Source organism: Pseudomonas sp. REP124 (genome assembly GCF_020164475.1).
In the GTDB taxonomy this organism is placed as follows: domain Bacteria; phylum Pseudomonadota; class Gammaproteobacteria; order Pseudomonadales; family Pseudomonadaceae; genus Aquipseudomonas.
Genome location: NZ_JAIQWX010000003.1, coordinates 1 through 57,671 on the forward strand (window position 1 = coordinate 1; position 57,671 = coordinate 57,671).

The 57,671-nt window shown below is 58.0% G+C and carries 45 protein-coding genes and 4 pseudogenes (1 of these 49 running past the window's edge); 17 read left to right on the plus strand and 32 right to left on the minus strand.

Features of this window, described 5'->3' with window-relative positions; all coding sequences use genetic code 11:
* Positions 1-188 precede the first annotated feature (188 nt).
* From K9857_RS01230 to K9857_RS01250, 5 genes are all read left to right on the plus strand, one after another.
* Positions 189-1,745, plus strand: a complete 1,557-nt coding sequence (locus K9857_RS01230) for an amino acid permease (protein ID WP_224533094.1) — start codon at positions 189-191, stop codon at positions 1,743-1,745.
* Positions 1,746-1,944: 199 nt separating this feature from the next.
* Positions 1,945-3,306 carry a purine-cytosine permease family protein gene (locus tag K9857_RS01235; RefSeq protein WP_224533095.1) on the plus strand — a complete coding sequence of 454 codons (1,362 nt, stop codon included), beginning with the start codon at positions 1,945-1,947 and terminating at the stop codon, positions 3,304-3,306.
* A gap of 306 nt (positions 3,307-3,612) precedes the next feature.
* Positions 3,613-5,358: a hydantoinase B/oxoprolinase family protein gene (locus K9857_RS01240; RefSeq protein ID WP_224533096.1), complete on the plus strand. Its 1,746-nt coding sequence runs from the start codon at positions 3,613-3,615 to the stop codon at positions 5,356-5,358.
* 33 nt (positions 5,359-5,391) lie between these two features.
* Positions 5,392-7,482 (plus strand): hydantoinase/oxoprolinase family protein, encoded by a 2,091-nt coding sequence (locus tag K9857_RS01245; protein ID WP_224533097.1) that lies wholly within the window; start codon positions 5,392-5,394, stop codon positions 7,480-7,482.
* Between the two features lie 95 nt (positions 7,483-7,577).
* A complete protein-coding gene (locus K9857_RS01250) occupies positions 7,578-8,540 on the plus strand; it encodes a helix-turn-helix domain-containing protein (protein WP_224533098.1) in 963 nt (320 codons plus the stop codon).
* Between the two features lie 72 nt (positions 8,541-8,612).
* On the opposite strand, the pseudogene K9857_RS30330 reads toward K9857_RS01250, so the two are convergent.
* From K9857_RS30330 to K9857_RS01300, 10 genes and pseudogenes are all read right to left on the minus strand, one after another.
* A pseudogene (locus tag K9857_RS30330) lies at positions 8,613-8,836 on the minus strand (hypothetical protein); the annotation flags it as partial.
* 266 nt (positions 8,837-9,102) lie between these two features.
* Positions 9,103-10,452 (minus strand): KamA family radical SAM protein, encoded by a 1,350-nt coding sequence (locus K9857_RS01260; RefSeq protein ID WP_224533099.1) that lies wholly within the window; start codon positions 10,450-10,452, stop codon positions 9,103-9,105.
* A 156-nt stretch (positions 10,453-10,608) separates the two neighbouring features.
* A complete protein-coding gene (locus K9857_RS01265; protein ID WP_224533100.1) occupies positions 10,609-11,736 on the minus strand; it encodes a pyridoxal phosphate-dependent aminotransferase in 1,128 nt (375 codons plus the stop codon).
* 18 nt (positions 11,737-11,754) lie between these two features.
* Positions 11,755-12,852 (minus strand): aspartyl/asparaginyl beta-hydroxylase domain-containing protein, encoded by a 1,098-nt coding sequence (locus tag K9857_RS01270; protein ID WP_224533101.1) that lies wholly within the window; start codon positions 12,850-12,852, stop codon positions 11,755-11,757.
* Positions 12,853-12,971: 119 nt separating this feature from the next.
* Positions 12,972-14,312, minus strand: coding sequence for an MATE family efflux transporter (locus K9857_RS01275; RefSeq protein WP_224533184.1), 1,341 nt, complete (start codon positions 14,310-14,312; stop codon positions 12,972-12,974).
* Between the two features lie 37 nt (positions 14,313-14,349).
* The gene (locus K9857_RS01280) at positions 14,350-15,234 is read right to left on the minus strand and encodes a hypothetical protein (RefSeq protein ID WP_224533102.1); all 885 of its coding nucleotides are present in this window, start codon (positions 15,232-15,234) and stop codon (positions 14,350-14,352) included.
* 29 nt (positions 15,235-15,263) lie between these two features.
* On the minus strand, positions 15,264-16,376 hold the full coding sequence (gene blsG / locus K9857_RS01285) for an arginine 2,3-aminomutase (protein WP_224533103.1): 1,113 nt from the start codon (positions 16,374-16,376) through the stop codon (positions 15,264-15,266).
* Positions 16,377-16,399: 23 nt separating this feature from the next.
* Positions 16,400-17,944 carry an asparagine synthetase B family protein gene (locus K9857_RS01290; protein ID WP_224533104.1) on the minus strand — a complete coding sequence of 515 codons (1,545 nt, stop codon included), beginning with the start codon at positions 17,942-17,944 and terminating at the stop codon, positions 16,400-16,402.
* On the minus strand, positions 17,945-19,336 hold the full coding sequence (locus K9857_RS01295) for an acetyl-CoA carboxylase biotin carboxylase subunit family protein (RefSeq protein ID WP_224533105.1): 1,392 nt from the start codon (positions 19,334-19,336) through the stop codon (positions 17,945-17,947).
* 77 nt (positions 19,337-19,413) lie between these two features.
* The gene (locus K9857_RS01300; RefSeq protein ID WP_224533106.1) at positions 19,414-19,722 is read right to left on the minus strand and encodes a hypothetical protein; all 309 of its coding nucleotides are present in this window, start codon (positions 19,720-19,722) and stop codon (positions 19,414-19,416) included.
* Positions 19,723-20,110: 388 nt separating this feature from the next.
* Here K9857_RS01300 and K9857_RS01305 point away from each other — a divergent pair.
* Positions 20,111-20,511 (plus strand): annotated as a pseudogene (locus K9857_RS01305) (DUF3010 family protein); the annotation flags it as partial.
* Between the two features lie 134 nt (positions 20,512-20,645).
* Here K9857_RS01305 and K9857_RS01310 read toward each other — a convergent pair.
* From K9857_RS01310 to K9857_RS01335, 6 genes are all read right to left on the minus strand, one after another.
* Positions 20,646-21,956: an MFS transporter gene (locus K9857_RS01310; RefSeq protein ID WP_224533107.1), complete on the minus strand. Its 1,311-nt coding sequence runs from the start codon at positions 21,954-21,956 to the stop codon at positions 20,646-20,648.
* Between the two features lie 83 nt (positions 21,957-22,039).
* A complete protein-coding gene (locus K9857_RS01315) occupies positions 22,040-23,245 on the minus strand; it encodes a fumarylacetoacetate hydrolase family protein (RefSeq protein ID WP_224533108.1) in 1,206 nt (401 codons plus the stop codon).
* Positions 23,246-23,734: 489 nt separating this feature from the next.
* Complete coding sequence (locus tag K9857_RS01320) at positions 23,735-24,790, minus strand: Ldh family oxidoreductase (RefSeq protein WP_224533109.1); 1,056 nt, start codon at positions 24,788-24,790, stop codon at positions 23,735-23,737.
* Positions 24,791-24,849: 59 nt separating this feature from the next.
* A complete protein-coding gene (locus K9857_RS01325) occupies positions 24,850-26,397 on the minus strand; it encodes a UxaA family hydrolase (RefSeq protein ID WP_224533110.1) in 1,548 nt (515 codons plus the stop codon).
* Between the two features lie 160 nt (positions 26,398-26,557).
* The gene (locus tag K9857_RS01330; protein ID WP_224533111.1) at positions 26,558-27,523 is read right to left on the minus strand and encodes a LysR family transcriptional regulator; all 966 of its coding nucleotides are present in this window, start codon (positions 27,521-27,523) and stop codon (positions 26,558-26,560) included.
* A 144-nt stretch (positions 27,524-27,667) separates the two neighbouring features.
* On the minus strand, positions 27,668-28,606 hold the full coding sequence (locus K9857_RS01335) for a LysR family transcriptional regulator (RefSeq protein ID WP_224533112.1): 939 nt from the start codon (positions 28,604-28,606) through the stop codon (positions 27,668-27,670).
* 100 nt (positions 28,607-28,706) lie between these two features.
* Here K9857_RS01335 and K9857_RS01340 point away from each other — a divergent pair, with 100 nt between their 5' ends.
* Together K9857_RS01340 and lldD are read left to right on the plus strand one after the other, a co-directional pair.
* On the plus strand, positions 28,707-30,020 hold the full coding sequence (locus tag K9857_RS01340) for an L-fuconate dehydratase (protein WP_224533113.1): 1,314 nt from the start codon (positions 28,707-28,709) through the stop codon (positions 30,018-30,020).
* Between the two features lie 287 nt (positions 30,021-30,307).
* Positions 30,308-31,450: an FMN-dependent L-lactate dehydrogenase LldD gene (gene lldD, locus K9857_RS01345; RefSeq protein ID WP_224533114.1), complete on the plus strand. Its 1,143-nt coding sequence runs from the start codon at positions 30,308-30,310 to the stop codon at positions 31,448-31,450.
* A 121-nt stretch (positions 31,451-31,571) separates the two neighbouring features.
* Here lldD and K9857_RS01350 read toward each other — a convergent pair whose 3' ends face one another.
* Positions 31,572-32,630 carry a hypothetical protein gene (locus K9857_RS01350; protein ID WP_224533115.1) on the minus strand — a complete coding sequence of 353 codons (1,059 nt, stop codon included), beginning with the start codon at positions 32,628-32,630 and terminating at the stop codon, positions 31,572-31,574.
* A gap of 114 nt (positions 32,631-32,744) precedes the next feature.
* On the opposite strand from K9857_RS01350, the gene K9857_RS01355 reads away from it, so the two are divergent.
* Together K9857_RS01355 and K9857_RS01360 are read left to right on the plus strand one after the other, a co-directional pair.
* Positions 32,745-34,265: a PLP-dependent aminotransferase family protein gene (locus K9857_RS01355; RefSeq protein WP_224533116.1), complete on the plus strand. Its 1,521-nt coding sequence runs from the start codon at positions 32,745-32,747 to the stop codon at positions 34,263-34,265.
* Between the two features lie 3 nt (positions 34,266-34,268).
* A complete protein-coding gene (locus tag K9857_RS01360; RefSeq protein ID WP_224533117.1) occupies positions 34,269-35,030 on the plus strand; it encodes a metallophosphoesterase in 762 nt (253 codons plus the stop codon).
* Between the two features lie 104 nt (positions 35,031-35,134).
* Here the strand turns inward: K9857_RS01360 and tspO are convergent, their stop codons facing one another.
* The 11 genes and pseudogenes from tspO to K9857_RS01410 form a co-directional block, all read right to left on the minus strand.
* A complete protein-coding gene (tspO, locus tag K9857_RS01365) occupies positions 35,135-35,584 on the minus strand; it encodes a tryptophan-rich sensory protein TspO (RefSeq protein WP_224533118.1) in 450 nt (149 codons plus the stop codon).
* A 189-nt stretch (positions 35,585-35,773) separates the two neighbouring features.
* Positions 35,774-36,280: pseudogene (locus K9857_RS30445) on the minus strand (methyl-accepting chemotaxis protein); the annotation flags it as partial.
* A gap of 402 nt (positions 36,281-36,682) precedes the next feature.
* Positions 36,683-37,297 (minus strand): annotated as a pseudogene (locus K9857_RS30450) (MCP four helix bundle domain-containing protein); the annotation flags it as partial.
* Positions 37,298-37,627: 330 nt separating this feature from the next.
* On the minus strand, positions 37,628-37,915 hold the full coding sequence (locus K9857_RS01375; protein WP_224533185.1) for a hypothetical protein: 288 nt from the start codon (positions 37,913-37,915) through the stop codon (positions 37,628-37,630).
* 360 nt (positions 37,916-38,275) lie between these two features.
* Positions 38,276-38,878: a protocatechuate 3,4-dioxygenase subunit alpha gene (gene pcaG / locus K9857_RS01380; RefSeq protein ID WP_224533119.1), complete on the minus strand. Its 603-nt coding sequence runs from the start codon at positions 38,876-38,878 to the stop codon at positions 38,276-38,278.
* A gap of 12 nt (positions 38,879-38,890) precedes the next feature.
* Positions 38,891-39,610 carry a protocatechuate 3,4-dioxygenase subunit beta gene (gene pcaH, locus K9857_RS01385; protein WP_224533120.1) on the minus strand — a complete coding sequence of 240 codons (720 nt, stop codon included), beginning with the start codon at positions 39,608-39,610 and terminating at the stop codon, positions 38,891-38,893.
* 127 nt (positions 39,611-39,737) lie between these two features.
* Positions 39,738-40,667, minus strand: a complete 930-nt coding sequence (gene pcaQ / locus K9857_RS01390) for a pca operon transcription factor PcaQ (RefSeq protein ID WP_224533121.1) — start codon at positions 40,665-40,667, stop codon at positions 39,738-39,740.
* Between the two features lie 310 nt (positions 40,668-40,977).
* Positions 40,978-42,075 carry an alkene reductase gene (locus K9857_RS01395; protein WP_224533122.1) on the minus strand — a complete coding sequence of 366 codons (1,098 nt, stop codon included), beginning with the start codon at positions 42,073-42,075 and terminating at the stop codon, positions 40,978-40,980.
* 72 nt (positions 42,076-42,147) lie between these two features.
* Positions 42,148-43,359 (minus strand): patatin-like phospholipase family protein, encoded by a 1,212-nt coding sequence (locus K9857_RS01400; RefSeq protein WP_224533123.1) that lies wholly within the window; start codon positions 43,357-43,359, stop codon positions 42,148-42,150.
* A 169-nt stretch (positions 43,360-43,528) separates the two neighbouring features.
* Positions 43,529-43,879, minus strand: a complete 351-nt coding sequence (locus K9857_RS01405) for a hypothetical protein (protein ID WP_318011739.1) — start codon at positions 43,877-43,879, stop codon at positions 43,529-43,531.
* Positions 43,880-44,262: 383 nt separating this feature from the next.
* Positions 44,263-46,389, minus strand: a complete 2,127-nt coding sequence (locus K9857_RS01410) for a TonB-dependent siderophore receptor (RefSeq protein ID WP_224533125.1) — start codon at positions 46,387-46,389, stop codon at positions 44,263-44,265.
* Between the two features lie 177 nt (positions 46,390-46,566).
* Here K9857_RS01410 and K9857_RS01415 point away from each other — a divergent pair, with 177 nt between their 5' ends.
* A complete protein-coding gene (locus tag K9857_RS01415; RefSeq protein ID WP_224533126.1) occupies positions 46,567-47,493 on the plus strand; it encodes a helix-turn-helix domain-containing GNAT family N-acetyltransferase in 927 nt (308 codons plus the stop codon).
* 288 nt (positions 47,494-47,781) lie between these two features.
* Here the strand turns inward: K9857_RS01415 and K9857_RS01420 are convergent, their stop codons facing one another.
* Positions 47,782-49,641, minus strand: coding sequence for an ABC transporter ATP-binding protein (locus tag K9857_RS01420; RefSeq protein WP_224533127.1), 1,860 nt, complete (start codon positions 49,639-49,641; stop codon positions 47,782-47,784).
* A gap of 427 nt (positions 49,642-50,068) precedes the next feature.
* Here K9857_RS01420 and K9857_RS01425 point away from each other — a divergent pair, with 427 nt between their 5' ends.
* Entirely contained in the window at positions 50,069-50,401 is a 333-nt protein-coding gene (locus tag K9857_RS01425; RefSeq protein ID WP_224533128.1) for a type II toxin-antitoxin system HigB family toxin, read from the plus strand.
* Positions 50,398-50,949, plus strand: coding sequence for a type II toxin-antitoxin system HigA family antitoxin (locus K9857_RS01430; RefSeq protein WP_224533129.1), 552 nt, complete (start codon positions 50,398-50,400; stop codon positions 50,947-50,949). Before K9857_RS01425 ends, K9857_RS01430 begins: the two co-directional genes overlap by 4 nt.
* Before the next feature lie 64 nt (positions 50,950-51,013).
* On the opposite strand, the gene K9857_RS01435 is transcribed toward K9857_RS01430, so the two are convergent.
* Both K9857_RS01435 and K9857_RS01440 read right to left on the minus strand, forming a co-directional pair.
* On the minus strand, positions 51,014-51,232 hold the full coding sequence (locus K9857_RS01435) for a hypothetical protein (protein WP_224533130.1): 219 nt from the start codon (positions 51,230-51,232) through the stop codon (positions 51,014-51,016).
* Positions 51,233-51,348: 116 nt separating this feature from the next.
* On the minus strand, positions 51,349-52,263 hold the full coding sequence (locus tag K9857_RS01440) for a LysR substrate-binding domain-containing protein (protein ID WP_224533131.1): 915 nt from the start codon (positions 52,261-52,263) through the stop codon (positions 51,349-51,351).
* A gap of 209 nt (positions 52,264-52,472) precedes the next feature.
* Between K9857_RS01440 and K9857_RS01445 the strand changes: the two genes are divergently transcribed.
* From K9857_RS01445 to K9857_RS01460, 4 genes are all read left to right on the plus strand, one after another.
* Positions 52,473-53,222 (plus strand): SDR family NAD(P)-dependent oxidoreductase, encoded by a 750-nt coding sequence (locus K9857_RS01445; RefSeq protein WP_224533132.1) that lies wholly within the window; start codon positions 52,473-52,475, stop codon positions 53,220-53,222.
* A gap of 99 nt (positions 53,223-53,321) precedes the next feature.
* Positions 53,322-54,620: an MFS transporter gene (locus K9857_RS01450; protein WP_224533133.1), complete on the plus strand. Its 1,299-nt coding sequence runs from the start codon at positions 53,322-53,324 to the stop codon at positions 54,618-54,620.
* 17 nt (positions 54,621-54,637) lie between these two features.
* Complete coding sequence (locus tag K9857_RS01455; protein ID WP_224533134.1) at positions 54,638-55,486, plus strand: transketolase; 849 nt, start codon at positions 54,638-54,640, stop codon at positions 55,484-55,486.
* Positions 55,483-56,499 carry a transketolase family protein gene (locus K9857_RS01460; RefSeq protein WP_224533135.1) on the plus strand — a complete coding sequence of 339 codons (1,017 nt, stop codon included), beginning with the start codon at positions 55,483-55,485 and terminating at the stop codon, positions 56,497-56,499. The genes K9857_RS01455 and K9857_RS01460 overlap by 4 nt, the downstream gene beginning before the upstream one ends.
* 266 nt (positions 56,500-56,765) lie before the next feature.
* Here K9857_RS01460 and K9857_RS01465 read toward each other — a convergent pair whose 3' ends face one another.
* Positions 56,766-57,671 carry the 3' portion of an OprD family outer membrane porin gene (locus K9857_RS01465; RefSeq protein ID WP_224533136.1) on the minus strand. The gene runs 399 nt beyond the window's last position, so only the last 906 of its 1,305 coding nucleotides appear in the window; its start codon lies off the right edge, out of view; the stop codon is at positions 56,766-56,768.

Here is a 57,671-nt window from a genome sequence, read left to right on the forward strand (position 1 = left end):
TGCTGCGCAGTCCAACGGGGGCAAGCCCCCTCGCCACAGGTTTCGCTCGGCCTACCTGATTCGCTGTCATCAGGTTTATTCCGGGCAAATCCAAAAGTAGAAAACAGGAGCAGTACAACAAGGGGTTGAAGGCCGAGCTGTCCGCCGTCGCGGATGGATGCGTATCAAAACCTGAAGGGGCACACCCGATGAGCACAGTAAACCAGCCCGGCACCGAGGCGCATGACGATGACGTCAAAGTGCTGCACAGCATGGGCTATGCCCAGCAGCTGTCGCGACGAATGGGGGTTTTCTCCAACTTCGCGATTTCCTTTTCGATCATCTGCATCCTCTCCGGAGGGATCAACTCACTGGCCCAGGGCACCTCGGGCGCAGGCGGTGCCTCGATCGGCATCGGCTGGCCGTTAGGCTGCCTGATCTCGGGCGTGTTCGCCCTGGCCATGGCGCAGATTTCCTCGGCCTACCCCACCGCTGGTGGCCTGTATCACTGGGGCTCGATCCTCGGAAACCGCTTCACCGGCTGGCTCACCGCCTGGTTCAACCTGCTGGGGCTGGTGACGGTGCTGGGAGCGATCAATGTCGGCACCTACTACTTCTTCTTCGGCGCCTTCGGACCGACGCTGGGGATGGAAGACACCGTAACCACCCGGGTGATTTTCCTGGCGATCCTCACAGGCCTGCAGGCCCTGTGTAACCATCTGGGCATCGGCCTGACCGCCAAGCTCACCGACTTCTCCGGTTACTTGATCTTCGCCACCGCGCTGGCGCTGACCGTCGTCTGCCTGATCTCGGCGCCCAGTTTCGAGTTCGCGCGGCTGGTGACCTTCGGCAACTACTCCGGCGCGGCCGGGGGCGGCGTGTGGCCAGAGGCGTCCAACGCCTGGATCTTCATGCTCGGCCTGCTGTTGCCGATCTACACCATCACCGGCTACGACGCCTCTGCCCACACCTCCGAGGAAACCCGCAACGCGGCGGTCTCCGTGCCCAAGGGCATGGTCATGTCGGTGCTCTGGTCGCTGCTGTTCGGTTGGCTGATGCTCAGCGCCTTCGTGCTGATGCTGCCGAACATGGACGACGCCGCCAAGCAAGGCTGGAACGTGTTCTTCTGGGCCATGAATGCCCAGGTCAACCCGCTGCTCAAGGACGCACTGTACGTGGCAATTTTCATCTGCCAGGTCCTGTGCGGACTGGCCACCGTGACCTCGGTGTCGCGGATGATCTTCGCCTTCTCCCGGGACGGCGGCCTGCCCTGCTCCAAGGCACTGTCCTCGGTGTCGCCGACCTTCCGCAGCCCGGTCGCCGCGATCTGGACCGGCGCGACCCTGGCGGTACTGTTCGATTGGGGTTCTTCGGTGATCTCGGTCGGTGAAACCCCGGTCTACACCATCGTGGTGTCCTGCACCGTGATCTTCCTGTTCTTCTCTTTCATCATCCCGATCGTGCTCGGCCTGTTCACCTACGGCACCGCGAAATGGCCGGTCATGGGGCCATGGAACATGGGGCGATTCTGGTACACGGTGTTCGCCCTGCTCTCGGTCCTGTCGATGGTGATCATCTTCGTCATCGGCATCCAGCCACCCAACGACTGGGCGCTGTACATCACCATCGGCTTCCTGGTGCTGACGGCCATCGTCTGGTTCGGCTTCGAAGCACGGCGCTTCCAGGGGCCGCCGGTGGGGGATGTGATTCTCAAGCGCCAGGCCGAAATCGCCGCGGCCGAGGCAGCATTGAACAAACAGACATAATCGCCACCCCCCTGTAGGAGCGAGCTCGCTCGCGATGGTCGTCAACGATGACGCGGGAAACCTGATACCCCGCGTTATCGTTGGCCTCCATCGCGAGCAAGCTCGCTCCTACACAAAAACCAGTGCAGCCAACAGCAATCTTTTCTCGCCACAGCGCTCTTACCATCCAGGTTCTTCATCCAAAAACAAGAGAAGAACCATGGCCGCCACCCTCTCGCAACAAGGCGACAGCACCGATTATTCGGTGGTCGCCGTTCCCGCAACACACCGCATGCCCAAAGGTTCGTTGACAATGGCCTGGTGGGGTATTTGCAGTGCGATGTTCTGGCTGGTGGTGTCCGCCACCCTGGCCATGACCTTTGGCACTGCCAATGCGATCATCGGACTGCTGTTGTCGGTGGTCACCTATGCGCTCATCAACGGGGTCATTTCCCGTTATGCGATCCGGACCGGGTTGTCGGTCGCGCTGTTTTCCCGGGTGCTGTTCGGGCACAAGGGGGCGGTGCTGGCGACCCTGATTTTCTTTGCAACCGCCACCTACTACAGTGTGTTCGAAGGCTCGGTGATTGCCATTGCGATCCAGAACTACATGCCCAACCTGTCGCTCAACCAGGCTTATCTGCTGGTGGCGCTGTACAGCGTTCCGCTGATCCTGGGGCGTGTGCAGAACTGGATGGACAAGCTCAACGGCGTGCTGCTGCCGTTCTATCTGATCGGTCTGGTGGCGCTGGTGGTAATGACCGTCGAGCAATACGGCTACAGCAACGCCTGGCTGCAAATGGGCCCGGCCGGAGGACCCGTGAAGAACGGCTGGTGGGATTGCTTCAGCTACTTCATGGGCGTGTGGATCCTGATGATGTACACCTGGGACTACGCGCGCTTTGGTCGTGAGGAGGACACCCGCTATCACGCGCGCTTCAACTTCGGTCTGCCGTTCTACACCTTCACTTTCCTGATCAATGGCCTGGTGGGGATCTTCCTGGCGGGGACCATTCCTACACCGGGCGGCTTGAGCGAGGTGTCGGTGGTGATGGCGATCATCGAGCTGATGGGGTTCTGGGGTCTGATGTTCGTCTGGGTCAGCCAGACGCGGATCAACTCGGCGAATTTCTATCTGGCGGCGACCAACATGCAGGCGTTTTTCGGCGGCGTCGGGCTGGCCCGGGTGCCTTATTGGGTCTGGGCGGTGGCCGTCGGCGCGCTCGTGTACACGCTGATGCGCTTGAACGTTTTCGAGTACATCCTGCAGGCCCTGGCGTACCAGAGCATCTTCGTGGTGGCCTGGGTGGCGATCGCCCTGGCGCATATCTTTTCACCGCGCTATGGGCAGCTGTTCCAGGATCGCATCGAGTATCAGGTGGATCGAGTCAGTGCCTTCAACCCCTGCGGGCTGGGTGCGTGGTTCCTCGCTGCGGGGCTGGGCATTGCCTTGCTCAACAGCGGTCATGCGGACCTGGCCACCTGGTCGGCGCCCCTCACCTTCATCTGCGCGTTCGGGGCTTACTGGCTGCTGCTCAACAATGCCCGGCGCAGTTGGTTCGTGCGCGCCAATTACACCTGATTCCTCTGCCTGTGAATGCAAACACCTGTGGCGAGGGGGTTTACTCCCCGTTCGGCGGCGCAGCCGTCGTAAAACCTGCATGCACGGTTTGTCTGAGGGGATGCATGGGGCCGCTTCGCAGCCCAACGGGGGCAAGCCCCCTCGCCACAGAAGGCCATTTTCACCGTTGGCAACCAGTGCACCAGGGATCAAAAACCAGTGCACCCCACGCCAAGCCAGCCACCGCCCACGGCGCGTAGCTTTGTGTCGTAGGTCAGACACTCGTCCTGACCTCCACCTGGATAACAACAAGATTTCTGGTGACCCATGAGTACAGTCGATCCGATCACCCTGGCCGTCGTGCGGGGCGCGCTTGAAACCGCTCAGCGCGAAATGACCATCACCCTCGAGAAAACCGGCCGCTCGAGCGTTTTCAACCTGGCTCACGACTATTCCAACGCCCTCTTCGACCACCTTCCGGAAATGATCCTGCAAGGCCAGGACATTCCGATCCACCTGGGCTCGCTGATTCCGGCGATGAAATGTGTCGCCGGTTTCTTCGGCGATGACATCCAGGAAGGCGATGTGATCTACCACAACGACCCGGCCTACAAAGGCAGTCATATCCTCGATTGCTGCATGTACAAACCGGTGTTCTACAAGGGCGAGCTGGTGTTCTGGACGGTGTGCAAAGGCCACCTGACCGACATCGGCGGCCCGGTGCCCGCCGGCTACAACCCCGACGCCAAGGAGATCTACGCCGAAGGCCTGCGTATCCCGCCGGTCAAGCTCTGGTCCCAGGGCAAGCGTCGCGAAGACGTGATCAACCTGCTGCTGACCAACATGCGCGCCCGCGCCTATCAGGAAGGCGACCTCAACGCCCAGTACGGCGCCTGCAACGTCGGCGAGCGCCACCTGCTGGAGCTGCTAGACCGCTACGGCGTGGAACAGGTGCGCTCCTGCATCGCCGAACTCAAGGACATGGCCGACCGGCACATGCGCGCCCTGCTGCGCGATGTGCCTGACGGTTTCTACACTGGCACCGCCGTGCTGGAAGATTCCGGCCACGGATTGGGACAACTGTCGATCACCGCGCAAGTGGAAATTCGCGGCGACGAGGCCCACGTGCTGATCGAAAGCCCGCCGCAAGTGCCCTACTTCATCAACTCCTACGCCGGCAACTCGGTGTCCGGGGTCTACCTGGGGCTGATGATGTTTGCCCAGGTGCCGCCGCCCTACAACGAAGGCCTGTACCGCTGCGTCTCGGTCGACCTCGGCCCGCCCGGCACCCTGTGCAACGCCCGGGAACCGGCGCCCCACGTCAACAGCACCACCACGCCGATGGAAACCCTGGCCGATGCCGTGCGCCAGGCTCTGGAACAGGCCGCGCCCGATCGCGTCACCGCCTCCTGGGGCCACGCCAGCGGGATCAACATCGCCGGCCACGACCCGCGCAACAACAATGACGAGTACGTGACCATGGTGCTGGCCTCGATCATCTCCGGCGCCGGGGCCAACAAGGCCATGGACGGCTGGCCGGCGTGCGGTCCGCTGTGCTGCTTCGGCGCGCTGATGTCCGGCGATATCGAGTTGCTGGAGTACTCCTACCCGATCCTGATCCACCGCTACAGCCTGATGACCGACAGCGGTGGCGCGGGCGAGTTTCGCGGTGGCTCGGGCACCCGCATCGAAATCGAACCGCTCGATCACGGCATGACCGTGGTCGGTTTCGGCGAAGGCCGACAACTGCCGACTTCAGGGGCCGCCGGCGCCACCAACGTGCTGCTCGAACCCAAGCTCGGCCGGTTGATTCACCGCAAGGCCGACGGCGAGGAACAGCACTTCATCCATAACGCGCAAATCACCGCGCAACCGGGGGAACGGGTGATCAACGTCAACCCCGGCGGTGGTGGCTACGGCAATCCGCTGCGCCGCCCCATCGCCAGTGTGCTGAACGATGTGCGCGACGGCCTGGTGTCGGTGGAAGGCGCGCGCCTGGAGTACGGCGTGGTGATCGACGGCAACGGCCAGGTCGATGACGCCGCTACCCGTGCCCGCCGCGACCTGCACTGACCGGCCCCTTTGAGCTATCTGGAATCTCTGATCATGAGCAAGCAACAATATCGTCTGGGCATCGACGCCGGCGGCACCTTCACCGATTTCATCCTCGCGGACCGCAGCGGCAACGTGCAGCTGTTCAAGGCCCCTTCCACGCCACAGGACGGCACCATCGCGATCCGCAACGGCCTGGCGCAGATCGCCGACGCCATCGGCCGCACGCCGGCCGAGATCATCGGTGACTGCGACCTTTGCATCAACGGCACCACCGTGGCCCTCAACGCGCTGATCGAAAAAACCGGGGTCAAGGTCGGCCTGCTGTGCACCGACGGCCACGAAGACAGCCTGGAAATCCGCCTGGGCCACAAGGAAGACGGCCACCGCTACGACGCCACTTTCCCGCCGGCCTACATGCTGGTGCCGCGTCACCTGCGTCGTCCGATCAAGGGCCGGATGCTCAGCAACGGCAGCGAACACGCGCCGCTCGACGAACAAGCCATCGTCGAAGCCATCGAATACTTCCGCCAGCAGGAGGTGAAGGCAGTCGCGATTTCCTTTGTCTGGTCGGTGCGCAACCCGGCCCACGAACTAAGGGCCGCCGAGATGGTGCGCGCGGCGCTGCCGGGGGTATTCGTGTGCACCGGCAACGAAGTGTTCCCGCAGATCCGCGAATACACCCGGACCTCGACCACCGTGGTCAACGCCTACCTGAGCCCGGTGATGGGCCGCTACATCGAACGCATCGACGCTCTGTTCGAAGAGCTCGGCGCCCAGCAGCCGACCCGCTACTTCCAGTCCAATGGCGGTCTGGCGCCGGGCGTGGTGATGCGCGAGCGTGCGGTCAACGCGATCAACTCCGGCCCCGCCTCCGCGCCCCAGGCCGGGTTGTGCGTGGCCCAGCCGTTCGGCATCGACAATGTGATCACCGTGGACATGGGCGGCACCTCGTTCGACATCACCCTCAGCAAGTCCGGGCGCACCAACTTCAGCAAGGACACCGACTTTCTGCGCTATCGCATCGGCGTTCCGATGATCCAGGTGGAAACCCTCGGCGCCGGTGGCGGCTCGATCGCCTATCTGGATGACTTCGGCATGCTCCAGGTCGGCCCGCGGAGTGCCGGCGCCAACCCGGGCCCGGTGTGCTACGGCAAGGGTGGCACCGAACCGACCGTGACCGACGCCAACCTCGCCCTCGGTTACCTGGCCGACGGCGCCCTGCTCGGCGGCAGCATTCTCCTGAACCGCAAGGCAGCCATAGAGGCGATCCGCAGCAAGATTGCCGAACCCTTGGGCATCAGCGTGGAACGGGCGGCCATCGGCATCATCACCCTGGTCAACCTGAACATGGTCAGCGGCATTCGCCGGGTCTCGGTGGAGCGTGGCTACGACCCGCGGGACTTTGCCCTGATCGGCGCGGGCGGCGCGGCGGGCATGCACGTGATGCGCCTGGCCGAGGAAATCGGCAGTAAGGTGGTACTGATCCCGAAAGTCGCCTCAGGCCTGTGCGCCTATGGGCAGATCCTCTCGGACATCCGCTACGACCAGTTGACCACCCTGCCGATGCGCCTGGACGACGATCTGGTCGACCTGCCGCTGCTCAACCGCACTCTGCGGGAGTTGCGCGAGCGCGGCATGAACAACCTGCGCGACGACGGTTTCGGCGCCGGTAACAACGTCGAATGCCGCTACAACCTGGAGATCCGCTACCTCGGCCAGGTCCACGAATGCAGCGTCGAACTGAGCTGCGATCAACTGGATCAAGCCGGTCTGGCCGCGTTGCGCGATGCCTTCCACACCCGGCACAAGGCGCTGTTTTCCTACAGCGAGCCGCAAAGCCCGGCGGAACTGGTCAACCTCGAATGCTCGGTGATCGCCCGCCTGCAACGTCCGCCGATGCCGGAACTTACACAGCCCGAAGAAGACCTGCCGGCCGAAGCCAGCGCCCATCGCTCGATGCTGTTCAGCGACCAGTCGCCGTGGCAGGACACGCCGGTGTACAACGGCGAGCACCTGCAAGCGGGGCAAAGCGTCAAGGGCCCGTGCGTGATCGAGGAATCGACCACCAACATCGTCGTGCCGCCGGGCTGGCAGGCCACCCTGGCGCCGTCCGCCACCTACCGGCTGACGCCTGACGATTGACCGTCCGCCAGCAATGGCAAATGATGGCAAACCAGCGGTGCCGCAGGCTTTGGCCTCGGCACCGTCCTCATAATAAAAATCATACGAGGACAGCCATGGCCTACAAACTCTCCACCCGCGCCTGGTCCGACAGTCAATGCCAGCCGCTCTGGGCCCAGGCCATCGCCAGTGCTTATTTTCCCCTGTCCCTGGAGTTCGCCCCCAGCAGCCGCTTCAGCGGCAGCCTGCAGATCTGGGAAACCGGCAGCACGCCGCTGACCCTGTCCCGTCTGCGCTCCAGTCAGCTGGGCTATTCGCGCAGCAAGGCCCAGGTCAGTGAAGACCGTGAAGCCTGTTATCTGGTAACCGTGCCCCGTCGCGGCGAAGTGCATTTCGAGCAGGACGGCCGCGCCCTGCATTGCCAACCGGGCGGGTTTATCTTCGAACGGGGCGATGCGCCCTACCGCTTTCATTACGCCTGCGACAACGATCTGTGGGTGTTCAAGCTTCCCGAACAAGCGTTGCACGGACAGTTGCGCGGCGCCGAACGCTACACCCGTTTCTGTTTCGATGCCCGGCGTGCGCTGGGAAGGATCTTTGTCGATCAACTGGCGATGTGCGCGGCGCGCTTCGATGAATGCAGCGACACTGCCCGGCACATGTTGCTCGACCAGGCGTTGTCGACTCTGTTGATGGCCTTGCGCGAGGACGAGCGCGTGCTCAGCAGTGAAAGCTCGAACCTGGCAGCGATGCATTTGCAGCGCATCGAGCAGTACGTCGACAAGCAGCTGGGCAACCCCGACCTGTCACCGCAAATGGTCGCCGACGCGTGCGGCCTGTCGGTGCGCTATCTGCACAAACTCTTCAGCAGCACCCCCTACAGCCTCGGCGAATGGATCCGCCTGCGCCGCCTCGAAGCGGTCCACCGCGGCCTGCACAACCCCGCCTGCCACCTGTCCATCGGTGAACTGGCCATGCGCTGGGGCTTCAGCGACCAGGCCCAATTCACCCGCAGCTTCCGCCAGCATTTCGGCTGCACCGCACGCGAAGTGCGCAACGCCGCAGCCGTACCCTCCTGACCCAAAAAACTGTAGGAGCGAGCTTGCTCGCGATGGTCGTCAACTATGACGCGGGATGCCTGATGCCCCGCGTTACCGTTGGCCTCCATCGCGAGCGTGCTCGCTCCTACAATGGTTTCTGCACCATTTGTGGCAGGCCTTGGCATTCCGCTGGCAACGCTCGTATTCGCCCGATAACTGCGGGCGAAATACGACGGTCATTCGGACCCGCACGCAATACTCACTTCCAGCACGCTCATGTCCGTTTGTCTCAGCAGTTGCTGGGATTTTTCTAGGCGCATGAGCAGATAAATATTGGCTAATTGCTGTGAAAGACGCGCACCTTTTGGTGTGCCCGGCTTCGCAAAAGTACTCATACCGTTTTCAAAAACACCCGTACGCAGCCATGGAACTATCAACGCTAATACCTATCAATCCGCGATTCGGTGCTGCAGAAAGCACATCATCCACTCGTGATCGATGGTGTCAAAGAGCGCACGTAAAGTAGAGCAGGCTGCTCACATTGGAGTCGGTGGGATGTGTGCAACGCTTGATCATCAGCGAAAACGCTGGCAAAGACGGGTTAAGAAATTTCACTCTCGAAAAAGAACGCACTTTCCCCAAAAGCCGGTTTGAGTTGATCGAACCACGTAGCATCGGGATCAAATCGTGCGAAGAATGGCCTCTGCACCCAATCTGGGTTCCGTGCTTGGATAAAACGTAAAACAAACACCTTTTCCCCTCGAATTTCAGCTACACCGCAAACCTCCACTTTCCCCGGATCTGCGCTCATCGAAGGTCCTCTGGCAGTTCTGGCAATACCTGAAACTTGTTTGACCGCGTCCCGGTAAATTTCCCACGCACATACAAGAGGGACTTCAAAATATCGGCGGGCCCCGGTATCACGCTCGACAAACATATAGTAAGGGATAATGCCTAGTTGAATTTGCGTCTGCCAGAGCCTCACCCAAACGTCAGCGGAGTCATTTATATGAGCCAACAACGGGCCCTGACTACGTATTTGAGCGCCTGTTTGTCGAACACGAAGAATAGCCTCTCGAGCAATGGCAGGCTCAAGCTCCGCCCAATGATTATAATGAGCCATTAATGCTAAGTGTTTACCGCTATTGATAATTTTCCTAAATAGATCAAGAAGCTCACCCGCGTCACTGTCACTTACAAACCGCTGAGGCCAGAAAGAAAGCGCCTTCGTCCCAATCCTGATGGTGTGGATATGCTCGAACTCTGGAGTCAAAAGTGCTTCTAAGTAAGCACGTAAATTACTTGTCTTCATAACTAGCGGATCTCCGCCAGTAATTAAAACATCAGTCACTTTAGGGTTAGCCCGAAGGTAATCCAATAACTGGCCGTTTTCCTTAGCGGCAATCTTGAGCGATTGGTCACCCGTGAACTGAGCCCAACGGAAACAAAAAGTACAGTAGCTATGGCAAATCTGACCAGCGCTTGGAAAAAACAGTACAGTTTCACGATATTTGTGCTGGACACCCGTTACTGTCACGCCAGAAAGCGAAGGAATATTACGCTCCAGCTGTCCTGCAGGATGGGGATTGAGTCTAGCTCTAACCTTTTTTATCGCGGCCTCACAGGAGGAGCGGTCAGAATTTTTTACAAGTAAAGATGCTATTAGATCAAAAGATTCATTGTCCAGCATATCCTTCTGGGGGAAGGTTAGCTGGTATATAGGGTCATTTGGAATATTACTCCAGTCGATCAATTCTTTGACAACATATTCATTGACTCGAAAGGGCAGAACGCTCGCCACCACCTTCATCGTCAAAATCGTCCGACTGTCTAATTTAGCAAGCTGAGGAATCTGGTCAATTTGATTCAATGTATAAACCTTGAAACGTTCAACCTCGAATTTTGCCGTGGGGCGTTCAACGCTTACCACTTTAATTTCAATAATATGCATAAATTGACCAATAAAATTTTTGTGCAGAATAAAGGTTGCCGTAAGATATGGAGTTATCTTTATCTAAACTAGACATCCCGGACCATCTGTAATACTTGATGAAACCATGAAGCCTTCAAGCGTCAACAGTTGCCAAAGTAATAACACCTGTTGAAATCAGCGATGATGAACAAGATCAACAATTCTCCCGCATGCTTCTTTGATTTCAGTTTCATTAACGGAAGCTATAGAGATGCGGATATGGTCCTTCATACCGTAAGAAGAACCTGGCGTGGTCGAAACGGATTTTATATTGAGTAGATCGTCTACAAATTGGGCATCCGAATTCCAAGTAGCACCCATTACTCGGGAAATGTCAGGAAATAGAAAAAATCCACCTTGCGGCCGTACAATATCAAATGTAGTGCTCAATAACTGATGACAGTAATAGGCTCGGCTTTGCAACTCATCAACGCGCTCTTTAAGAATGCTGTTAGGCAACGTTATAGCTGCCAAGGCACCATGCTGCGCAAATGTACACGCATTGTCCGTCATGACGCCCTGAAGTTTTGAGCATCGGTCGATGATTTTTCTATCCGCGAACATATAGCCTATTCTAAAACCAGACATAGAGAACAGTTTTGAGAACGTGCGTGTAACCACCAGCAGGCTAGAGTCGGCCATAAGATCCAGAGGACTAACATATTCACCGTTACCGAAAATTATGCCTTCGTAGGCTTCGTCGGAAATTATTAGAAAGCCGAACTCTTGAGATAACGCCACCAATTCCAGAATATCTTGTCGCCTGAGAGTCAACCCAGTGGGGTTGTGAGGCGAGTTAATTATCAGCGCCTTGGTTTTCAGAGTCACCAACTTGCGAATTCCAACTATGTCGAGCCCCTTACTTCCCATTTCGTAATCGACAGCAATACCCCCGTTTAGCTCTATATAAGATCTATAGGCGGGCCAGCAGGGATTCGGAATCAGAATCTCGTCCGCATTTGACAATATACACTTCATCAACATGAACAAAGCCTGGCTTGAACCATTAGAAACTAAAACTTCAGCCGGGTCACAAATCCTACCATATCGTTGAAAGCATCTCTCGATCAACGCGCTTTTTAGAACTTCGATTCCAGTAAGATTACAATAGCCAGTGCGCCCATTCATTAAGGCCTCAATCGTCGCGCGAGAAACCTCCTGCGGAACCTCGAGATTAAACTCGCCGTCGTGCATCTGAATTAAGTTACGTATTTTAGGACCTTCACTCAAGAACTTCGATAACTGCTGGCTTGGGTTTGACATGTTCTCCACCAACTATAATTATTTTAAGTGTCGCAGCATCTGCTGTGAGTAGACTTCAGTGAAAAAAGCTTTTGCCGACAGGCTCAGATCTCCGGGCCAGAAATCAAACATCAGATTTACACGAGTACTTTCACTATGATTCCAAGACTCATGCTGAAATGTTGTGTCAATGATTGCGATTTCACCCGCCCTCCAGCTAATAACTTCTTCCCCAATTCTCAGTCCAGATAACCCATCATCACCACAAAGGATAGGAAAATGTAACGTCAGCATAGGATATACATAATCCAGATGTGGCTCGATGTGACCGCCCGGTTCTAGACTTGAAAGCACAACCTCTCTAATAGTAGCGCCTGGCACCACATCCTCGACAAAACGAATCGTATTTGGAACAAGTTCAGCGTATACAGCAACTTTTTTACCTCCTTTATAAAGCGGAACTGACTTCCACAAAGGATCACCATGAAAGGGATATTCCTCCTGGATATTTTTGTATTTTTCATAGAGTTGGATTAGTTCCAGTTTCATCTCGACAAGAAGCGTATCAATGCCTGAGAGGAAACTGAAATCGTCCTTAGACCAAATAGGTTTTCTGGGCCCGAACGTCGACTTAAATCCGTTGATATTTATATTCGTAGCATAAGGTACAGGCAAGGTAGGCTTAAACAAACCGCTGGACAGGCGACTAAAACGTGATAATTCTCTTCCATGAAATTCAGAATCAATTAGATCAAGGATGCACTTGCGTGTTTTATCATCAATATCGCCAAGACCATCAAACGCCTCGCACCATAATGTGAGCACCGGCATCCGCCACTTTAAAGCAGATCTGCAGCAAATAACAACCATCGTATACATCCAGATTATGAGAAAAATTAGTAGCAACTGACTTGATACTAAAAGTCCAAATCCTAGCAATTCATTTCCATTATAGAGTCCCGCCGTAAACGTAAAAATGGAGAGCAGAACGAGCCAACAGTAGTAGCTACTAAAACGTTGCACCATAGAATAAGGCACGACGATATTGAGCATATCAAATTGAGAGCGAGCAATCGGCCAAGCGCTGATGGAATATAGAAGAAAAAATAACAAGCCACAGTAAGACACCGAATACATAGACAAGAATTCCTTCGGCATCGCTAGAATTAGCAATAGAAAAACCAATACCAAGCAAGCTATCACAAATATGCTTTGCCTTAGTATGTAAGTTATACCTCCAATGCCGTATAGATTTCTCATGCCGCGACCTGCGCCGGAGCCTTGTATCGGATCCATCTAAATAGAAGTAGAGAGAACAGCGCTATTAGTCCAAGCCCTACGCCACACCACACACCTGCTGCTCCTAGGTCAGTATAAAATGCCAAGAAGAGAGCGAGCGGTAGTCCCACTAGCCAAAAACAAATAATTGAAAGAAACATCGGGAGGATCGTCTGTTTCAAACCCCTGAATATACCGAGCAGTACCATTTGAGTTCCATCAAAGAAATGGAAGACTCCTATAATGCAGACAAAAAGACTGGAAAGCTTGATAAGCTCGTCATCTCCACCGTCACCGGGAGCAATAAATAGCTGAGCAATCTCGTGGGAAAAAATAACCAGGATAGAAGATATTACTGCGAGCACTATCCAACCAAGCCATAAAGCGCTCCATCCGGCGTCACGCGTCCGCAACGAATAGACGCCCAAAGGAGAGCAGAGGCTTATTCTTGTAGTAGAAGCTTGAGAAATGCCATTAGGTATTGTAAATACGACTTGAAGAACTTGCATTGCGATACCATGTGCAGCCAGCGCAACGACTCCAAACTTACCTACTATAATTGTGAGAATGAAGAAAAATAGCGTGTCATTTGCCTGAGTTAAAGAGACCGGAATACCGTTTCTTAAAATAGGCAACATCAACCACCCCCTGACCAATGTCAACTTTATACAGTGCTGTCGCTCACTGAACTGCGAATTTCTAAAGCCTAATATAATCAGGAATATACAAAGCAAAATGTTTGTTAGTGTCGTAGCAATACCTGCACCGAACAAACCCAAGGGCGGCACCCATAAAAAACCAAATATCAGAGTCAGGTTAGCAATGAAGTTAAAGATTGCAGCTATAATAATTGCGATTACCGTATATCGCGCCGACCCCATTATCGATAAAACATTTCTGAGGTGTACGAATAAAATCGCAGGGCCGATGCTCCACATCAGACTATTCATGTATCTCTGAGCTTCGAGAGACAAAAGCGGATGTTGGCCAAAAAAAACTAATATTTCTTTCGCAAAATAGAGTATTGCTAAGCATATCAAAAATGCGGTTACTATAATCTGAATGCAACTGGTCGATACAGATGCAAATTGGTCTTCTTTCGCCTTAGATCCCAATGCATCAGAAATAAACGGGATTGTGGAAATAAGTAGCCCGGAAAACAGTAAAAATAGAAGATAGTAGAGTCCCTGTGCCAAAGTCGACGCAGCTAACGCCTCGGTACTAATCCATCCAGCCATTATTACGTCCGTAGTCGCAATAATCACGTGCGCGATATTGCCAGATACAAAGGCGAGCGAGAGTCTGGAACTCTCGCGCATCTCGGATGTATATTTACGGGAAAGCCTCGCGGCACGATTATATATCAGTGATGATATCAAGACTGTACTCCCCTTCCAGGTGCTTAGTCACATCCTTGGAAATCTGTACTCTTTTTAGCCATCGATCCGTTCCATCGTACTTTGGCGTGAATTGTGGCCTGCCATGAGCGCACTTGTAGTTGTTAATAAACAAGATCTGTGCTTCGCTCATTGACAACTCAAAGACTGCTGACTCAACCAGCTTGATAAAACTCCTAAAATCTAGTTCTTCGCATTGAGACATTTTTGTGTAGTCAACATAGACAGGATCATAAATGAAGCAGTAACCCTCGGTAGGTGACTCTTGCAATACCGCCGTCTCTAAAGCTATTGGCTTATATTGGACAGTAGAAGGTCGATCGGACAGAATGGTATAAGAGGTCTCGGTTAACCTGTGCCTGAGCGATGCTTCAACACCTGAAAAATCTGGGCAAGACAGCAAATTCGGGACTTTATCGTCGTTTCTTACGCATAAAAAACCTAGTACATCTGCCCTATAAGGTAAAGCGGGATCTTCAGTATGAAGTTCAAGGTGCACAGAACCACTTCCCAACTGCTTATTTCTATCCTTGAAAATTGGGAATATTTCTTGTACGAGCTTACCGTTCTGTAGATCACTATAGCCGAAAACATCACCAACTTGCCTTGATAGCTGAAGAAATAAATCATCGTAGTTTGAATGGCAGTCTTCTCTCCAATGTTTAGGCGTCGGTCGCTGTTGATCGCCTTTAGGAAGATCTAATATTGTGACGTCCGATGAAAAACTAAAGTCCTCTTTAAATTGAGCGACAATAGATTCCGGGTGTAACATTGAGTAATCTAATTTACTAACTATCATATCATCACCGAAAAACTGTGAATTAGTTGATTTCAAAACCATCATAAAGTGATGCCACTAGCGACCAACTTACCTCAAGGAATTTCAAGTGTTTTATGATCATAGCCAAGTACAAAATTCTTAGAACCCAGCCTATAGAAGTACTGGTTATTTAAGGGGATCTTCCCAAGTTTAGTTGTGTAAACATATTGTGGAACGCTGAAACCACTTTCATAGCCGTGCAACTGTTCCATAATCTCAAGCCCCTTTTCTATCGACGTTCTAAAGTGTGACACGCCTTGAACATTGTCCGCGTGGTATAGGTAATAAGGCCTTACTCTTCCTTTCACTAGCATCCGATTCAACGTTCTAAGTGTTTCGACGTTGTCGTTCACTCCACGCAACAGAACTGTCTGGTTTTGCACCGGTATACCGTGGGAGAGAAGTTTATCTACCGCGCTTAAGGCCTCAGGAGTCACTTCCACGGGATGATTGAAATGGGTACTAAACCAAATTGGTTTGAATTCGGACAACATCTTACAAAAGTCATCGGTTATTCGCTGCGGAAGAAAAACCGGGTACCGTGAGCCAATGCGTACAAAATCCACGTGGGGGATTGCACTGAGCCTAGATATAATACTATGCAAAATCTTATCGGAAAGAATAAGCGGGTCGCCTCCGGTAAGTAATACATCACTGATTTCTTTGTTGTTTGCGATGTACTCTATGTCTTGGTCATATGAGGCGGGAAGCTCTTTGTTGTAATAGCTACCTGACTTGTCAGTCGTATGAAATTTTCTAGTGCAGTGCCTACAGTAAACTGGGCAAGTATCAGACACAAGAAATATGACTCGGTTTGGATACTTATGCACGACGCGTCTGGTTTTCATATAAACCATATCACCCACCGGGTCTACATCCTCCTGCTGATTATTCTCATCAACTTCTTTTGGGTGGGGTATGCTTTGCAGCCGAATGGGACAATTCTCATTGGTCTCGTCCATTAGTGATGCATAATATGGAGTAATCATCCACTTGTACTGGCGTTCTGTTTGTTCAATGCCCTTCAATTCCGTATCACTGAGAGTCACCCAGGCTTCCAGCTGAGCCTTGGTGCGAATGGCATTCTTCATTTGAAACTTGTGGTCGCCCCATTGGTCCGAAGACAGCAAATCCTGTTTACTTAAAGTATCCTTTGCAATAATCATTTTTATTATCCTTCGCTGACAGGCTAACTGACGAGGCTTTTATCCCATTCATTAGTTTTCGAGGTTGTCCATCCCCCAATATGATAATCGAGACCTTGTACCTTATATCGCGTACTTGGGAGTTCAAAGCCAAACTCTTGGAATATCAAAGCCGCGCTATTAACTGCATTATCTTCTAATGGAAAAGGCATGCTGCCCAGGCTGTCATTCATTGAATTAAGTATTTCAAAAATGAGCCCACCTACACCTGACCCTTCAGACATCCTCATTTTTGGTCGTCGAGTGATGTAATCTGGCAGTTCGAGGAAAAACGCGTCTCTCAACAAGGCTTTGCTAATATCATCTCTTACATGAAACTCCATTGGAGCCGACATTATAAAATCGAAAAGCTCTTTGTCGAGAAAAGGCACACGACACTCCACTGTATTGAACATGCTCATTCTATCCACACGCTGTAGATCAGTTCGATACAAGTTCTTAACCTTATGCAACTGAAGCGCACGACGGTCACTGGCCCCTATAAAAAAGTCATAACCAGCGAACAACTCATCGCTTCCATCTCCAGACAGAGCTATACGAATTCCGTCTTCTTTCATTCGGGAAAAAGCAGAATGTATAGTTAATGCATCAGTTATATCCACGGGCTCAAACTGTTCAGATGCATATATAGTAGCTCTAATAGACTGCATCAGATCTACACGATCAACATCAGAAACAACTATCTTGACGCCAAGCTCTTTGCATAATCTATGCGCGAACTCTACGTCAGCTGAGCCAGCCACTCCGACCGTGTAAGCTGTGACGTTTTTATGGTATAGGTTAGCTAGATAAAGAATTATCGCACTGTCCAGCCCTCCAGAGAAAACTACGCCTACTGGAAGATCCGTATTGACTTGACGTTTAACCGAGAGGTGCAGTAGCTCATTGCATTTAGATACCGTAGACTTGTAATCTAGTTCCGGCAATATGCTTTCGCTGATTAAATAATATGCATTCTGTTGACCGTCTACCCAGTAGTGTCCTGGGAGGATTTCTTGTGCCTTGTTGGTCAACCCAATTAGTGCTTTTAGTTCCGATGCAAAATAGAGAACACTTCCTTCTTGGGCTAGGTATAGAGGCTTAACGCCCAGCCGATCCCTCGCAGCGAAAACGGTGTTGTCTTCCGGTGAGTAGATAATAAACGCGAATATACCATTGAGCCGGGTCAGGCAAGATTCCCCCCAGTGATTATAGGCTCTAAGGACTAGTTCGGTATCTGAACAGCCTAAAAATTTTACGCCATGTGATGCTAAAACCACTCGCAACTCATTCAAGTTGTATATTTCACCATTAAATATAATTGCGCGACCGGAAATGTTATCTATGAACGGCTGTTTGTTCTCTTCCCTGTCCACAATAGGCAAACGGTTGGTACCAATAGCAGCATGAGAAAATATAAAGCGCTCTCCAAATTTCTCAGCAACGCCTCTATGGGAGATTCTCCCCAACATTTGTAATAAGGCAGCCTCAAAGTCGAATTTTTCATCAGAATTGGTAGGCGTTTCAAAAACTGCAGCTATCCCGCACATTTAGCACTGCTCCAGTAATTTATCTTCACGACATTCATATATTTCGACTTTAATGCTTCTCTCATACTCTTCGTGGACACGAAGTATCTCCCCTATAGACTTTGCCCTCACCCACATTTTTGCGATATAAGCTTCTTCGTTCTCAACATCGAAAAAACCATCTTTGTGGCCGTTAGTAGTAGGCTGTACCTGCGATAAAATCTCACACGCAGAGTCAATTTCTGGAATCTTTATAGCTTTGATGTAGCCTGATCGAGCTGGATAGAATAGAAGCATCGCGTACACGGCTTCTTCCGGTAAAATCGGAAGGGCATCCGCCAAATGGTGCCCTATAGTTACTGGCTTTCCCGTGATGTAATTGACGTTTAAGGCATACGCATCACATGAACACAGATCTTTAAGTGCATCGTCAACGAAGAATCCGCCCAGCCTCGGGTTCACCTCAATCACTTGGGGGCCGTTTTTGGATAATTTGAACTCGACGTGTAAAAATCCGTTCTTTACCTTCAGTGCTTTTATAGAATTGCCAATAGTTGATACGATTTTCGATATCTGATCGGTGGAAAAGCTTTGCGGCGGCGTAACTATGACCTTTTCTAGAACCGTATTAGAGGTGCTGCGTGTTATCATTTTTTCAAATATCAACATCGGGTAGATATTGCCGTCGACAACCAAGCACTCTAAAGAACCTTCTGGCCCCTCAATGAATTCTTCAATTAACACGGAAACTCCCGGCAGATATAGCACAGGACCGTCTTCTGGGGAACTAAGCCATTTCTCAGTTCCCGAGAAAGAATAGGCTCCAGGTACGTCAGGAAATTTTTCAATGAAGTGACTATATGCTTTCTCAAGACTCTTGAGGTCATCACATATCGAGACAAAAGCCGAGCCACCCCCGTATACCGGCTTCATCACTACGGGATATTTAATACCATTTATAGTCTCAAAATCTCCGCTAAAGAGCCTGAAACTTACCAACCCTCCATCTTTTATACTGCTCAACTGGGAACGCATTAGGTATTTATTGTTACAATTCTCCAGTGACTCGGCGCCATAATAGTTAAGCCCGTATTGCCTAGCAATATATTCAACTACATTGTTAGCGTCGCCATGCGGTGTGACATGCGCCGGGTAGCAAAACAGTCCTTTCACAATGTATGCTCGGCTTAATTGCTCTACTGCATATAGCACTTCGCTAGCTTCAATACTATCTACCAAGACAACTTCATCACTTTCATCACTAGCTTCACTAATATTTCTGCTATCTTTTGCGATTATTGTTATACACCTGATATTTTCTTTTGCTGCGACTTGAAAGTGCCACCTCCTATACAAATACAGCGAAGTTGATAAATAGTCGTTATCTATGAAAATTAGAATTTCCGGCTTCATATATCGATCCATGATAATTTTCTTTTTGTAAAATTAGATAGCTAGCATTGCGAGCACTACTTGTCACGCACTCATGATCAGTGGAGATCATTTGAGAACGGCATAATTCTCTGCGCCTCTCGTGATTGTCGGCCGTTATTCCAAGTAAACTCCCACGGTGCAGTTTCACATTGAATTCTCGTGCCATTACGAGGCGTACTGACCGCGATTGCCACTCGGCAGATCGCATCGGGCGGAACGTTGGCGTAGGTCCGTTGTTGCTCAATAATCCTCAAGACACCTGTATTCGGCCCTTCTAATTGTTGCGGGCAAACGTAATATTTTTTGGCTGAGTTGAAAATCAGCGGAGGCTTCATTCGCGTACAAAAGGTTAGGGAAGCATTCATTTCCAGACTCCATATCTGTGAAATATGTCCATGAATGATGCGGCACAAACTAAATAATTTGCACTACCGATCTCACGGTCACAGGAGTGAAAAAGGAAACTTCCCAGTGATGGATACTAAAAATCCTACAGAAATTTCTACTTGATAAGGTGCAAGACATTTTCAATCAAGCTTTCATAGTCCGTTGATCGCCCCTCGGACAGCGCTCCATGGCATAAGCATTTGAACGTTACACAGAATGAATTTGCCAAACGGATGGACGTCTCTCAGTCAACATTTTCCCAGCAAAAGCCCTCTCAAAGCATAGGAAGGACACTCGCAGCAAATTGCCGCGGTGTTAGGTACTACCGCTAATCAACTCGAGCTTTAGGCTGCGAAAAGGATCGAAATGAAAACCTGCGGCATAAAAATCGAGGGCAGCGAAGCAATCATCTCCGTGGCCGCCGTCGACGGTCAGGCATTGAATCATGTTGCACTCGCCATCAAGAAAATTACCCTGGACGCCAACGTCAAGGTGTTCGCCGCTCAGGTTGCGTCCCTTTTTTCGAAAGAACTCGATAGATCGGATCGCGATCAAGAAGCGCAGCGAGAAGGGTGGATTTGCCGCTGAGCCGACCGCGGTAAATATCGAAGGTGTTTTGCCAGTTGCTGGAGAATTGCGAATTGACGCTGCTGTCTCCGCAGACCATTAATGCGCAGGTCGAGAATCACCAGTTTGAGGAGCCGGAGACGCTGAACAAATATCAGCATGAGGCTAAAAAAGCCGCTTGTTCGGCCCTGGTGAAAAAGCTAGTGACACGCCGGTGTCAACTGTGTACGGGCATGCTCGCGTTTGTCGACAACGATGACGCGGGAAACCAAACACCCCGCGTTATCGTTGGCCTCCATCGCGAGCAAGTTCGCTCCTACACAGGGTTGGTGTTTTATTCGGTGACGCCTACCACATTCTCCGGCGCAGCCTGGGCTTCAGTCACCGGTGCGTTCAGCAGCAGGAAGTACGCCAGGGCCGAGCACAGGGCCACCACCGCGCTGATCATGAACGCGGTGTTGAACGATCCCGAATACTCGATGCTGAAACCGGTGACGATCGGGGCGACGGAGCCGGCGATGTAGCCGCCGAAGTTCTGGATCGAGCCGAACGAGGCCACGCGTCGGCTGTCGACGATGGTGTTGACGATCATCCAGGCGGTGGCACTGGCCATGTTGATGCTGAACAGCGCCAGGCACAGCAGGATGATGCAGCCGGTCAGCCCGGTGACGAACGACAGCGGCAGCGTGAACAGTGCCGCCAGCACCAGGCCCGTGATCACGCCGAACTTACGGCTGGCCAGGATGCCCATGCCGCGGCGTACCAGCATGTCGCAGAAACGCCCGGCGACGATGGTGCCGACCGCGCCGAAACCATAGGCCAGCGACACCAGCCATGCGGTCTTGTACAGGTTCATGCCGTGTTCGCGTTCGAAGTAGCCCGGCAGCCAGGTCAGGTGCAGCCAGAGCATGTAGATCACGCCCATGAAGCCCAGGACCGCACCCCAGGTGCTGCGATGCTTGAACAGGTCGAGCCAGCCGGCGAAGTAGGAGACTTTCGGGGCATCGGGCTGGGCCACTTGCGCCTTACGCTCGTTCGGCAGCGGCTTGCCTTCGGCCGCCAGCTCCGCCAGGTACTGCGCCTTGCTTTTGTAGAAGGTCAGCCAGCACACCGCAAGAACGATCCCGATCAAGCCGGTGATGATGAACATCCCGCGCCAGCCGAAGTTGACCATGAACAGGGTCAGCAACGGTGGGGCCAGGCATGGGCCCAGGCAGGTCGAGGACCAGACGATGCCGGTAGGAGTGCCGCGCTCGTTGGCATCGAACCATTCCGACAGGGCCTTGGCCGCCGAGGGAAACATCGGTGCCTCGCCAATCCCCAGCATCACCCGCAGGCCCATGAAGCCGGCGAAGCTGTTGACCATGCCGAATGCCAACTGGGCGACCGACCAGGCCAGCAGCGAGGCGCCCAGGGCGATCTTGCTGCCCAGACGGTCGATGATCAGGCCCATAGGCAACTGCGCAAAGGCATAGGCGATGGAGAACGCCGACAGCAGGATGCCCATCTGCGAGGGGCTGATCATCATGTCTTTCTGGATCGAAGTGTTGGCGATCGACAGCGCGCTACGGTCGAGGTAGTTGACGATGCCGATCAACAGCAGGAACACGACGGTGATGCTCTGGTACTTCTTCAGTGGTTTCATCTGATGGCCTTTATTATTTTTATTGACGTGGATTCTGCCGGCGCTCAGCCGGCGTCTCATTCATCCCTGCTGCCGCATCTTCCTCATGGCTGGCGCGCCGTCACCGCCGCATCCAGCAAACCACGCCGTCCCAGGCTGTCGATCAGCGAGCGCAAACCGAATGCCCACTGCGGTGCCTGATCGCTGGTGGTCACGCGATTGCACAGGGCGCCCAGTTGCGCATTGCTGATGGTGACCAGATCGCCCGGCTTGTGGGTGAAGCCGCTGCCCGGCTGATCGCGGTCCTGCTTGGGGGCGAACAGAGTACCGAGAAACAGCACCAGGCCGTCGGGATATTGATGGTTTTCATTGAGCGTCTGCTGGACCAGATCCAGCGGATCGCGGCTGATCTGCGACATGGAACTGCGGCCTTGCAACACGAAACCGTCCTGGCCTTCGACGCGCAGATCTACCTGGGCATTGCGCACGTCGTCCAGGCTGAAGGTCTCGTCGAACAGGCGCATAAAAGGTCCCACGGACGTCGAGGCGTTGTTGTCCTTGGCCTTGGACAGCAGCAAGGCGCTGCGCCCTTCGAAGTCGCGCAGGTTGACGTCATTGCCGAGCATCGCGCCGTGGACCGTGCCGTTGCTCGACACCGCCAGCACCACTTCAGGTTCCGGGTTGTTCCAGCTCGATTTGGGATGAATGCCGATGTCCGCGCCGTGACCGACCGCCGACAGCGGCTGGGCCTTGGTGAAGATTTCGGCGTCCGGGCCGATGCCCACTTCCAGATACTGCGACCACAGGCCCTGCTCCACCAGCACTTTGCGCAGGGCTTCGGCCTGGGCCGAACCCGGGACGATCCGCGACAGGTCGGCACCGATGCGGCTGGCCAGGGTGTCGCGAATCGCGTCGGCCTTGGCCGGGTCGCCCTTGGCCTGCTCTTCCACCACACGCTCCAGCAGGCTGGTGGCGAAGGTCACGCCAGCGGCCTTGACCGCCTGCAGGTCGATGGGTGCGAGCAGCCACGGCAGGCGGTCATCGCGCCGGTTCGGGTCACTGTTTTCCAGCAGCTGGGGCAATTCGATCAAGGCGTCGGCCAGGGGCAGCGAGCGCAGATAGGCCACCGGGTCCGTCACTTCGAGCAGCGCCGAAACGGTGGCCACATGGGCGCTGATGTCGTGCACGGCGCCAGCCTTGACCAGCACCACGGCCGGGCCCTGGTCGGGAAGCCATACACGGCCGACCCAGGTGCCGGTGTGGAAAACGGCGAGGTCGTTGCTTTGGGGCAAAGGTGATCGGTTAGTCATGTGGCCTCTCTTATTGTCTGTTCGCATGACCTGTAGGAGCGAGTTCACTCGCGATGGTCGCCAACGATAACGCTGGCAGCCTGACACCCCGCGGCGTCCGATCCACCATCGCGAGCGTGCTCGCTCCTACAGATGTTTCGCATGACCTGTAGGAGCGAGTTCACTCGCGATGTTCGCCAACGATAACGCTGGCAGCCTGACACCCCGCGGTGTCCGATCCACCATCGCGAGCGTGCTCGCTCCTACAGATGTTTCTCATGACCTGTAGGAGCGAGTTCACTCGCGATGGTCGCCAACGATGACGCTGGCAGCCTGACACCCCGCGGTGTCCGATCCACCATCGCGAGCAAGCTCGCTCCTACAGATGTTTCTCATGACCTGTAGGAGCGAGTTCACTCGCGATGGTCGCCAACGATGACGCTGGCAGCCTGACACCCCCCGGTGTGCGATCCACCATCGCGAGCGTGCTCGCTCCTACAGGGATCGGGTTCAGGGCAGTTCGGGCAGTTGCAGTTGGCGGGCAGTCTGGTTGAGGTCTTCGCGCAGCTTCGGCGCCAGGCTCAGACCTTCTTCCAGAGCTTGCGCGCGCAGTTTCAGACCAGCCTGACTCGGCAGGCGCACAGGGCGTTGCGGGTCGATCGGGCGGCTGGCCAGGATCAGTTTGCTGAGGAACGAACTCTCGTCGGTGAAGGCCTCAAGCCCGCCGAAGAATCGCGGGTCGATCACCACCGCCGTGGCCGAAGCGCCCCACTGATCCGGGCCGTCCTTGCGCCCGTGCCCGGCCAGTCCCGAGGTCAGCGCCTCCACCAGAATCGCCAGGGCAAATCCCTTGTGCCCGAAGGCCTCGCCGCCCAAAGGCAGGATGCTGCCCGACGGCGTGCTGAAGAAATCGTTCGGGTCGTTGCTCACCCGCCCTTCGTTGCTCATCACCACCGGATGCGGCAACGCGGTACCCGCGTCACGGCACTGACCGACCATGGCCAGGGTCACGGTGGACATGCTCACGTCCAGCAGAATCGGCTCGCCCTGGGTGGGGATGCCGGCAGCAATCGGGTTGGGCGTATAGATCGGGTCGATCCCGCCGTGGGCGCTGACGATGCCTACCGACGGATCGGAGGAATACACCATCGCCACCAGGCCACGATCGGTGAACGGCTTGAGGTACGCCGCCAGGCAGCCGATGTGCGAGGCGCGACGGACCACGGCGATGCCGATGCCCTGCTCGCTCGCGCCTTTCGCCGCGCTGTCCAGGGCCCGGCTGACACAGTACGGCCCGAGCACATAGTGACCGTCGAACAGGCTCGAAATGCCGCTGTCCGAGACCTGTTCGAGCAATTGCGCGCGAGCCTTCACCTGCCCGCTCTGCATGCCGCCGATGTAGCGGCTGACCAGATTCAAACCGTGGGTGCGATGGCCCAGCAGCTCGCCTTCGAGCAGCACGCGGGTCACCACCCGGGCCACCTCGGCATCGGCTCCACTTTTTTCGAACAGTTGCTCGACGAACGCTGTCAGCGTCTGTACGTCGTAGCGATTGGCTTGGGTCATGCTTGTGACTCCGTTATCAATTCTGGATTCAGCGTGTGTTTTGCGAGTGGAAGATTCACTCAGGTGACGGCACCGATCTGCCAGGGCACGAACTCGTTCTGCCCGTAACCGTGCTGCTCGCTCTTGCTCCGCTCGCCCGACGCGATGCGCAGCATCTGTTCGAAGATGTACGCGCCGCGCTCCTCGATGCTGGTGGAACCGTCGGCGATGCCGCCGCAGTTCACGTCCATGTCTTCTTCCTGGTGTTCGAACACCCGGTTGTTGGTCGCCAGCTTGATCGACGGAGCCGGCGCGCAGCCGTAGGCCGAGCCGCGACCGGTGGTGAAGGCGATCAGGTTGGCGCCACCGGCCACCTGGCCTGTGGCCGAGACCGGGTCGTAGCCCGGGGTGTCCATGAACACCAGGCCCTTGGCCTGAACCGCTTGCGCGTATTCGTACACATCCACCAGGTTGCTGGAGCCGGCCTTGGCCACGGCGCCCAGGGATTTCTCGAGGATGGTGGTCAGGCCACCGGCCTTGTTGCCGGCCGAGGGGTTGTTGTTCAGTTCGGCGTTCATGCGTCGGCAGTAGTCTTCCCACCAGTGAATGCGAGCGATGAGTTTTTCTCCCACTTCGCGGCTCACTGCGCGGCGCGTCAGCAGGTGCTCGGCGCCGTAGATTTCCGGGGTCTCGGAGAGGATCGCGGTGCCGCCCGCCGCCACCAGGCGATCGACGGCGTTGCCCAATGCCGGGTTGGCAGTGATTCCCGAATAGCCATCCGAGCCGCCGCATTGCAGGCCGACCACCAGATGCCGGGCGCTGACTGGCTCGCGCCGTACTTGGTTAGCCTTGGGCAGCAAGGCCTTGACCTGTTCGATGCCGCTGGCGATGGTTTTCGAGGTGCCGCCCAGGCCCTGGATGGTGAAGGCGCGCAACTGGTCGCCGGGCTGCATGCCCTGGCTTTCCATCAAGCTCTCGATCTGGTTGGTTTCGCAGCCCAGGCCGATGATCAGCACGGCGGCGAAATTGGGGTGCGCGGCGTAGCCGGCCAGGGTGCGGCGCAGCAGGCCCAGGGCTTCGCCGCTGGGGTCGACGGCACAACCGGCGCCGTGGGTCAGGGCCACCACGCCATCGATGTTCGGGTAATCGGCCAGCGCTTGCGGGTGAATGTCACGACGAAAATGATCGGCCACGGCCCGGGCCACGGTGGCCGAGCAATTCACCGAGGTCAGGATGCCGACGTAATTGCGGGTGGCGACGCGGCCATCGGCGCGCACGATGCCCTGGAACACGGCATCGGTTGCAGGCGACTCATGAACATCGACGCCGAACGCGTAGTCCCGGGCAAAGTCGCCCATCTCCACGTTGTGCACATGCACATGGTCGCCGGCCTCGATGGACTGCGAGGCGAAACCGATGATTTGCCCATAACGGCGCAGCGGCTGGCCCTGCTCCACGCGCTGGGTCGCGACCTTGTGACCGGAGGGAATCGGCTGGCGCACGGTGATCGCCTCGGCCTCGAGGCTAAGGCCTTCAGGCAGGGCCTGGCGTGCAATCAGTACGTTGTCCTGGGGGTTGAGGCGGATCACGGCGGCGTCGCCGGTCCGGGTTTTGGCAATCAGTTGCATGGGACCTCTCAGGGCAGTACCGCCGCTTTCTTGTTATGGCGCCGCCCGTTCGGTGTCGGGCGAATCTGCGATAACTGTAAGGAGCCGGAACCGACATTCCCAATGAGATGATCCGATCGAACGATAACCAAGAGTTATCAAATCGACATATTGCGAGGTGTTATCCGATCGTTTGCGGATCCTCTTCGCGCCGTTGGCGGGCGGAATCGAGCAGGATTTCGACGAACTCCCGGGCCGATCCGGTCGGGGGGTCTTCCTTGCGGGTGATGACGCCGTATTCCAGCGGCGCCAGGTGCAGCGGGCTCTGTAGTTCCTTCAACTGACCGCTGGCCAGTTGCGCCGCGACCATAGACCGGGGCAACAAGGCAATCATCGGGCCCGACTGCAGCAGTTGCAGGAACATCTGCATCGAGGTGGTATCGACGCTGTCCGCCGGCGAGGCAATGCCGGCGGCGCGGAATGCCGCTTCCGTGCGATTGCGGATCGGCGTCCCCACCGGGTACAGCACCCACGGCCACTGCCCCAGCGCATCGAGCGGCGTACAGTCCTCTCCGTTGAGTGGGTGCCGACTGTTGACCACAAGGCTGAACGGCTCGGGCTCCAGGGGCTGGAAATCGAAGACCTGGCTGTAGCGCTCCTCGGTGAAGCGGCCGATGATCAGGTCGAGTTTGTTCTGCTCGAGCAACTCCAGCAGCTTGTCGCTGGACTGCTCCATCACTTCGATCGACAGCAACGGGCTGCGCGCCTTGATCGCCGCGATGGCCTGGGGCAGCACCACCGAGGTCGCGGCGAAGATCCCGCCGACCTTGAGAAAACCGTGGCCGCCCTTGCGCAGGCGGTTCACCTGATCGACGAAGGTGTGCGAGTCGGCCAGCGCGGCCTGGGCGTACTTCACCACATGCTCGCCCAGCTCCGTCGGCGGCATGCTGCGCGGCAGACGCTGGAACAGGGCAAAGCCGAACTGCTCTTCCAGATCGCGCAACATCTTGCTCAACGCTGGCTGGCTGAGGTTCATATGCGCCGCGGTGGCGTGCATGTTGCGCGTGCGCGCCAGGGTGTCGATCAGCACCAGGTGCTTGAAACGCACCCAGTTGCAAAAGCTGGAATGGGTGATGTCCGATGGCATCGGGTCAAACCTCTTGAAAGGTGATACGCAACCCCCTGTAGGAGCGAGCTTGCTCGCGATGGACGTCATCGATAACGCGGGCATCCTGACACCCTGCGGTGTTCCGTCTTCCATCGCGAGCAAGCTCGCTCCTACAGAGGTCGGTCATTGTTCGCGCAAATACTGCAACAGCGTGTCCAGCGCCACGGATCTTGGCCGGGAACGCAAGGTCAGCAAACCGATGTTGACCATGGAGATCGGCAATTCCACCGGCAGGATAGCGACCATCCCGTAGTGCGCATAATGCTCGGCCACGTCATTGGGCACCACGGCGATCATGTCCGACGCCTCGAGCATCGCCGTGGTCGCCAGGATCGAAGCGGTTTCGACGACGTCCAGCGACTGCACCATTCCGCCGGCCTGCAGGGCACTTTCCACCCGGCGGCGCATGGGGCTGCCGATGGGATGGAGGATCCAGGTCGAGCTGACCAGATCCGCCAACTGCAATGACGAACTCGCGGCCAACGGATGGCCGGCCCGGGCAATCACGCGCATCTGCTCGCCGTTGTCGAATAGTTCGATGTCCAGGTCATGGCTGTCGCTCTGGTCCGGCAGGCGTCCCAGCACCACATCGAAATCGCCTCGCAGCAAGGCTGGCAGCAAGGTATCGCTGGTTCCGACCTCAATGGAAATCCGCACCTTGGGGTGATCGCGCTTGTAAGCCAACACCGCCTTGGTCAGCAGCCGCGGCACCGGCCCCATCACACTGCCGACCCGCACCAGCCCCGTGGCCCCACGCGCCAGTTCGGCGATTTGCGCCTGGGCGTGCTCGAACTCATGCAGCGCGCCCTGGGCATAGCGAATCATCACCTCGCCATACAGCGTCGGCTGCATGCCCCGGGGCAGGCGCTCGAACAGGCGCACGCCCAGACGTTCTTCCAGTTGCTGCAGCAGCAGACTGGCGGCAGGTTGCGTGGTGTGCATCGCGGCGGCAGCCCGGCGCAGGTTGCCGTACTCGCCCAAAGCATTGAGCAAGGTGATCTGTCGACTGGAGATCTTCAGGGCGCCGGGCGTGCGCGAGGCAAGTTCTGGATCGGGAGACATATCGAATCCGGTATCACTGCTTAAAGAATCGCGATTATGCACATATCACTCGGGAACCTACAGTCGGAGCTCAATCGATCAACAAGAACAAGAGCCCGCCATGAGTATTCGAATCACCCACCTGAGCGTTCGCGACATTCGCTTCCCCACTTCGCTGTCGCTGGACGGCTCCGATGCGATGAACAGCGCGCCGGACTATTCCGCCTCCTATGTCGTGCTGCACACCGACGCCCCCGCTCTCGAAGGCCACGGCCTGACCTTCACCATCGGCCGTGGCAACGAGATCTGCGTGGCGGCCATCCAGTCCCTGGCGCCGATGGTCGTAGGCCTGACCCTGGAGGAGATCGTCGCCGACATGGGCGCCTTCTGGCACAAGATCACCGTGGGCGACAGCCAACTGCGCTGGCTGGGCCCGGAAAAAGGCGTGATCCACCTTGCCACCGCGGCCATCGTCAACGCCGTGTGGGACCTGTGGGCGAAGCACGAAGGCAAGCCGGTGTGGAAGCTGCTGGCGGACATGACGCCCGAACAGTTGGTGCGCTGCCTGGACTTCAGCTACGTCACCGATGTGCTCACCCCCGAAGAAGCCATCGCCCTGCTGCGTCGCCAGGCACCGGGCAAGGCACGGCGCGAGGGGCAGATGCTGGAGGAAGGTTATCCCGGCTACACCACCGCGCCGGGATGGCTGGGCTACAGCGAAGAGAAAATGCGAAAGCTGGCCCGCGAAGCGGTGGCGGATGGCTGGACCCACATCAAGCAGAAAATCGGCGCGGACCTGGAAGAAGACATTCGCCGCGCAACTATTTTGCGGGAAGAAATTGGCTGGGAACGCAGCCTGATGATGGACGCCAACCAGGTCTGGGGCGTCGATGAATCAGTCGCCAACATGCGCCGCCTGGCCGCGTTCGAACCACTGTGGATCGAAGAACCGACCAGCCCCGACGACATCCTCGGCCACGCCAGCATCCGCCAGCGCATCGCACCGATCGGCGTCGCCACCGGCGAGCATTGCCACAACCGTGTGATGTTCAAGCAGATGTTCCAGGCCGGCGCGCTGGACTTCTGCCAGCTGGATGCGGCGCGTCTGGGCGGCCTGAACGAGGTGTTGATCGTGCTGCTGATGGCGGCCAAATTCGACGTGCCGGTCTGCCCCCATGGCGGCGGTGTCGGGCTCTGCGAATACGTGCAGAACATCGCCCTGTTCGACTACATCGCCGTCTCCGCCTCGCTGCACAACCGCGTCCTGGAATACGTCGACCACCTGCACGAACACTTCCTCGACCCCGTCGTCATCCGCCGCGGCCGCTACATGCCCCCACAGCGCCCGGGCTACAGCATCGAAATGACTGCCGAAACCCTGGAACGCTACCAGTACCCCAATGGCCCCGTCTGGCTAGACATCGCCCGCGGCTGATCCATACACCTGCACAGCATCTCAACCTGTGGGAGCGGGCTTGCTCGCGAAGGGGGCGTGTCAGTCGACAGATTCGTGGCTGACACACCGCTTTCGCGAGCAAGCCCGCTCCCACAGGATTTTCGGCGAACACAAAACCCTGGGGTAGCCCTGTCCCTTGTGGGAGCGTGGCTTGCCCGCGAAGACGGCAGCCGAGTCAACATCATCATCGAATGTACCCGCAACACCCCACACATACGCTACCCTCCTCAAATCTCGCCATTCCCAAGACCAAGGCCTACCCATCCATGATCATCTCTTCTGCATCGGATTACCGCGAAGCGGCGCGTCGCAAACTTCCAAGGTTTCTGTTCGACTACATCGACGGCGGCGCTTATGCAGAACACACCCTGAGAGCCAACAGCTCCGACCTCAGCAGCGTCAGCCTGCGCCAGCGGATCCTCAAGAACGTCGAAAGCCTGAGCCTGGAAACCACCCTCTTCGGCCAGCGCCAGGCGATGCCCATTACCCTGGCGCCGGTCGGCCTGACCGGCATGTTCGCTCGCCGGGGTGAGGTGCAGGCGGTCAAGGCGGCGCAGAACAAGGGCATCCCGCTGTGCCTTTCGACCGTCTCGGTGTGTTCGATCGAGGAAGTGGTGGCCAGCACCCAACAGCCGATCTGGTTTCAACTCTACGTATTGAAAGACCGCGGCTTCATGCGCAACGCCCTGGAACGCGCCAAGGCCGCCGGGGTGCGGAACCTCGTATTCACCGTCGACATGCCCACCCCCGGCGCCCGCTACCGCGATGCCCACTCCGGCATGTCCGGCCCGTTCGCTTCGACGCGCCGAATCCTCCAGGCCATGACCCGCCCCGACTGGTCCTACAACGTCGGCCTGTTGGGCCGTCCCCACGACCTGGGCAACATATCCCGCTACCTGGGCAAGGCCGTGACGCTGGAGGACTACATGGGCTGGCTGGCGAACAACTTCGACCCGTCGATCAGCTGGAGCGACCTGGAATGGATTCGTGATTTCTGGCAAGGCCCGATGATCATCAAAGGCATCCTCGACCCCCAGGACGCCCGCGACGCCGTCAGCTTCGGCGCCGATGGCATCGTCGTCTCCAACCACGGCGGCCGCCAGCTCGACGGCGTCCTCTCCACCGCCCACGCCCTGCCGCCGATCATGCAGGCGATCGGCAACGATTTGAGCGTACTGGTGGACTCGGGCATCCGCTCCGGTCTGGACGTGGTGCGCATGCTGGCGATGGGCGCCAAAGGCGTCCTGCTCGGCCGCTCCATGGCCTACGCCTTGGCCGCCGATGGGCAACGCGGAGTGGAGAACATGCTGGATATCTTCGCCAAGGAAATGCGCGTGGCCATGACGTTGACCGGGGTGACCTCGATTGATCAGATCGACGAATCCATCCTCGTACGCTCCATCGGCTGACCCCTCCCCCGTAGGAACGAGCTTGCTCGCGATGGAGGTCGAGACAACGCTGGGCACCTGATCCCCCGCGTCATCGTTGACGACCATCGCGAGCAAGCTCGCTCCTGCAGAGTTGGCGGTCTTAGTCGAAATGCACCCGCATCCCCGACATCGCCAGAATAATGATGATCGCCACCAGCGCCGCCATCACCATCCCCGCCGCCAACACCCGACCCGCCGTGCGCTCGCTGGCGTTGTGCGCCAGCATCACGCCGCGCAGTCCGCAGAACGCGTGGGAGATCACGTAGAACACCGCCAGGAAGTAATACGGCAGAAGACGGATACTCCACGGGTCTTTCAACATGCCGGTGGGCGCGCCGACGGCGAATCCCCAATCCGTGTCGATCTGAAAGTGCACACGGGCCAGGTAGAGCACGGCATTGATGTGGCTGGTGATCGCGAAAACGAGGAACACACCGCCGGCGATCTGGAACGTGCGAATGGCATCGGCCTGCCGATCAGTCAGGCGCCAGGCCATGAAGGCGCCGCTGCCGATCAGGAACACGAATGTCAGGGTGAGCAGCGGCTCGATGACCGCGGAGCGATAAACCACCCGGAACACCTTCATCACTGCGGTGTGAGCCTCTGGGCCGATCAGGCCGAAGAAGTGATTGCTGAAATGGAAGCCCAGGTAAACCACCACCGCTGCTGCGGCGACACCGTGCCAGAACCTGACTCTGTTCTTGCCCTGCACCAAAGGTTTGGGTTGCCGCGGTGTTTTGTCCGTGATGGCGATCAGGCCGATGAGGGAAGTCCAGACCACTGTCAGGAAACCGATGTCCCAGGTCGGCTTGCCCAGCAGCAGGAAGATCACGCCGGTAAACACAAAGATCGGCGCCACCGCGCCCGACACCAACGCCACTCGACGCGCCAGCACCTCGGCTGCGCTAGGCATCGGGTTGCGCCCCAGGAAGATCGCGCAAGACAGCCCGATCAGCGGCATGAAAATGGCGAGCATCAGCACAAGCCCCGCCATCAGCCATGCGGCAACACCCGCACCCTGGGTGATCTTGACGCTGTAGGTGTTGAAGCAAATCAGCAGAAAGGGATAGATCAACGCAATGATCGGCCCGAGGAACCATTGCATCTGCGGCTTGACTGCCGAAGCCTCCGAAACCGATTGCATCTGATATGTGCGCATAGAAAGTACCCAGTAGCGTGAAAACCATAAGGAGGTGATCATCTTTGTCCGGGACTGGACTAAAGTATTGATCCAGTTTCCGACAATCTGATTGAGCCACTTCAGGCGCTATACATGAACGACAACGTTTCCAGCCAGGTCACCTGGTCCCTCGCCCTCGATGCTCGCCAGGAGGGTGAAACCCTGCAGAACTGGCTCTACCGAGCGCTCCGCCAGGACATCCTGGGCGGGCGCCTGCCGCGCAATCATTTGCTGCCCGGCACACGCCATCTGGCCGCGCAATACGGATTGGCCAGAGGAACGGTTCAGGCGGCGTACAACCAACTGCTGTCCGAGGGTTATCTGGAAACCGCAAAGGGCAGCGGGACACGGGTCAGCCTCACCCTTCCCCACGATCACCGTGCCCAGGCTCGCCGAGCGCCAGAGTCCACCGAGTCAACCGATGCAGCGCCCCTTCTGCCCACTTCCCGCTGGGCCCGTGAGCTGGTCGAACAGTCCCCCGCTTTTCTACTGGATTCACAATCCCAGTCGAAACCCTTCGTTCCGCACTGCTGCGATGTCGCCAGCTTCCCGATCGATATCTGGCGCCGACTGCACGCCAGGCACCTGGCCGCCGTCCAGCCGACGATTCTGTCCAGGCGCACCGCGCAGGGTTCACCGGCATTGCGTCAGGCCATCGCGGATCACCTGGCAATCGCCAGGGGCGTGGCGGTGAGCGCGGAAAACATCGTGCTGGTCAGCAGCGTGCAGCAGGCCCTGGATATTTGCCTGCGCCTGATCATCGAGCCCGGTGATGCGGTGTGGATGGAAGATCCGGGTTACACCGGTGCCAGGCAGATCCTGCTCGGCGCCCGTGCGAACGTCGTTGACGTACCTGTAGACGAGTTGGGGATTGTCGTCGACGAAGGCATCAGGAAAGCGCCGCACGCGCGCCTTGCCTACGTGACGCCCTGTCGACAGGCGCCCATGGGGGTGGCCCTGTCCCCCGACCGTCGCCTGACGCTTTTGCAATGGGCACGGGACAATGGCGCCTACGTGTTCGAGGACGATTACGACAGTGAGTACCGGTTCATCGCCAAACCGATCCCCGCGCTCAAGAGCATGCCCCAGGCCGACCACCATGTAATCCTCGCCGGTACCTTCAGCAAATTGCTGTTTCCCGCCATCGGCCTGGCCTACCTGGCGCTCCCGCCACAGCTGGTCGAACCCTTCACTCGAGCGATGTCCCTGACCGCGCGCAATGCCAACAGCCTGGCCCAGGCGGTATTGGCAGACTTCATGACCGAGGGCCATTTCGATCGTCACATCCGCAAGATGCGCAAGCTCTATGCCGCCCGTGCCAAAGCGTTCGAAAGCTTGTCCAGGCAGCTATGGGCCGACTTCATCGAGTTCACGCCCATCCATGCCGGGCTCGACGTGGCGGGACGGCTGAAGGGCTTTTCGGAGCCCGACGCATTGGCATTGCTGCAAAACTGCGGTATCGGCGCCTTTCCCCTGAGCCGGTACACTCAAAGCGTCGTAATGCCGCCGGGCCTGGTGATGGGTTTCGCCGCGCACACCGAACCACAGATAGAGCAGAAGATGATTCTGGTCGCACAAGCCCTGCTTGATTCATCCGCCCCCCACAGGAATTGACCCATGCGCATCGCCCTGCTGTCCGACATGCACCTGTCCGTCAACGCGATCCCCTTTCCAGAGGTGGAGGCCGACATCGTCGTGCTCGCCGGCGACATCGCACGGCCGGCCAGGGCCATCGAATGGGCCAGCACCTGCCCGCTGCCGATCCTGTATGTGGCGGGCAATCACGAGTTCTACGGCAGCGATCTGGCGTCGACTTATGAGCAGCTGCGCAACCTGTCCCGGGGCACGCGGATCACGGTGCTGGAACGCTCGGAGCATGTGCACGGCGGCGTGCGGTTTCTCGGTTGTACGCTGTGGTCTGACTATCGGCTGTTCGATGAAGGCCCGCAGCGGGATCTGGGGGTCGACATGGCCACGGACCTGATTCGCGACTTCAGCCATATCAGGATCGCACCGGACTTTCCCGAACTGTTCACACCGGCCCTTTCCCAGTTGATTCACCTGCAGACTGCCGCCTGGCTGGACGACTGCTTCCGGCGCGACAGCACCACACCAACAGTGGTGATCTCCCACTTCGCCCCGACCCGATCGAGCATCGCGCCGATGTTCGCCGAGTCACCGATCAACTCGAGTTTCGTGTCGGACCTCGAAGAGAAAATCAGGCAATGGCGGCCGGTGCTGTGGCTGCATGGCCATACCCACGGCAGCTTCGATTACCGGGTGGGCGATACCCGCGTGGTATGCAATCCACGGGGCTATGCCCGCAATGGCGTGAACGAAAACCCCGAATTCAATAGCGCGCTGGTCCTCGAAATCTGACCCCGCCCCTGTAGGAGCGAGCACGCTCGCGATGGTCGTCAACGATAACGCGGGAAACCTGATGCCCCGCGTCGTCCTGGCGTTCATCGCGAGCAAGCTTGCTCCTACAGGGTTGAGCGGTTGTTACGCAAAATCGAGAAATTCAACGCCGCCGCCAGCGACAGCCACACCACATACGGAAACAGGATCAGCCCGGTGACGACATCCAGCCGCATCGCCATCACCACCATCGCCACGGCCACCAGCCACAACAACGCCAGGATCACCATACTGGCCAACACTTGGCGCGCACCGAAGAACACTGGCGTCCACAGCGTATTGAGGGCAATTTGCGCCGCCCACAACGCCAGCACCATCTGACTGCCCGGTATCAGGGTCAGGCGATAGCCAGCCCAGGCAAGCAGCAGGTAAAGCGTCGTCCAGGCCACCGGGAACACCCAGTTGGGCGGTGTGAAACCGGGCTTGTTGAGCGATGCGTACCACTCACCCGGTTTGAAAAAGAAACCGCTGCTCGCGGCAGCCGCACAGGCTAGAAGAAAAATGAAAAAGGTCATCATCGGTCCTTGGCTGAGGCCATCATGTTGGCGGTCTCAACCTTAGAGGCCCTGTGGTGCGAAAAAATCCCTGCATTTTCTGTGTGAGCGAGCCTGCTCGCGATGGTTGCCGGGGCACCGCGGGACATCAGGTGCCCAGCGTTATCGTTGACGACCATCGCGAGCATGCTCGCTCAGGTACAAGGGCAGTTACACGGTGAACTGCGACACCACCTTGCTCAAGCCAATCGCCAGCTTCGACAGCTCATTGCTGGCCACCGAAGTCTGGTCAGCGGCGCTGGTGCTCTGGATGGACAGGTCCTTGATGCTCATCAGGTTCTGATCCACCGAGCGTGCGACGTGGGCCTGTTGTTCGGAGGCGGTGGCGATCAGCAGGTTGCGTTCGTTGATTTCCGCCACGGCCCTGGAGATTTCGCGAATCGCCTCCCCGGCTTCGCGGGCAATTTCAAGGGTTCGAACGGCTTCTGCGCTGCTTTGCTGCATCGACTGCACCGACTTGTCGGAGCCGGACATGATGCCGCTCATCATCTGTTCGATTTCCTGGGTCGACTCCTGGGTGCGGTGAGCCAGGGCCCGAACTTCATCGGCCACCACGGCAAAACCACGGCCCTGCTCGCCCGCGCGGGCCGCTTCGATGGCGGCGTTCAAGGCCAGCAGGTTGGTCTGCTCGGCAATCGCGCGAATCACGTCGAGCACCTTGCGAATGCCTTGGGTCTGCATCGCCAGTTGCTCCAGATCGCTGCTGGTCTGGCCAACCGAGCCTGCCAGGTTTTCAATCGAAGAAATGGTGCGGGTGACGCGATCCAGGCCGGTCTGCGCGGCGGTGCCGGACTGTTGAGTGGACTTGGAGGCCGACACCGCGTTACGGGCGACATCTTCAACGGCCACGGTCATCTCGTTGACCGCCGTCGCAGCCTGCTCGGTTTCCTGGTTCTGGCGCTGAATGCCCGATTTCGATTCATCGGTGATCGCGCTCATTTCTTCGGCCGCCGAAGCCAGCAAAGCCGAAGACTCGGAAATGTGATTGATGGTGCCTTTGAGGTTTTTAAGCATTGCCGCAGCGGACTGTTGCAGGTCTGTTAGCTCGTCGGCGCCGGAGACCTCCACACTGCTGCGCAAATCGCCGTCTGCGATCTTCTGGTTGATCTGCAGCAGGGACTGCATCGGCAGGACGATACTGCGGGTGAAGAAAATGGCGATGGAAACCGTGAGCACCAGGCCCACGACAATGATGACAATCACCCAGGTAACGCCGCTATCAAAAGCAGCACGAGCCTGAGTGCCCGACGTTGCCGCACCAACGGTATTGACCGCGGCCAGTTCATCGATGCTGATCATCAATGCATCGGCTGCCGGCGCCGTTACCGTACGCACATAGTCGAAGGACTGAGCTTGGGTTTGTTGATCCGCCTCGGACAGCAACGTCTGGACTTTTTCGTGGTAGACCTTGATCAGTTCCCTGACCTTGTCATATTTGACACGCTCGCCGTCAGAAGAAACATTGGGCTCATAGTTGCGGGCCACTTCATCGAGTTTGTTATCCAGATCGACTACTTTGGACCGGGCTTCGGCGCCGCCGGTCGTCCCTTGCATGACGTAATACAGCAGCGAAAGACGAAGGTTATAAGCGCTCGACTTGATCTTGGCGGAGCCCTGGATGCTCGGCAGCCAATCGACTTCCAGGCGTTTGGCCTGAGCGCCGATGTTCGACATTTGCCAGACGGACAACCCGCCATACACATCAACAACAGGCTGATCACTCCAAAGCAAAGAGTTGCTCGTGCGCTTAGCCTAATGCGTCTGATCATCATTTTTTTCAGTTCCAGTTCAATGCGGGGGTTGGGGGTTTCCGGAGCCGACGGTCAAGCCACGGGGAGTTACCAGCGCATATACCCTAGTGAGCCGAATCAGGGAGGAACATCAGGCGATCCCGAAAATCGGGAGACGGGAAAGGATTTGCAGCGGGGATCAGGCAGGCAGGAACAGCCTCGAACAACGTAACGTCAGGTGATCAGAAAACTTTAAAACCGAACCGAATAATGCCTAGAGCTTTTCGGCATGCTTGGCCACGTAGGTCGCGTAATCGTAGAACACCCAGAAGTCCTGCTCGGTCACGGTGGGCGAACCCTCGAGGTTTTCCAGGCAGCGTTTGAGGGCGTGCTCGATCAGGCCATTGCGCATTACCACCCGCGTCACTTCCTCGCCCTCCTGAGCACGAATGACATCCTCCAGTTGATGAACGGCCGCGATCTTCTCGCGCAATATCCTGCGAGCCAGGTCGTCACGCTCGATGATCTTGTCCCAAAGGTGATCCACCAGTTTTGCCGGCATCTGCGACCTCCGAACCCGACAGGCATCGGGTTGCGCTGGCACATGGCTGAAGGAGACAACGTCAATAATCAGCGTAGACGAGGCGGATCGATTGCTGGGGCTTTGCGGGGGCCATTCGACAGACTGCATCGGTGCCGTGCCCGTCTGAATTGAGTTTTCTTGAGAAGTACCAGGGGGACAGTCTGGCGGCTCGGCAATAAACCTTGTGGGAGCGAGCCTGCTCGCGATGGAGGTGAGAACACCGCGGGGTGTCAGGCAGTCTGCATAATCGTTGACGACCATCGCGAGCAGGCTCGCTCCCACAGGGTCATGGGTCGGGCTCTGAAAACCCGTAGGAGCGAGGCTTGCCCGCGAAGGCGATCAGAAATCGAAGAACACCGTCTCCGCTTCACCCTGGATATGAATATCGAACCGGTACGCCAGTTTCCCGTCAACCGTGCAGCGCTTGGCAATCAGGGTTTCGCGGCGGGCTGGTTGTTCGATCAGGTTCAATACCGGGTCCACCGCGTTGGCCTGTGGTTCGTCATCGAAATACAGGCGGGTGTGCAGGTGGATGTTGATGCCACGGGCAAACAGCGCGACGTTGACGTGGGAAGCCATCGGCACGCCGGCGGCATTTTTCACGACGCCGGGTTTGATGGTGTTGATCGTCCACTCACCAACGTCCGTGGTGGCGGTACGGCCAAAACTGTTGAACGGTTTGTCCAGGTCGTAATTGGTGTCGTAGACGCCGTCGTGGTTGGCTTGCCAGAGTTCCAGAAACGCGTCACGGACCAGATGGCCATTGCCGTCGTAAACGTGGCCCAGCAACAGAATGTGCTCGCCCGGCGCGCCAGGCTTGGCCATCTCGTTCCAGATTTCCTGCTCCCGTGGCGGGTTGCCGGCGGCTTCCAGCGCCAGGCCGATGTGCACGTAGGGGCCGGCGGTTTGCGATGGGGTTTCAGGCAGAAGTTGAACGGGCATGCGCAGGCCTCCTCAGCAGTTTTCGAAGTGGGTCTTGCGCTGGCCGCGCAGGACGATGTCAAAACGATAAGCCAGGCAATCCATCGGATTGGCCATGCTCATATCGAGCTTTGCAATCAGGCTCTGCACCGCTTCCGGATCGGCGATCGATTTGACGATCGGGCACATCGGGATGAGCGGATCACCTTCGAAATACAGCTGGGTAATCAGGCGCGTGGCAATGGACGGGCCACTGATCGAGACATGGATATGCGCCGGGCGCCAGTCGTTCGGGCCGTTGCGCCATGGGTACGGACCGGGTTTGACGGTGCGGAAGCTGTAGTTGCCGTCGCGGTCGGTCAGCGCACGGCCGACACCGCCGAAGTTCGGGTCCAGCGGCGCCAGGTAGCTGTCCTTCTTGTGGCGATAACGACCGCCGGCATTGGCCTGCCACATTTCCACCTGGGTGTGGGGAATCGGTTTGCCGTACTGGTCGCAGACGCGACCGGCAACGATGATGCGCTCGCCAACAGGCAGGCCGCCATTGTTGAAGTTCAACAGCAGATCGTTGTCGTAACGGCCCATCTTCAGATGGGAAAAGTCCGGGCCGGTGCTTTCGGACACCGATTGCGGAATGCTCACCAGCGCCTGGCGCGGGGAACGCAGGATCGAAGTCTTGTAGTCAGGGGTCAGGGCTTTGGGATGCCAATTACGGTCACGAATGGCGAAGCGGCTGTCGGGCGCATCAGACATGTCGATTGTCCTGTTTTTATGGTGGTTCGGAGGCAGGCACTGCACGGGCAGCGACTCGTGGCCTCAGTGTCCCCCCGCGCGCCCTCGTGCGAAAGTGAAAAAACCGACCCTATCCATAACCATATGGTTATGGATACTGCCCTTCGCGGTACTCTCGCCCGACCTCGCGCAGGGCCTCCACACACCATTGCGCCGCGGCGGAAACCGGCGACGCAGGATTGCTGCACACCCCCACCGACCCGCCCGGCTCACGCATGCCGAGATCCAGTTCCTGCAACTCACCCTGTCGCAAGTCCTGCCTTACCGCGTCATAAGGCGCGACCCAGATGGCCTGACTGCATTGCACGTAACGCCGACTCAGGGCCACCGACAGGGTTTCCAGGCGTTGCCGCGACGGCGTGATACCGTGCTGCACGAACAGGCTGTCGGCGAACTTGCGGATCGTGGTCCCGGCCGACGGCAGAATCAGCGGGTATTTTTCGAGGTTCTTGCGCCCCAGTGGATCGCTGAGCGCCGGATGTCCCGCGCGCACCACCAGGGTCATGGATTCGCTGTAGAGATGTTCGAACGTCAGCCCGGAAATCAACGGGCTGTCGGTCATCCGCCCCACCACCAGGTCCAGCTCGCCGACTCGCAGTTGCGAGAGCAGATAGGCACTGGGGCCGGTCATGATGCTGACGACCAACGAAGGGTGGCGTTCGTGCAGGCGGCGAACGACTTCGGGCACCAGCAGGCTTTCGACGGTGGACAGCACGCCGACCTGGACGGTCACCGGCTCATGCTGGCCGGAGCGCAAACTGTTCACCCCTTCGCGCAACGATTGCACGCTCGGCCCCGCATACCCCAGAAAGGCCGCGCCCGCCTCGGTCAGCGTTGCGCCCTTTTTGCCCCGCTCGAACAGGGTCGCCTCCAGCAGGGTCTCCAGTTCCTTCAAGGTCTTGGACAGCGCCGGCTGGCTGATCGCCAACTTGTCCGCCGCCCGCGCCAGACTGCCCTGACGCGCCACCTCAAGAAAACACACCAGATGACGGAATTTGATTCGGGTATCGATGTTCAATCGGGTCGCTCTGCCTTTGGATGACATCCATGAGTATTGGATGAGAAGCGTTGGGGGTCGACAAAGCATGACCGATTATTCCTGCGAATGCCCGTTCGCTGGCGATTCACGCCTGCAGGTTTCGTGACTGGTCACATTATTTGCAGCCACTTCTAATCACTGTGGGAGCGGGCTTGCCCGCGATGAGGCCGTCACATTAAACATTGATGGTGCCTGACAGTCCGCTATCGCGGGCAAGCCCGCTCCCACAGGTTATCTGGTTGGTCGCAATATTTGCGACCAACCAAAATCACCACATGTCGCGACCTTTTCAGGACGACGTCAGGTAGTCGGTGTAACCCTGCGCACCACCGCCATAGAAGGTATTGCGATCCGGCTCCGCCAGCGGTTTATCCCGCCGCAACCGTTCCACCAGATCCGGATTGCTGATGAACGGACGCCCAAACGCCACCATGTCGGCATGACCCGAAGCGACGGCGTCCAGGGCCATTTGGCGGTCGTAGCTGTTGTTGGCGATGTAGCGACCACCGTAGGTTTCATGCAGCGCCTTGAAGTCGAAGCCGCTGGCCTCGTTTTCGCCCTGGGTCTGGCCCTCCACGCAGTGAAGGTAAGCCAGCCCCAGTTTTCCAAGCTGCTGGACAAAATAGCCATAGGTCGTCTGCGGATTGCTGTCCAGCGGCGTGTCGCCGACCGCACGGGTGATGGGCGACAGCCTCACGCCAACCCGGTCCGCGCCCCAGATCTGCGCGACGGCCTGCACCACTTCCAGGGGGAAGCGAATGCGGTTTTCCACCGAGCCGCCGTACTGATCGGTGCGCTGATTGGTGCTGTCGCGAATGAACTGCTCGAGCAGATAACAGTTGGCCGCATGCACCTCGACGCCATCGAATCCGGCATCCTTGGCGCAGCGCGCGGCGTTCTTGTAATCCTCAAGAATCAGCGGAATCTCCTCGGTGCGCAGCGCGCGAGGCATCGACGGCGTGTCCAGGGTCTGCGATTCGAGAAACACCACTTCCCCCGCCTGAATGGCCGAAGGGGCTACTGGAGCAGCGCCGTTTTCCTGCAGGCTCACATGGGACATCCGCCCCACATGCCACAGCTGACAGACGATCTTGCCACCCGCCTCATGCACCGCATCGGTGACGCGCCGCCAGGCCGCCACATGCTCGGGCGTATAGATGCTCGGAGTGAAGGCATAACCACGGCCCTGTCGGGAGATGTTGGTGGCTTCCGAGATGATCAGACCGGCACTCGCCCGCTGTCGGTAATACTCAATCGCCAGCGGCGTGTGCACGCCGTCCATCGTCGCCCGGGAGCGTGTCAGCGGCGCCATGGCGACCCGGTTGGCCACCTGGATGGCGCCGATCGAGAGCGGTGAGAAGAGATCGGAACTTTGATTTTCAGACATGATTTCTGCCTCCTGATTGTCGGGATTTCAGATTGCACAGCGCTCCCGCTTTTGCGAGCGAGCCATCCTTTTTCAGCGGGTAACACGCAGCCTGGCCTTTTCCGAATCCGGCGTCTTGTGCCACGGATAGCCCTTCGCACTGAGCTCAAAGGCGTAGTCGAACAGGCGCTTCATGTACTCGCCATCGAATTTCTGCAGGTGCGTAACGTCGAAATCCGCGCCGATGTACGCCAGGTTGAAGTCCGCGCCATCCTGCTGCGCCATTCGGTAGATTCGCTCCAGGTCGCTGATGCCCTGCGTCTGGATCAGTGCGCTGATGGCGCGACCGCCGATGCTCAAGGTCCGGCGTTTGGTGCCGGACCATTGCGGCTCCAGCGTGCCGTTGCGGATCACATAGAAATTGCGTTCGAGTCGCACTGGTGCTCCGGGGTCTGCGTTCAGCCCCACCAGGGTGCCCGGTGGGTAGAGAAAAACCTGGGTGATCACCCCGCCGTCCACGTGCATTTCATGAAACTGTTTACCATCGACTTCGACATCGATCATCACCGGTGAGACGGCGCCGGGGATGCTCATCGAGGCGATCATGATGTTGCGAAACAGCTCCAGCGCGCCCGGTGCCTGGCTTTCGGCGATGGCGCCCATGTTCCAGGTGACGGGTCGACCGGAATCGAGGTCCGTGGTACCGATCAGCAGGATTCGGCCCTTGGCGTATTCGGCAGCGATCTGCGCCAGAATCTCTTCAGTGACGTATTTAGCGATGAGCCGCGACAGAGGTTTACTGTCTGCGATGCCGTCGCTGGCAAGTCGGGTCAGCAGGCTTCTGGAATGGAAGATGTCCTTGGGACCGATGGCGTTGGTGACGTAGCGAATCACGCCATCGTATTGAGGCCCCAGGAAAGCGAATGGGGCTACCAGAGCGCCGGCACTGATACCAGTGACGACCTTGAACATGGGGCGGGTGCCGTGGGTGGTCCACCCGGCGATGAGCCCGGCTGCGAATGCGCCTGCATCGCCGCCGCCCGAAACGGCCAGCATGTTGGCCAGCGGCAGAACGTCGATCGGCATGCCGGCTTCGGCGAGTACGTCGGCTTCACGTTTGTTGGCCCGAACCGCGTCCTGAATGAAGGGTGTGACGTCGCGATCCAGTCTGAAGCGGGCATTGGGAATGCCCGGGATGATGGCCCTTTCCGTCAGGGCCGGCGGAACAGCGTCGCGGCGTGGCAGGCACGCCTGAAGAAACATGTCCAGAGTCGAGGCGCCAGGCCTGAGCGGGAATGGTTTCAAGACGCCTCCTCCGCCCCTGCAGTCGACAGCAAGCGCGCCGGTCTACCAGAAAAAGGCTCAGGATGACTGCGCGCCAGCCGGCGGCGGCATTTCACTCGAGCGCCAGGTTGCCCATTCTGCGCTCGTTTAGCGGATAAAAAAACTCAGGCGACTCGGCAAGCGCATCGCCCTAGCGACGGTAGTAGCGACGCTCTTCGTCGTAGCGATGGTGCTGGGCCCGGTCGTTATGGCGATCCCAGTAGCGGCGGCGTTCGTCTTCGCGGCGGGCCTGCTCCCGACGCCACTGGTCGCGTCGCCACTGGTCGCGTCGCCACTGCTCCCTGCGCCAGTCGTCCCGGCGCCAGTCGCGGCGGTTGTCATGCCAATGTCCGTCACGCCAGTAGCCGTCTTCACGGGCGAGCATTGGGCCCGGCGGTGTGTCGGCCGTGCTTGCCAGGGTTGGCCAGGGATTCTCGGCAGCGTTGGCGACCGTGATTTCACTCGCGGCGCTGGCTGCGGATCCTGGCGTTGAAGTCTTCATCTGTGTTGCCGATGCCGTGCCCACCGCCGCAAATGCGAACAGGCCGAGGAGCACCATCCGTGGGTCAAGGAATTTCATGATCAAAGACAACCTCTGATTGACTATGTGCCTATCCCCATAGACTGATAAGGAAGGAAAAGTTCGAGGTTTTAGAGCGTTTTAAAATATCTTTTTGCGGGGGAAACTTAGTTTGAAATGGCCAGTCTGCGCACTCTTGAACAAAGCACGATCCCTGTAGCAGCTGGCGAAGCCTGCGTCCGGCTGCGAAGCAGCCGTAAATTCATGCACCTCGGTGTGTCAGGGAAATCCGGTGCACAGGTTTTACGACTGCTGCGCAGCCGGACGCAGGCTGCGCCAGCTGCTACAGGTTTGGCGGTGGCATTTTAGAGGGTGTAGGAAATCCCCACCTGCACGGTCCTCGGCGCCCCCGGATAGGCGTAGACGTTGCCGAACGCGCCCTCCTCGTAATCCTCGTCACCCAGGTTCTTCACATCCAGGTTCAGCCGGATCTTCTCGTTGACCTTGTAGTAACTCAGCAGATCGACAACGGTGTAACTGCCCATCGAAAACGCCGTATTGGCCGTCTGCCCCGCACGCTCGTCGACGTACTTCACGCCTGTCCCAAGCCCCAGTCCTTTCAAAGCACCATCCTGGAACTCATAGACATTGAGCAGGCTGAAGCTGTTCTGCGGGATGTTCATCAGGCGCGTGCCGGACTTGATGACGTTGTCCTTGGTCACTTCGGCATCGACGTACGCATAGCCACCGATCACTCGCCACTGCGGGGTCAGGTTGCCGGCGACGTTGAGATCGAAACCACGGCTGCGCACTTCCCCAGCCGCGACGCTGAAGGTCGAGTCCACGGGATCGGTGGTCAGCACGTTACGCTTTTCGATCTGGTAGATCGCCGCGTCGACGCTGAGCTGGCTGTCCAGCGCTTCCCACTTGATACCCAGCTCCCAGGACTTGCCCTTCTCCGGCTCGAACCCGCCACCCTCGCGGCTGGCACCGGTATTGGGCTTGAACGAGCGAGCCGTATCGGCGTAGACCGCCACGGTGTCGGTCAGGTCATAGGTGAGGCCAAGGCGCGGGGTCACCGCATTGTCACTGGCCTGCCAGCTTCTGCCACCCGGGACGAAGGTTTCGTAGTCATGTTCGAAACGCTCGAAGCGTGCGCCGGCCAGCAGTTTCAGGCGTTCGGTCAATTCGACCTGATCCTGGATGAAGGCAGCGTAGGTCTTGAGGTTTTCCTTGTCGTCGGTCGGCGTGCGGGTCAGCGCCGGACGCGGCTGGCCATACACAGGATCGAAGATGTCGATCGGGTAGGCACTCACCGCGCCGCTGGAACGCTGGATGATCGACTTGTAGTCGTAGTCTTCGTACTCGACGCCGGTCAGCAAGGTGTGATTGAAACCGCCCGCGGTGAAATGCCCGGTCAGGTTGAGCTGGGTGTCCTTGTCCGTCCATTCCAACTTGCGATAGTTGAAGTTGCGACCCAGGGTGCGGCCGTCTGCCGCGACTCCGTTGCCTTCGACCGCATTGCCCTGCAGCGTGCCGTCGAGCCACTGGAAGCCACCGCCCAGGGTCCAGTTGTCACTGAGGAAATGCTCGAAACGCAACTGGGCCATGTTGTTGTCGTTGTGCAGTTTGCCGACGTCTTTTTCACCCCAGAAGGTGTCGCGAGACGCGGTGCCGATCTGGTTGGGGTAGCGGGTCAGGCCGCGATCCAGCGGGTGATTGTTGCGCATGAAATCGCCCTCGAAGATCACCTTGGTGTCCTCGGTGGCTTGCCAGCTCAGCACCGGTGTGATGCCGTAGCGCTCGGTTTCGACATGATCGCGGAAGGTGTCGCCGCCCTCGCCCACCACGTTCAGGCGATAGGCCAGGCGGCCCTCTTCGTCCAGCGGGCCGCTGGCATCCAGGGTGCCGCGCTGCATGCCCTGATCGTCGAGCTGGCTGCCCAGGGTCACCGTGGGTTTCGCCAGCGGTTGCTTGGAGATGACGTTGAAGGTACCGCCCGGATCGCCACGGCCATAGAGCATGGTCGCAGGCCCGCGCAGCACTTCGAGGCGTTCGATGGTGTTGGCATCCGGCATGTTCGGATAGCCGCGGTTGATCGGGAAGCCGTTGCGGTAGAACTCACCGGTGGTGAAGCCGCGAACGGTAAAGGTGGTCAGCCCCTGGCCGCCGAAATTGTTGGCGCGCCCTACGCCACCGGCGTAATCGAGGGCGTCCTGCAATCGGGTGGCGCTGATGTCCTCGACCACATCCTTGGGCACCACGGTGATGGACTGCGGCGTTTCGTGAATCGAGGTGTCGGTGCGTGTCGCGCTCGCCGAACGGGTCGCGCGGTAGCCATCTACGGGCCCCAAGGCGGTTTCGAAGTCTGCCGTGCCGACGATGTCGGTTGCCTGCAGTTCCAGGCTGGATTTATCGGTCAATACCTCATCCGCCCAGGAGGAGGTGGACAACGCCTGAAGCACACAAATCGACACAACACTACGACGCATCTTTAGAACCTTGGGTAAATGGCCAAAAGGAAAGGCATACGTGCCAAAAAATCGGAGCGCATGGTATACCAACATATTAAATATTGATAGGTATTCTCATTTGTATTTACGTGGAGATTGACATGATTGCCTAAAGCAATTAATTATTTGCCTTAGGCAACCAATTTAGAGATTCCCATGACCAGCCCCTCCATCGATCGCATCGAGGCCGTCCGCCATTTCAACCGTTTCTACACGCAGCAGATTGGCGTGTTGCAGGAACACCTCAACCAGGCCGATTTCTCATTGACGGAAAGCCGGATTCTTTTCGAGCTGGGCGCGCGCACGGCGCTGACCAGTGCCGATCTGTGCCAGCTGCTCGGGCTGAACGCCGGCTATCTCAGCCGTATCGTCAACGGGTTCGAGAAGAAGAATCTGATCGAGAAAACCCGTTCGACCAGCGACGCACGGGCGTCGGAGCTGAAGCTCACCGATTCGGGCAGAGCGGTGTTGGGGCAGCTGGAGCAGGCGTCTCGCGAGGCCGTCAGTGTCATGCTGCAACGGTTGCCGGAGACGCAACAGGAGCAATTGGTCCAGGGAATGACGCAGGTTCAGAACCTGCTCAGCGGCAGAACCACCTCCTACCTGTTGCGCGACCCGCAAGCCGGCGACATGGGCATCGTCGTCCAGCAGCAGGCTTCGCTCTACACCCGCGAGTACGACTGGAATTCGGAGTTCGAAGCGCCGGTGGCAGAGATCGTCGCCAAGTTTTTGAGAGAGTTCGACCGGACCTGCGAGCGTTGCTGGATCGCGGAAAAGGACGGCAAGGTCGTCGGCTCGATCTTCGTCGTCCGGCACGACGAAAAGACCGCCAAGCTGAGGATGTTGTACGTGGACGCGTCAGCCAGAGGACTGGGCATCGGCAACCGACTGATCGAAGAATGCATCGCCTTCGCCCGTCAGGCCGGATACGAAAAGATGATGCTCTGGACCACCAGCATCCTGTCCGACGCCCGCCGGCTGTACCAGAAGGCGGGTTTCCAGTTGATCGAAGAAGAGCCTATGCACAGCTTCGGCAAAGACCTCGTCAGCCAAACCTGGATGCGCGATCTGTCGGAGCGGTGATACTGGCAGATTCTGTGACCCACACGGAACCTTGTGGGAGCGAGCCTGCTCGCGATGAGCCTGAGATCACTGCGGGCTGTCAGGCAACTCGCGTCATCGTTGACGACCATCGCGAGCAGGCTCGCTCCCACAGTGGATGGTGCTGATTGCAGGTCTTGTGACCAACACAAAAACCTGTGGGAGCGTGGCTTGCCCGCGAAGGCGTCAGGTCAGTCTGCATCTGCTTTGCTGACACTCCGCTTTCGCGAGCAAGCCCGCTCCCACAGTGGATTTGTGCAAGGCCCCAAATCAGGCCCGATCCATCGCCTCTTCCAGCCCCTCATCTTCCCCCAGGAACCCGCCGCTCTGGTGCTGCCACAGCCGCGCATAGGTGCCGTTCTTCTTCAGCAGTTCAGCATGGGTGCCCTGTTCGATGATGCGGCCCTCATCCATGACGATCAGCCGATCCATAGCCGCAATAGTCGACAACCGGTGGGCAATGGCGATGACAGTCTTGCCCTGCATCATTTCATCGAGGCTTTCCTGGATCGCGACTTCAACCTCCGAGTCCAGCGCACTGGTAGCCTCGTCGAGTAGCAGGATCGGCGCGTTCTTGAGCATCACCCGGGCGATGGCGACACGTTGACGCTGGCCGCCCGAGAGCTTGATGCCGCGTTCCCCGACCAATGTGTCGTAGCCGGAGTGCCCCTGCGGATCCCGCAACTGGCTGATGAAACCGTCGGCCTGGGCATTGGCGGCAGCTCGGCGAATCTGCTCGTCGGTCGCATCCGGACGGCCATAGGCGATGTTGTCGCGGATGGATCGATGCAGCAGCGACGTATCCTGAGTGACCATGCCGATGGCGCTGCGCAGGCTGTCTTGCGTCACCTGAGCGATGTTCTGCCCATCGATGCGAATCTCGCCGCTGTCCACGTCGTAGAAGCGCAGCAGCAGATTGATCAGCGTCGACTTGCCCGCACCGGAACGCCCCACCAGACCGATTTTCTCCCCCGCACGGATGTTCAGGCTCAGGCCATCGAGCACCTGGCGTTCACCGTTGTAGTTGAAGCGCACGTTGTCGAAACTCACCGCGCCACCCACAGGCACCAACACACCCGCATTCGGCGCGTCCTGCACCTTGGGGCCCTGGGTCAGGGTCACCATGCCGTCCTGCACGGTGCCGATGCTCTCGAACAGCGAGGTCATCTGCCACATGATCCAGTGCGACATGCCATTGATACGCAGCGCCATGGCCGTGATCGCCGCCACCGCTCCGGTGCCGACCTCACCCTGATGCCACAGCCACAGCGCATAGCCGCCAGCGCCAATGATCAGCCCCACCACCAGCGCCTGATTGACGATCTCGAACTGGCTGACCAGACGCATCTGGCGAAAACCGGTCTGCTTGAAATCCTCCATCGCCGCACGGGCGAAGTGCGCTTCACGCTTGGAGTGCGAGAAAAGTTTCACCGTGGTGATGTTGGTGTAGGCATCCGAAACGCGCCCGGTCATCGATGACCGCGCATGGGCCTGCTCCTGCCCGACCTTCCCCAGACGCGGCACGAAATACAGCATCGCCAAGCCGAACAACGCGATCCAGATGATGAAAGGCAGCATCAGTTTCAGGGCGAAGCCGCCGGCCAGGGCGATGATTGCAATGAAATAAACGCCGATCCCGGGTGCGATTTCGATCACCGTGAACAACACTTCGCGCACGGCCAGTGCCGTCTGCATCACCTTGGTCGTGACCCGGCCGGAGAACTCATCGGAAAAGAAAGAAAGGCTTTGGCGCAGCATCAGGCGATGGAAATCCCAGCGCAGGCGCAGCGGCAGATTGATCGCCAGAATCTGGTGCTGAACCATCGTGCGCAGCGCCACCAGGCCAATACTGGTGACCAGCACAATCCCGATCCCCCACAGCACACGACGCTCCTGCCCTTGCGCATCGCCGCCGGCCTGCCAGGTCGAGAGCAGATCCACAACTTGCCCGAGGAAGGAAAACAACCAGGCTTCGTAAATCGACACACCGGCACTGAGCAGCGCAAACAGCAGAATGTAACCCCGCGCGCCCCGGGTGCAGGCCCACAGGAACCGTGCAAGTCCAACCGGTGGCGGTGGTGCCTCATCAGGCGGAAAAGGGTCGAGCCTTCGTTCAAACACACGAAGCATTGTGGCCTCCTAAATGGTCAAGAGCGCAGATTCTGCCATCTAACGGAGGTTTTGAGGGTTTTGCAGGCCAAGGGTTCGACTCCACCCCCTGTGGCTGCGGGCTTGCCCTAATGCCAGTCAGTTAAGGCAAAACGCGGTCCATGTAGCAGCTGGCGAAGCCTGCGTCCGGCTGCGAAGCAGTCGCAAAACCTGAATGCGAGGTCTGCCTGGAGCACCGCGTTGCCTGATTTCACGACTGCTGCGCAGCCGGACGCAGGCTTCGCCAGCTGCTACATGTTTTGCGGCGGCTTAACTGACTGGCATTAGGGCTTGCCCGCAGCCACAGGGGGTGGAGTCGACACTGGATCTGTGAACAGGGCTCTGCAACAAACCAGGAGTTGTGAAAAAACACAACCGGAGTACCATCGGCCCAAAGACAGGGAAGCCTATGGATATTCTCAAGCCATCACGATTTGATGATGCTGCGATTTTGTACCCGAACGACAAGGCCGGGCTTGACCGTTGCCACCGTCTTTTAAAGATGGCACGCCCGAAAGGATTCGCGGATCTGCAAAAGCTTTTTGGTACGCACGGCATCGACTTGTTCAAGCCGAGAGCCGAAATGAATTGGGTGGTGATCGACGTTGGTGGCAATAACCTGCGGGTGATAGGCGGAGTCAACTACACCCGGCAGAAGTTCTATGTAAAACACATCTACACGCATGCCGATTACGACGTTGCCAACGTCTGGTATGCACGAAACAAAGGGGTAAGACGATGAATGCAGCCCGAAATGACTTTCAAGCCGTGATCGCAATGCTGGGCGAGCTACACACCGCGGTTGAGCGTCTGCGTGGTGAATTTGTGCATGGCATCAATACCCCTGCTGACTATGAGCGGGCGACCTGGTTGCTCGATGAACTGACCGATGGGCGCGCACTGAGCAGAATCGAAGAAAAAATCCTCGTTGAACTGGAGGATGAAATTCTGGCTTACCAGAAAAAATCCGAGCAGTTTCGCGAATCGAATGCCGCTTTCGAGGCGACATGCACTCCCGTGCAGCTGATCAAGGATCTGATGGAGACGCTCGGGCTCACCGGTTCGGACCTTCCTGAAATCGGCGATAAAACGGCCGTGTCCAAGGTGCTCAGTGGAGATCGGCCTATCAGTCACAAGATGGCATATGCGCTGGCCGAACGATTTGCTATGGAACCAGGCGCTTTCCTGCCGGCAGCGCCGGAAATGCTGGCTGCCACCGAGAGTGCATTGCGCAAGACCAGGAAAGCCTCCGCTCCGCTGACACGTCAGGAGAAAAGTGGCCAACATTGAGTGCGACCTCGCTTGGCCACTTCGCCCCTGCCTAACGCTAAGACGTCACGCTGCCCCTTCCCTCCTATCGCCTGTCATCAGAAAGCGGCGTCTGCTCATCCGCCTCCGGCGTCACCCTCTCCCCAGGTGGGTTCCAATCATCGGGGCGTTCATCCGCGGGATTTTTCAACGGGTCGTACTTGTCGGGATCATCCGGGTCCAGCAGCGGTTCGTCCGAGTCAGGCTCGGGCTTTGATGGATCGGAGTCTTGCGTCTGGTCTTCGAAACTCGAGTCTGTAGACATAACCACCTCGCCAATGAGATTCCGGACAATCCGGTCTTATGGGTTGGAGGCCCTTGCAGCCGGCGGGTGCATTCGGATGGATGAACGGACGATGCGGCGCTGTCATGCCCCGCGCATCAGTAGTTGAAATCATGCCCCAGCTCTTTCTGCATCCACTCCAGAAAACGCCGCACCCGGGGAAAATTCGAATGCGCACGGGGAAATACCAGGTGGTGCGCAGTGATCGGTGAACTCAATGCCGGCGCCACTTCGACCAAGGCACCTCGCGCCAGGTAATCCTGCGCCAGCAAGGTGCTCTCGAGGGCGAACCCTAGGCCGTGATTGGCGGCCTCCAGCGTCATGTAGGATCGGTCGAAGCTCAAGGTGTAGGGTTTTTCCGGACGCGATACGCCGTGTTGGGCAAAAAGCTGCGGCCACTTGATCAGGGTCGCTTCGGACAGGATCAACTGGCTGTCCAGCAAATCCGCGGCGGTGCGGATCGGGCGCTTCTCCAGCAGCTTGGGTGACGCCATCACCGCGATCTTTTCGTTGCGGATCGTGCGTACTTCGTAGCTCGGCCAGTTGGGCATGCCGTGGCGGATGTCCACATCGATCTTGTCGCGGCTGAAGTGCAGCGACTCGTAAGAACACGACAGGTTGATCTGGATGTCGGGATGGCTCTGGCGGAACTGCTCCAGACGCGGCATCAGCCACAGCAGCCCGAAACTGGGCGATGAGTGCAAACGCAGGCAATCGAGACTGACGTCACTTGTGGCGCGCTCGGTCGCCACGGCGAGACTGTGCAGGATGCCGGAGACCTCGGTCAGGTACTGCTCGCCGACCGGGGTCAAGGTCACGCCTCTGGCGGTTCGGAAGAACAGCTGGCGCCCGATCATCGCCTCCAGCTTGGCCAATTGATGACTGACAGCCGAAGGCGTCAGGTCAAGCAATTCGGCGGCGCGGGCGACATTGCCGAAGCGTGCGGTCTGCTCGAAGGCCTGAATGGCTTTCAGCGGTGGCAATGTGGCGGGAGCATCGTCATCTGAACGCATTGTAATGATAGTTCCGCTGCAAGTGGCATGGACCGGGCATCGCGTCATTCAACCACCCAACCGAGCGAATGACGAGTGCTGAATTTTTTTCAGCACCCAGTGAAGTTCGCGTTATTGCTCAAGACCTTGCTGGAGAACAAGCTGAGTCATCGGTTCGTTGCGGATCGACCCACTCAAAACACTCAAATAAAAACAACGAGGTAATCCCCATGCTTCTCCAAGGCAAAGTCGCGATCATCACCGGTGCAGCCTCCGCACGTGGCATTGGCCGCGCTACGGCGGCCACCTTCGCCCAACAGGGTGCGCAGGTTGTGATTCTCGATCTGGATCAATCCGCCGCCCGTGACGCCGCGGCCTCCCTGGGCGAAGGCCATCTGGGTCTGGCAGCCAACGTCGCCGATGAATCGCAGGTTCAACAGGCCGTGGCGAAGATCATCGAGCACTTCGGTCGCATTGACATTCTGGTCAACAACGCCGGCATCACCCAGCCTCTGAAGACCCTGGATATCCGCCCTTCAGATTACGACAAGGTGCTGGACGTGAGCCTGCGGGGCACCTTGCTCATGTCGCAGGCGGTGATTCCGCTGATGCGCCAGCAGTCCGGCGGCAGCATCGTCTGCATGTCGTCTGTTTCCGCACAACGTGGCGGTGGCATCTTCGGCGGCCCTCACTACAGCGCTGCCAAAGCAGGCGTGCTGGGTCTGGCCAAAGCCATGGCCCGGGAACTGGGGCCGGACAAGGTACGCGTCAACTCCATCGCGCCCGGCCTGATTCACACCGACATCACCGGCGGCCTGATGCAGGACGAGCGTCGTCACGCGATCATCGACGGCATCCCGCTGGGTCGCCTGGGCGAAGCTCAGGACGTCGCCAACGCAGCCCTGTTCCTGGCCAGCGACCTATCCTCTTACCTGACCGGCATCACGTTGGATGTGAACGGCGGCATGCTGATTCATTGAGTACACCTGGGCGGGCCTGCATGGCCCGTGCGGTTCTGGATCGACGATGCAGCCGGGCCTCGGGCCTGGCGGTCAATAAAAACAAGAGATCGGACCATCATGACTACCCTGTCGCTCGAAGCGGTTTCGACCGTGCGCTCCTCCGCCTACCGTAAAACGGCCTGGCGCCTGATGCCTTTTTTGATGCTGTGTTATCTGTGCGCCTACCTGGACCGGGTCAACGTCGGCTTCGCCAAGCTGCAAATGATGAACGACCTGGCCCTCAGCGAAGCCGTCTATGGACTGGGTGCGGGGATGTTCTTCATTGGTTACTTCCTCTGTGAAGTACCGAGCAACATCATCCTGCACAAGGTCGGCGCACGGATGTGGATTGCTCGCATCATGATCACCTGGGGCATCATTTCCGCCCTGTTCGCCTTCGTCGAAACCGCCTGGCAGTTCTATGCCCTGCGCTTTCTGCTGGGCATCGCCGAAGCCGGTCTGGCGCCGGGCCTGTTGCTGTACCTGACCTACTGGTTCCCGTCCTATCGCCGTGCACGCATGACCGTGTTGTGGTTCATCGCCATTCCGCTGTCGGGCATGGTGGGTGGTCCTCTTTCCGGCTGGATCATGAACCACTTCGCCGGCATGCACGGCTGGGCCGGCTGGCAATGGATGTTCGTCCTGGAGGCCGTGCCGACGGTTATCGTTGGATTTCTGGTACTGAGTTACCTCAAGGATGGAGTTCATCAAGCCAACTGGCTCAACGATGAAGAAAAAGAGCTGATCACTCGCGAGCTGGCGGAAGACAACCAACAGAAAGTCACTCATGCCTCTGTCGGCGAATTCATCCGCGATCGCCGTCTCTGGTTGCTGGCCGGCATCTACTTCTGCGTGGTGATGGGTCAGTACGCAATCACCTTCTGGTTGCCGACACTGGTGCGCAACGCCGGGGTTTCCGATCCGCTGCACATCGGCTTCCTGACCAGCCTGCCCTACCTCTGCGCAATCGTGGCGATGCTGTTGGTCGGACGCAGTGGCGATAAGCACCGCGAGCGCCGCTGGCATCTCATCGTGCCGATGATCGCTGGCGCTATTGGCCTGAGCCTGGCGGCATTGATGGGCGGGAATGTGACCCTCTCCATCCTCAGTCTGTGCCTGGCGGCCTCCGGCATCCTGTCCGCCACATCGCTGTTCTGGATGCTGCCCACCACGTTGCTCGGCGGTGTCTCTGCCGCCGCCGGTATCGCGGCCGTCAACAGCTTCGCCAACCTCGCCGGCTTCTGCTCGCCCTACCTGATTGGCTGGATCACCACCCTGACCGGTTCCAGCGCCATCGGCATGTACCTGATCACCGGCGTACTGCTGAGCGGCGCCCTGCTGGTCCTGCGCATTCCCGCCGCCCTGGTCAATCGTTGAGTTAACGGAGTTTCACCATGACTACCCAACCTTCACAGATTTCAAGCAAGCATCTGGCGCAGCGCGCCCACAACATCCGGCGTCACGCCTTGCGCATGGGCCAAGTTCAGGGCCAGGGTTATGTCGGCCAGGCGCTCGGCGCTGCCGACCTGCTGGCAGTCTCCTACTTTCATGCCCTGAACCTTCGGCCTGAAGACCCGGAATGGGAGCAGCGCGACCGCTTCTACCTCTCCATCGGTCACTACGCCATTGCGCTGTACGCGGCCCTGATCGAGGCCGAAATCATCCCGCTCGATGAGCTGGAAACCTACGGATCGGATGACAGCCGCCTGCCGATGTCGGGCATGGCCGCCTACACCCCGGGCATGGAAATCACCGGGGGTTCGCTGGGCCAGGGCCTGGGCATCGCGGTCGGTGCCTGCCTGGGTCTCAAGCGCAAAGGCTCGGCCTCCTTCGTCTACAACCTGCTGTCTGACGGCGAGCTGAATGAAGGCTCGACCTGGGAAGCGGTGATGTCGGCCTCGCACTGGAAGCTCGACAACCTGATCGCCATCGTCGACGTCAACAACCAGCAGGCTGACGGTTACTCGAGTGAAATCCTCTCGTTCGAACCCATCGTCGATCGCTGGCACTCGTTCGGCTGGTTCACCCAGCGCGTCGATGGCAATGACATAGATGCACTGGTCGCAGCTTTCGACGCCGCTCGCAACCATCCCGGCGCCCAGCCACGGGTGATCATCTGCGACACCAAAATGGGCAAGGGCGTGCCCTTCCTGGAAAGCCGCGAGAAAACCCACTTCATCCGCGTGGAAGAACACGAATGGGACCTGGCACTGAACAACCTTGAAGAAGGAAAAGACCAATGAGCAACGCCGCCAACACTTCGACCAGCGCACCGGTCAAAAAGCGCCTGACCACCTCGGCGATGATTGCTTCCATTGCCTCCGAAGGCCAGGCCACCAAGTCTGCCCCATTCGGGCATGCACTGGCCGCGCTGGCGAATCAGCGCCGGGATATCGTCGGGCTGTCCGCCGACCTGTCCAAGTACACCGACCTGCACATCTTCGCCAAGGCGCATCCGGATCGTTTCTATCAAATGGGCATGGCCGAGCAGTTGCTGATGAGCGCCGCAGCCGGCATGGCCCGCGAAGGCTTCGTGCCCTTCGCTACCACCTACGCGGTGTTCGCTTCACGTCGCGCTTATGACTTCATCTGCATGGCGATCGCCGAGGAAAACCTCAACGTCAAGATCGTCTGCGGCCTGCCCGGCCTCACCACCGGCTACGGCCCGAGCCACCAGGCGACCGACGACCTGGCGATCTTTCGCGCCATGCCCAACCTGATGATCGTCGACCCCTGCGATGCCCTGGAAATCGAGCAGGCAGTGCCCGCCATCGCCGCGCATCAGGGCCCGGTCTATATGCGCTTGCTGCGCGGCAACGTACCGCTGGTGCTGGACGAGTACGGCTACCAGTTCGAAATCGGCAAGGCCAAGACCCTGCGCACCGGCAATGATGTACTGATCATCTCCACGGGCCTGATGACCATGCGCTCGCTGGAAGCGGCCAAGGCACTGCAAGCCGACGGCGTGGACGTCGCCGTGCTGCACGTACCGACGATCAAACCGCTGGATGAACAAACCATCCTCGCCGAAGCGCGCAAGTCCGGTCGGTTGGTGGTCACTGCGGAGAACAGCTCGATCATCGGCGGTTTGGGCGAAGCGGTCGCGGGCGTGCTGCTGCGTAACGGCGTGACGCCGACCTTCAGGCAGATCGCATTGCCGGATGCGTTCCTCGATGCCGGCGCCTTGCCGACGTTGCATGATCGCTACGGCATTTCGACTGAGGCGGTTTGTGCTCGGATCAAAGCGTGGCTTTGACCTGGGATTGATTAGGGGCGCTTAGGGATAGGCGCCCCTTTTTGCATCGCGTGTTTTGTAACAGTGGGGCTCGGCTCAATGCCAGTCAGTAAACAGATTTAACAGGCGATGAGGGCATTGTGGCGAGGGGGTTTATCGAAACGTCGCACCGCCCCGTTGGGCTGCGAAGCGGCCCCAAAAAATGGGACTGCTGCGCAGTCCAACGGGGGTAACCCCCCTCGCCACAGGTATGTGTTCGGCTTAACTGACTGGCATCAGGGCTTGGCTCAGAAATCGTAGGTGTAGCTGAAGTAAAACCGATCAGCGTCATGGGTAATGATGCCTGCCGGTCCGCGACTCGCAACAAACCGCGAAACTCCATCAGGTGTGCCCTCGGTCTCGAATTCATCGTGCAACCAGACTGCACTGAGTCCCTTCAGCGCGCCCTGGAAGGCGTACTGCAGAACGGTCTGGAAATCGTACCGGGAAAAATTATCGTAACCGGCGGCATGGGTCGATCTCGCGTAGTAGGTATCCAGCACCAGACCCGGTAAGCCAAGGGGTGCGAAGTTCACGCCGGCGCTGAGTTTGAACATCTCCTCGTTCTTCAGACCGAAGTAGTAGAAGTCCTTGGCGCTGCTGTCCCAGGTGCCGTGGTCCTGTGAGAAGAACAGCCGGTCAAAGTCATCGCCCCAGACCTTGTTGTAGGCGAAGCCGGCGTAATAAGGACCGGTGCGGTATTTGATCGACAGGTCCATGAAGCGCGCATCGTGTGATTGCTCGGGTTCGTACAGGCCTTTCACGCCGCCATAGTCGAACAGCTTGCCTGCATCCTGCTGGGTCCCGGTGGTGGCATACACATCAATGCCACGAGCCTGTCCCAGATCGAAAGTGTGCTCGGCCTTGAGCAGCGCTTCGCGCAGGTAATCCGTCGATTCGGCGTATTCGGTGCGCAAGGTGGTGCCTTCGGGCGCTTTCCAGGTCAGTGCGTACAAACGCAAGTCTTTGATCTTTTCCCCACTGAAGTTCGTCAGGTCGTTGCCCCAGCCATTTTCCTGTCGGGGGCTGAATTCGTTGATACGGCTGGAGCGTGCTTCGAACGTGCCCAGGCGGTAACCAAGGTCATAGCCAACGGTCGCGGCGGGAAGAATGCGCGTGACGTCATCGCGGTATTGTCCATAGCGGCGGATCTT

Excerpts from the sequence above, each read along its gene's own strand:
- K9857_RS01270 (WP_224533101.1), bottom strand. The coding sequence starts at position 12,852 with ATGTATTCGGTGTCTTACTGTGGCTTGTTATTTTTTCTTCTATATTCC.
- K9857_RS01350 (WP_224533115.1), bottom strand. The coding sequence starts at position 32,630 with ATGCGCACATATCAGATGCAATCGGTTTCGGAGGCTTCGGCAGTCAAG.
- K9857_RS01240 (WP_224533096.1), top strand. The coding sequence starts at position 3,613 with ATGAGTACAGTCGATCCGATCACCCTGGCCGTCGTGCGGGGCGCGCTT.
- K9857_RS01280 (WP_224533102.1), bottom strand. The coding sequence starts at position 15,234 with ATGATGGTTTTGAAATCAACTAATTCACAGTTTTTCGGTGATGATATG.
- K9857_RS01360 (WP_224533117.1), top strand. The coding sequence starts at position 34,269 with ATGCGCATCGCCCTGCTGTCCGACATGCACCTGTCCGTCAACGCGATC.
- K9857_RS01230 (WP_224533094.1), top strand. The coding sequence starts at position 189 with ATGAGCACAGTAAACCAGCCCGGCACCGAGGCGCATGACGATGACGTC.
- K9857_RS01310 (WP_224533107.1), bottom strand. The coding sequence starts at position 21,956 with ATGAAACCACTGAAGAAGTACCAGAGCATCACCGTCGTGTTCCTGCTG.
- K9857_RS01440 (WP_224533131.1), bottom strand. The coding sequence starts at position 52,263 with ATGCGTTCAGATGACGATGCTCCCGCCACATTGCCACCGCTGAAAGCC.
- lldD (WP_224533114.1), top strand. The coding sequence starts at position 30,308 with ATGATCATCTCTTCTGCATCGGATTACCGCGAAGCGGCGCGTCGCAAA.
- K9857_RS01335 (WP_224533112.1), bottom strand. The coding sequence starts at position 28,606 with ATGTCTCCCGATCCAGAACTTGCCTCGCGCACGCCCGGCGCCCTGAAG.
- K9857_RS01375 (WP_224533185.1), bottom strand. The coding sequence starts at position 37,915 with ATGCCGGCAAAACTGGTGGATCACCTTTGGGACAAGATCATCGAGCGT.
- K9857_RS01425 (WP_224533128.1), top strand. The coding sequence starts at position 50,069 with ATGGATATTCTCAAGCCATCACGATTTGATGATGCTGCGATTTTGTAC.
- K9857_RS01420 (WP_224533127.1), bottom strand. The coding sequence starts at position 49,641 with ATGCTTCGTGTGTTTGAACGAAGGCTCGACCCTTTTCCGCCTGATGAG.
- K9857_RS01435 (WP_224533130.1), bottom strand. The coding sequence starts at position 51,232 with ATGTCTACAGACTCGAGTTTCGAAGACCAGACGCAAGACTCCGATCCA.
- K9857_RS01415 (WP_224533126.1), top strand. The coding sequence starts at position 46,567 with ATGACCAGCCCCTCCATCGATCGCATCGAGGCCGTCCGCCATTTCAAC.
- K9857_RS01455 (WP_224533134.1), top strand. The coding sequence starts at position 54,638 with ATGACTACCCAACCTTCACAGATTTCAAGCAAGCATCTGGCGCAGCGC.
- K9857_RS01325 (WP_224533110.1), bottom strand. The coding sequence starts at position 26,397 with ATGCAACTGATTGCCAAAACCCGGACCGGCGACGCCGCCGTGATCCGC.
- K9857_RS01410 (WP_224533125.1), bottom strand. The coding sequence starts at position 46,389 with ATGCGTCGTAGTGTTGTGTCGATTTGTGTGCTTCAGGCGTTGTCCACC.
- K9857_RS01260 (WP_224533099.1), bottom strand. The coding sequence starts at position 10,452 with ATGCATATTATTGAAATTAAAGTGGTAAGCGTTGAACGCCCCACGGCA.
- K9857_RS01405 (WP_318011739.1), bottom strand. The coding sequence starts at position 43,879 with ATGAAGACTTCAACGCCAGGATCCGCAGCCAGCGCCGCGAGTGAAATC.
- K9857_RS01290 (WP_224533104.1), bottom strand. The coding sequence starts at position 17,944 with ATGTGCGGGATAGCTGCAGTTTTTGAAACGCCTACCAATTCTGATGAA.
- K9857_RS01355 (WP_224533116.1), top strand. The coding sequence starts at position 32,745 with ATGAACGACAACGTTTCCAGCCAGGTCACCTGGTCCCTCGCCCTCGAT.
- K9857_RS01445 (WP_224533132.1), top strand. The coding sequence starts at position 52,473 with ATGCTTCTCCAAGGCAAAGTCGCGATCATCACCGGTGCAGCCTCCGCA.
- K9857_RS01330 (WP_224533111.1), bottom strand. The coding sequence starts at position 27,523 with ATGCCATCGGACATCACCCATTCCAGCTTTTGCAACTGGGTGCGTTTC.
- K9857_RS01295 (WP_224533105.1), bottom strand. The coding sequence starts at position 19,336 with ATGAAGCCGGAAATTCTAATTTTCATAGATAACGACTATTTATCAACT.
- pcaG (WP_224533119.1), bottom strand. The coding sequence starts at position 38,878 with ATGCCCGTTCAACTTCTGCCTGAAACCCCATCGCAAACCGCCGGCCCC.
- K9857_RS01315 (WP_224533108.1), bottom strand. The coding sequence starts at position 23,245 with ATGACTAACCGATCACCTTTGCCCCAAAGCAACGACCTCGCCGTTTTC.
- K9857_RS01340 (WP_224533113.1), top strand. The coding sequence starts at position 28,707 with ATGAGTATTCGAATCACCCACCTGAGCGTTCGCGACATTCGCTTCCCC.
- K9857_RS01275 (WP_224533184.1), bottom strand. The coding sequence starts at position 14,312 with ATGCGCGAGAGTTCCAGACTCTCGCTCGCCTTTGTATCTGGCAATATC.
- blsG (WP_224533103.1), bottom strand. The coding sequence starts at position 16,376 with ATGATTATTGCAAAGGATACTTTAAGTAAACAGGATTTGCTGTCTTCG.
- tspO (WP_224533118.1), bottom strand. The coding sequence starts at position 35,584 with ATGACCTTTTTCATTTTTCTTCTAGCCTGTGCGGCTGCCGCGAGCAGC.
- K9857_RS01265 (WP_224533100.1), bottom strand. The coding sequence starts at position 11,736 with ATGTCAAACCCAAGCCAGCAGTTATCGAAGTTCTTGAGTGAAGGTCCT.
- pcaH (WP_224533120.1), bottom strand. The coding sequence starts at position 39,610 with ATGTCTGATGCGCCCGACAGCCGCTTCGCCATTCGTGACCGTAATTGG.
- K9857_RS01460 (WP_224533135.1), top strand. The coding sequence starts at position 55,483 with ATGAGCAACGCCGCCAACACTTCGACCAGCGCACCGGTCAAAAAGCGC.
- K9857_RS01395 (WP_224533122.1), bottom strand. The coding sequence starts at position 42,075 with ATGTCTGAAAATCAAAGTTCCGATCTCTTCTCACCGCTCTCGATCGGC.
- K9857_RS01250 (WP_224533098.1), top strand. The coding sequence starts at position 7,578 with ATGGCCTACAAACTCTCCACCCGCGCCTGGTCCGACAGTCAATGCCAG.
- K9857_RS01245 (WP_224533097.1), top strand. The coding sequence starts at position 5,392 with ATGAGCAAGCAACAATATCGTCTGGGCATCGACGCCGGCGGCACCTTC.
- K9857_RS01430 (WP_224533129.1), top strand. The coding sequence starts at position 50,398 with ATGAATGCAGCCCGAAATGACTTTCAAGCCGTGATCGCAATGCTGGGC.
- K9857_RS01300 (WP_224533106.1), bottom strand. The coding sequence starts at position 19,722 with ATGAATGCTTCCCTAACCTTTTGTACGCGAATGAAGCCTCCGCTGATT.
- K9857_RS01320 (WP_224533109.1), bottom strand. The coding sequence starts at position 24,790 with ATGACCCAAGCCAATCGCTACGACGTACAGACGCTGACAGCGTTCGTC.
- K9857_RS01235 (WP_224533095.1), top strand. The coding sequence starts at position 1,945 with ATGGCCGCCACCCTCTCGCAACAAGGCGACAGCACCGATTATTCGGTG.
- K9857_RS01450 (WP_224533133.1), top strand. The coding sequence starts at position 53,322 with ATGACTACCCTGTCGCTCGAAGCGGTTTCGACCGTGCGCTCCTCCGCC.